The 57,671-nt window shown below is 69.1% G+C and carries 51 protein-coding genes (1 of these 51 only partly in view); 34 read left to right on the top strand and 17 right to left on the bottom strand.

All coding sequences use genetic code 11. From position 1 onward, the window contains the following. Positions 1–63 precede the first annotated feature (63 nt). Complete coding sequence (locus D571_RS0101865; RefSeq protein ID WP_018934978.1) at positions 64–2,355, top strand: YgiQ family radical SAM protein; 2,292 nt, start codon at positions 64–66, stop codon at positions 2,353–2,355. Positions 2,356–2,488: 133 nt separating this feature from the next. On the opposite strand, the gene D571_RS0101870 is transcribed toward D571_RS0101865, so the two are convergent. The 3 genes from D571_RS0101870 to hpnD are packed head-to-tail and all read right to left on the bottom strand — an operon-like array spanning position 2,489 to position 5,490. After that, positions 2,489–3,295: an SDR family NAD(P)-dependent oxidoreductase gene (locus D571_RS0101870; protein WP_018934979.1), complete on the bottom strand. Its 807-nt coding sequence runs from the start codon at positions 3,293–3,295 to the stop codon at positions 2,489–2,491. Next, entirely contained in the window at positions 3,292–4,629 is a 1,338-nt protein-coding gene (gene hpnE / locus D571_RS0101875; protein WP_018934980.1) for a hydroxysqualene dehydroxylase HpnE, read from the bottom strand. The genes D571_RS0101870 and hpnE overlap by 4 nt, the downstream gene beginning before the upstream one ends. Positions 4,630–4,635: 6 nt before the next feature. After that, positions 4,636–5,490, bottom strand: coding sequence for a presqualene diphosphate synthase HpnD (hpnD, locus tag D571_RS0101880; protein WP_018934981.1), 855 nt, complete (start codon positions 5,488–5,490; stop codon positions 4,636–4,638). 123 nt (positions 5,491–5,613) lie between these two features. On the opposite strand from hpnD, the gene hemN reads away from it, so the two are divergent. Continuing rightward, positions 5,614–7,008, top strand: a complete 1,395-nt coding sequence (gene hemN / locus D571_RS0101885) for an oxygen-independent coproporphyrinogen III oxidase (RefSeq protein WP_018934982.1) — start codon at positions 5,614–5,616, stop codon at positions 7,006–7,008. A gap of 103 nt (positions 7,009–7,111) precedes the next feature. Here the strand turns inward: hemN and wrbA are convergent, their stop codons facing one another. The 4 genes from wrbA to D571_RS0101905 all read right to left on the bottom strand — a co-directional run bounded on the left by wrbA (position 7,112) and on the right by D571_RS0101905 (position 12,011). Further along, complete coding sequence (wrbA, locus tag D571_RS0101890; RefSeq protein ID WP_018934983.1) at positions 7,112–7,735, bottom strand: NAD(P)H:quinone oxidoreductase; 624 nt, start codon at positions 7,733–7,735, stop codon at positions 7,112–7,114. A gap of 90 nt (positions 7,736–7,825) precedes the next feature. Then, positions 7,826–10,627 carry an EAL domain-containing protein gene (locus D571_RS0101895; RefSeq protein WP_018934984.1) on the bottom strand — a complete coding sequence of 934 codons (2,802 nt, stop codon included), beginning with the start codon at positions 10,625–10,627 and terminating at the stop codon, positions 7,826–7,828. Between the two features lie 41 nt (positions 10,628–10,668). Continuing rightward, entirely contained in the window at positions 10,669–11,061 is a 393-nt protein-coding gene (locus D571_RS0101900; RefSeq protein WP_018934985.1) for a DoxX family protein, read from the bottom strand. Between the two features lie 23 nt (positions 11,062–11,084). Continuing rightward, on the bottom strand, positions 11,085–12,011 hold the full coding sequence (locus tag D571_RS0101905) for a PhnD/SsuA/transferrin family substrate-binding protein (protein ID WP_018934986.1): 927 nt from the start codon (positions 12,009–12,011) through the stop codon (positions 11,085–11,087). Positions 12,012–12,270: 259 nt separating this feature from the next. Here D571_RS0101905 and D571_RS0101910 point away from each other — a divergent pair, with 259 nt between their 5' ends. Beyond that, on the top strand, positions 12,271–13,353 hold the full coding sequence (locus D571_RS0101910; protein ID WP_018934987.1) for a hypothetical protein: 1,083 nt from the start codon (positions 12,271–12,273) through the stop codon (positions 13,351–13,353). Continuing rightward, positions 13,350–14,174 (top strand): OmpA family protein, encoded by an 825-nt coding sequence (locus D571_RS0101915; protein ID WP_018934988.1) that lies wholly within the window; start codon positions 13,350–13,352, stop codon positions 14,172–14,174. The genes D571_RS0101910 and D571_RS0101915 overlap by 4 nt, the downstream gene beginning before the upstream one ends. Here the strand turns inward: D571_RS0101915 and glnD are convergent. Together glnD and map are read right to left on the bottom strand one after the other, a co-directional pair. Beyond that, positions 14,104–16,815 carry a [protein-PII] uridylyltransferase gene (glnD, locus tag D571_RS0101920; protein WP_018934989.1) on the bottom strand — a complete coding sequence of 904 codons (2,712 nt, stop codon included), beginning with the start codon at positions 16,813–16,815 and terminating at the stop codon, positions 14,104–14,106. The genes D571_RS0101915 and glnD overlap by 71 nt on opposite strands. 8 nt (positions 16,816–16,823) lie before the next feature. After that, positions 16,824–17,609: a type I methionyl aminopeptidase gene (gene map, locus D571_RS0101925; protein ID WP_018934990.1), complete on the bottom strand. Its 786-nt coding sequence runs from the start codon at positions 17,607–17,609 to the stop codon at positions 16,824–16,826. Positions 17,610–17,845: 236 nt separating this feature from the next. On the opposite strand from map, the gene rpsB reads away from it, so the two are divergent. The 13 genes from rpsB to lpxA all read left to right on the top strand — a co-directional run bounded on the left by rpsB (position 17,846) and on the right by lpxA (position 30,337). Next, complete coding sequence (gene rpsB, locus D571_RS0101930) at positions 17,846–18,601, top strand: 30S ribosomal protein S2 (protein ID WP_018934991.1); 756 nt, start codon at positions 17,846–17,848, stop codon at positions 18,599–18,601. Between the two features lie 62 nt (positions 18,602–18,663). Further along, positions 18,664–19,533: a translation elongation factor Ts gene (gene tsf / locus D571_RS0101935; protein WP_018934992.1), complete on the top strand. Its 870-nt coding sequence runs from the start codon at positions 18,664–18,666 to the stop codon at positions 19,531–19,533. A 106-nt stretch (positions 19,534–19,639) separates the two neighbouring features. Next, on the top strand, positions 19,640–20,374 hold the full coding sequence (pyrH, locus tag D571_RS0101940) for a UMP kinase (RefSeq protein ID WP_018934993.1): 735 nt from the start codon (positions 19,640–19,642) through the stop codon (positions 20,372–20,374). After that, positions 20,371–20,928, top strand: a complete 558-nt coding sequence (gene frr, locus D571_RS0101945) for a ribosome recycling factor (RefSeq protein WP_018934994.1) — start codon at positions 20,371–20,373, stop codon at positions 20,926–20,928. Before pyrH ends, frr begins: the two co-directional genes overlap by 4 nt. 11 nt (positions 20,929–20,939) lie before the next feature. Next, positions 20,940–21,695, top strand: coding sequence for a polyprenyl diphosphate synthase (uppS, locus tag D571_RS0101950; protein WP_018934995.1), 756 nt, complete (start codon positions 20,940–20,942; stop codon positions 21,693–21,695). Continuing rightward, a complete protein-coding gene (locus D571_RS0101955; protein WP_018934996.1) occupies positions 21,688–22,515 on the top strand; it encodes a phosphatidate cytidylyltransferase in 828 nt (275 codons plus the stop codon). The genes uppS and D571_RS0101955 overlap by 8 nt, the downstream gene beginning before the upstream one ends. A gap of 37 nt (positions 22,516–22,552) precedes the next feature. Continuing rightward, positions 22,553–23,755, top strand: coding sequence for a 1-deoxy-D-xylulose-5-phosphate reductoisomerase (gene ispC / locus D571_RS0101960; RefSeq protein WP_018934997.1), 1,203 nt, complete (start codon positions 22,553–22,555; stop codon positions 23,753–23,755). Beyond that, entirely contained in the window at positions 23,752–25,116 is a 1,365-nt protein-coding gene (gene rseP, locus D571_RS0101965; RefSeq protein WP_018934998.1) for an RIP metalloprotease RseP, read from the top strand. The genes ispC and rseP overlap by 4 nt, the downstream gene beginning before the upstream one ends. A gap of 39 nt (positions 25,117–25,155) precedes the next feature. Then, positions 25,156–27,489 carry an outer membrane protein assembly factor BamA gene (gene bamA / locus D571_RS0101970; protein WP_026287508.1) on the top strand — a complete coding sequence of 778 codons (2,334 nt, stop codon included), beginning with the start codon at positions 25,156–25,158 and terminating at the stop codon, positions 27,487–27,489. Between the two features lie 26 nt (positions 27,490–27,515). Beyond that, positions 27,516–28,031 carry an OmpH family outer membrane protein gene (locus tag D571_RS0101975; RefSeq protein ID WP_018935000.1) on the top strand — a complete coding sequence of 172 codons (516 nt, stop codon included), beginning with the start codon at positions 27,516–27,518 and terminating at the stop codon, positions 28,029–28,031. Continuing rightward, positions 28,024–29,037 carry a UDP-3-O-(3-hydroxymyristoyl)glucosamine N-acyltransferase gene (gene lpxD / locus D571_RS0101980; protein WP_018935001.1) on the top strand — a complete coding sequence of 338 codons (1,014 nt, stop codon included), beginning with the start codon at positions 28,024–28,026 and terminating at the stop codon, positions 29,035–29,037. Before D571_RS0101975 ends, lpxD begins: the two co-directional genes overlap by 8 nt. Before the next feature lie 62 nt (positions 29,038–29,099). Next, positions 29,100–29,558: a 3-hydroxyacyl-ACP dehydratase FabZ gene (gene fabZ, locus D571_RS0101985; protein ID WP_018935002.1), complete on the top strand. Its 459-nt coding sequence runs from the start codon at positions 29,100–29,102 to the stop codon at positions 29,556–29,558. After that, positions 29,555–30,337 (top strand): acyl-ACP--UDP-N-acetylglucosamine O-acyltransferase, encoded by a 783-nt coding sequence (lpxA, locus tag D571_RS0101990; RefSeq protein WP_018935003.1) that lies wholly within the window; start codon positions 29,555–29,557, stop codon positions 30,335–30,337. The genes fabZ and lpxA overlap by 4 nt, the downstream gene beginning before the upstream one ends. An 86-nt stretch (positions 30,338–30,423) precedes the next feature. Here lpxA and lpxB read toward each other — a convergent pair whose 3' ends face one another. The 3 genes from lpxB to D571_RS0102005 are packed head-to-tail and all read right to left on the bottom strand — an operon-like array spanning position 30,424 to position 33,706. After that, the gene (lpxB, locus tag D571_RS0101995; RefSeq protein ID WP_018935004.1) at positions 30,424–31,605 is read right to left on the bottom strand and encodes a lipid-A-disaccharide synthase; all 1,182 of its coding nucleotides are present in this window, start codon (positions 31,603–31,605) and stop codon (positions 30,424–30,426) included. Continuing rightward, positions 31,602–32,699, bottom strand: coding sequence for a DegT/DnrJ/EryC1/StrS aminotransferase family protein (locus tag D571_RS0102000; RefSeq protein ID WP_018935005.1), 1,098 nt, complete (start codon positions 32,697–32,699; stop codon positions 31,602–31,604). Before D571_RS0102000 ends, lpxB begins: the two co-directional genes overlap by 4 nt. Next, complete coding sequence (locus D571_RS0102005; protein ID WP_018935006.1) at positions 32,696–33,706, bottom strand: Gfo/Idh/MocA family protein; 1,011 nt, start codon at positions 33,704–33,706, stop codon at positions 32,696–32,698. Before D571_RS0102005 ends, D571_RS0102000 begins: the two co-directional genes overlap by 4 nt. Before the next feature lie 121 nt (positions 33,707–33,827). Between D571_RS0102005 and rnhB the strand changes: the two genes are divergently transcribed. The 13 genes from rnhB to glpK all read left to right on the top strand — a co-directional run bounded on the left by rnhB (position 33,828) and on the right by glpK (position 49,964). Continuing rightward, positions 33,828–34,451: a ribonuclease HII gene (gene rnhB, locus D571_RS0102010; protein ID WP_018935007.1), complete on the top strand. Its 624-nt coding sequence runs from the start codon at positions 33,828–33,830 to the stop codon at positions 34,449–34,451. Beyond that, a complete protein-coding gene (dnaE, locus tag D571_RS0102015) occupies positions 34,448–38,041 on the top strand; it encodes a DNA polymerase III subunit alpha (RefSeq protein ID WP_018935008.1) in 3,594 nt (1,197 codons plus the stop codon). Before rnhB ends, dnaE begins: the two co-directional genes overlap by 4 nt. Positions 38,042–38,126: 85 nt before the next feature. Beyond that, the gene (locus D571_RS0102020; protein WP_018935009.1) at positions 38,127–39,092 is read left to right on the top strand and encodes an acetyl-CoA carboxylase carboxyltransferase subunit alpha; all 966 of its coding nucleotides are present in this window, start codon (positions 38,127–38,129) and stop codon (positions 39,090–39,092) included. Then, positions 39,067–40,401, top strand: coding sequence for a tRNA lysidine(34) synthetase TilS (gene tilS, locus D571_RS0102025; RefSeq protein ID WP_018935010.1), 1,335 nt, complete (start codon positions 39,067–39,069; stop codon positions 40,399–40,401). Before D571_RS0102020 ends, tilS begins: the two co-directional genes overlap by 26 nt. A gap of 223 nt (positions 40,402–40,624) precedes the next feature. Then, positions 40,625–42,295: a CTP synthase gene (locus tag D571_RS0102030; RefSeq protein ID WP_026287511.1), complete on the top strand. Its 1,671-nt coding sequence runs from the start codon at positions 40,625–40,627 to the stop codon at positions 42,293–42,295. 9 nt (positions 42,296–42,304) lie between these two features. Beyond that, entirely contained in the window at positions 42,305–43,147 is an 843-nt protein-coding gene (kdsA, locus tag D571_RS0102035) for a 3-deoxy-8-phosphooctulonate synthase (protein WP_018935012.1), read from the top strand. Between the two features lie 61 nt (positions 43,148–43,208). Continuing rightward, positions 43,209–44,486 carry a phosphopyruvate hydratase gene (eno, locus tag D571_RS0102040; RefSeq protein ID WP_018935013.1) on the top strand — a complete coding sequence of 426 codons (1,278 nt, stop codon included), beginning with the start codon at positions 43,209–43,211 and terminating at the stop codon, positions 44,484–44,486. Positions 44,487–44,527: 41 nt separating this feature from the next. After that, positions 44,528–44,950, top strand: coding sequence for a cell division protein FtsB (gene ftsB / locus D571_RS0102045; RefSeq protein WP_018935014.1), 423 nt, complete (start codon positions 44,528–44,530; stop codon positions 44,948–44,950). Further along, positions 44,943–45,683 carry a 2-C-methyl-D-erythritol 4-phosphate cytidylyltransferase gene (gene ispD / locus D571_RS0102050; RefSeq protein ID WP_018935015.1) on the top strand — a complete coding sequence of 247 codons (741 nt, stop codon included), beginning with the start codon at positions 44,943–44,945 and terminating at the stop codon, positions 45,681–45,683. Before ftsB ends, ispD begins: the two co-directional genes overlap by 8 nt. Continuing rightward, positions 45,683–46,183, top strand: a complete 501-nt coding sequence (gene ispF, locus D571_RS0102055; RefSeq protein ID WP_018935016.1) for a 2-C-methyl-D-erythritol 2,4-cyclodiphosphate synthase — start codon at positions 45,683–45,685, stop codon at positions 46,181–46,183. Before ispD ends, ispF begins: the two co-directional genes overlap by 1 nt. Then, complete coding sequence (locus tag D571_RS0102060; protein ID WP_018935017.1) at positions 46,180–46,560, top strand: VOC family protein; 381 nt, start codon at positions 46,180–46,182, stop codon at positions 46,558–46,560. The genes ispF and D571_RS0102060 overlap by 4 nt, the downstream gene beginning before the upstream one ends. A 73-nt stretch (positions 46,561–46,633) precedes the next feature. After that, positions 46,634–48,424 (top strand): ABC transporter transmembrane domain-containing protein, encoded by a 1,791-nt coding sequence (locus D571_RS0102065; RefSeq protein ID WP_026287512.1) that lies wholly within the window; start codon positions 46,634–46,636, stop codon positions 48,422–48,424. 34 nt (positions 48,425–48,458) lie between these two features. Further along, complete coding sequence (glpK, locus tag D571_RS0102070) at positions 48,459–49,964, top strand: glycerol kinase GlpK (protein ID WP_026287513.1); 1,506 nt, start codon at positions 48,459–48,461, stop codon at positions 49,962–49,964. Positions 49,965–50,080: 116 nt separating this feature from the next. Here glpK and D571_RS0102075 read toward each other — a convergent pair whose 3' ends face one another. From D571_RS0102075 to D571_RS0102095, 5 genes are all read right to left on the bottom strand, one after another. Continuing rightward, positions 50,081–50,929 (bottom strand): pirin family protein, encoded by an 849-nt coding sequence (locus D571_RS0102075; RefSeq protein ID WP_018935020.1) that lies wholly within the window; start codon positions 50,927–50,929, stop codon positions 50,081–50,083. A gap of 99 nt (positions 50,930–51,028) precedes the next feature. Then, positions 51,029–51,388, bottom strand: coding sequence for a hypothetical protein (locus D571_RS0102080; protein WP_018935021.1), 360 nt, complete (start codon positions 51,386–51,388; stop codon positions 51,029–51,031). A gap of 4 nt (positions 51,389–51,392) precedes the next feature. After that, positions 51,393–52,235, bottom strand: coding sequence for an ABC transporter ATP-binding protein (locus tag D571_RS0102085; RefSeq protein WP_018935022.1), 843 nt, complete (start codon positions 52,233–52,235; stop codon positions 51,393–51,395). Between the two features lies 1 nt (position 52,236). After that, positions 52,237–53,208 carry an iron ABC transporter permease gene (locus D571_RS0102090; protein ID WP_018935023.1) on the bottom strand — a complete coding sequence of 324 codons (972 nt, stop codon included), beginning with the start codon at positions 53,206–53,208 and terminating at the stop codon, positions 52,237–52,239. A 6-nt stretch (positions 53,209–53,214) separates the two neighbouring features. Next, positions 53,215–54,132, bottom strand: coding sequence for a cobalamin-binding protein (locus tag D571_RS0102095; RefSeq protein WP_018935024.1), 918 nt, complete (start codon positions 54,130–54,132; stop codon positions 53,215–53,217). Positions 54,133–54,392: 260 nt separating this feature from the next. On the opposite strand from D571_RS0102095, the gene bluB reads away from it, so the two are divergent. The 4 genes in view from bluB to D571_RS0102115 are tightly spaced (at most 55 nt apart) and all read left to right on the top strand, a layout consistent with a single transcriptional unit that may run on beyond the window. Continuing rightward, positions 54,393–55,148, top strand: a complete 756-nt coding sequence (gene bluB / locus D571_RS0102100; protein ID WP_018935025.1) for a 5,6-dimethylbenzimidazole synthase — start codon at positions 54,393–54,395, stop codon at positions 55,146–55,148. Then, positions 55,145–56,089, top strand: a complete 945-nt coding sequence (gene cbiB / locus D571_RS0102105) for an adenosylcobinamide-phosphate synthase CbiB (RefSeq protein WP_018935026.1) — start codon at positions 55,145–55,147, stop codon at positions 56,087–56,089. Before bluB ends, cbiB begins: the two co-directional genes overlap by 4 nt. Positions 56,090–56,144: 55 nt before the next feature. After that, positions 56,145–57,134 (top strand): threonine-phosphate decarboxylase CobD, encoded by a 990-nt coding sequence (cobD, locus tag D571_RS0102110; RefSeq protein WP_018935027.1) that lies wholly within the window; start codon positions 56,145–56,147, stop codon positions 57,132–57,134. Then, a protein-coding gene (locus D571_RS0102115; protein ID WP_018935028.1) for a cobyric acid synthase crosses the window boundary here: on the top strand, positions 57,127–57,671 show its 5' portion. It continues 964 nt past the right edge of the window; the window shows 545 of its 1,509 coding nt (coding positions 1–545); it begins with the start codon at positions 57,127–57,129; its stop codon lies off the right edge, out of view. Before cobD ends, D571_RS0102115 begins: the two co-directional genes overlap by 8 nt.

Genomic DNA, 57,671 nt, shown 5'->3' on the forward strand with positions numbered 1-57,671 from the left:
GTGTGCGCGTGTAATGGCCGATTACCCGATCGCAGTGCTCCGGAGCTCCCGGAACGAGGCCGCATGTCCGCTTCCGTACCCGTTATCGCCGACGAGACCGTACCCGGTCTGTTCGACCGCCGTCCGTACTGGGCCAAACGCTTCGGCACGGCGCCGTTCCTGCCGACCACGCGCGAGGAAATGGACCAGCTCGGCTGGGACTCCTGCGACATCGTGCTGGTCACCGGCGATGCCTACGTCGACCATCCCAGCTTCGGCATGGCCATCATCGGCCGGCTGCTGGAGGCGCAGGGCTTTCGCGTCGGCATCATCTCCCAGCCCGACTGGACCTCGGCCGAGCCGTTCCGTGCGCTGGGGCGGCCGAACCTGTTCTTCGGCGTGACCGCCGGGAACATGGACTCGATGGTCAATCACTACACCGCGGAGCGGAAGAAGCGCTCCAACGACGCCTATACCCCCGGCGACGTGCACGGCAGGCGCCCGGATCGCGCGGTGATCGTGTACAGCCAGCGGGTGCGCGAGGCCTTCCGCGACGTGCCGGTCGTGATCGGCGGGATCGAGGCCAGCCTGCGGCGCATCGCCCATTATGACTACTGGCAGGACAAGGTGCGCCGCTCGGTGCTGCTGGATTCGCGCGCGGACATCCTGCTGTTCGGCAACGCCGAGCGCGCGCTGGTGGAGCTGGCGCATCGCGTGGCCGGGGGCGAGCATCCGCGCGAAATTAACGATCTGCGCGGCACCGTGTTCCTGCGTGACCGGGTGCCGGGCGATCACGTGGTGCTGGATTCCTCCGAGGTGGATACCCCGGGGCCAGTGGATGCGAACCCGGATCCCTATGCGGAGACCTCGGCGCAGGCCTGCGCGAGCGGGCAGGCATCGGGCACGCAACCCGGATCCGGGGGCGATGCGGAAGCGCAGGTGGTGCGCTTCCACCGCGAGATCCCGAAGGGCACGCCGCGCAGCCGCACCGTGATCCGCCTGCCGGCCTTCGAGCAGGTGAAGGGCGACGCGGTGCTGTACGCCCATGCCTCGCGGGTGATGCACCTGGAGACCAACCCGGGCAACGCGCGGGCGCTGGTGCAGCGCCATGGCGACAAGGAGCTGTGGCTCAACCCGCCGCCGGTGCCGCTGTCGACCCCGGAGATGGACGCGGTGTTCGACCTGCCCTATGCGCGCGCGCCGCATCCGTCCTACGGCGATGCGCGCATCCCGGCCTGGGAGATGATCCGCTTCTCGGTGAACATCATGCGCGGCTGTTTTGGCGGGTGCACCTTCTGTTCCATTACCGAGCATGAAGGCCGCATCATCCAGAGCCGCTCGGAGGACAGTATCCTGCGCGAGATCGAAGAGATGCGCGATCGCGTGGAGGGCTTTACCGGGGTGGTCTCGGATCTCGGCGGGCCCACCGCGAACATGTACCGCCTGGTCTGCAAGGATCCGGAGATCGAGAAGAACTGCCGGCGCCTGTCCTGCGTGTATCCCGGGATCTGCTCCAATCTCAATACCGACCATGCCCCGCTGATCCGCCTGTATCGCAAGGCGCGCGAGCTGCCGGGGGTGAAGAAGGTGCTGATCGCCTCGGGTCTGCGCTACGACCTGGCGATCGAGTCGCCGGAGTACGTGAAGGAGCTGGTGACGCACCATGTCGGCGGGTATCTGAAGATCGCGCCGGAGCACACCGAGGAAGGCCCGCTCGGTCACATGATGAAGCCGGGGATGGGTACCTACGACCGCTTCAAGGCGATGTTCGACAAGTATTCGAAGGCGGCGGGCAAGGAGCAGTACCTGATCCCGTACTTCATCGCCGCGCATCCGGGCACCACCGACGAGGACATGCTCAACCTCGCGCTGTGGCTCAAGCGCAATGGCTTCCGCGCCGACCAGGTGCAGGCCTTCCTGCCCAGTCCCATGGCCCTGGCCACCGCGATGTGGCACACCGGGCGCAACCCGCTGCGGGGCGTGCGGCGCAGGGCCGATTCACGGCTTGCCGTGTCCCGCGGGGCGCGGGCGCGGCGGCTGCACAAGGCGTTTCTGCGCTATCACGACCCGGATAACTGGCCACTGCTGCGTGATGCGCTGAAGCGCATGGGCCGGCGCGACCTGATCGGCAACGGCAAGCACCACCTGATCCCCACCTGGCAGCCGGCGGGTACCGGGGGCAAGGGGGGCAGCAAGGGCGGCGGGGCACGACCGGCCGCCGGCGGGCGCGTGACCCGCGGCGGCAAGGCGCTCCGGCAGCGCGGCGGCGAGGTGCGTACCCAGCACCTGGGCGTGGAGAAGGCCGCACGGCCGGCCCCGACCGGCCGCAAGCCGGGCCGCAAGGGTGGCCCGAAGAAGGGGCCGGGGAAACGGTAGGGGCCGCCTCCCGGCCGATGGGGGCCGGGTCTGATGGCGGATCGGCCAGGGGGGTGGCCTCCCATCGGCGGGTTCGCCTCCTGCCGGTGGGTCAGGGAACGGTGGAGGGCTGGCCTCCTGCGGGCAGGGCGGCTCAGCCGTCGTAATCCGGGGGCAGGGGGCGGATCGGGAGGTGGCCTTCCAGGCGCAGGTTGTGGCCGGTGACAGCCGGGTCGCCGGGGTCGAGGAAGTAGAGATACGGGCCCACGGTGTCCTCGGGCGCCGGCAGGCTGGCCGGGTCTTCGCCGGGGTAGTGCGCGCGGCGGAAGCGGGTGCGCACCGGGCCGGTGTCCACGCCGTTGACGTGGATGAAGCCGCCCTCGTGGCGTTCCTCGCGATGCAGGATCTCCAGAAGGGCCTCCTGCGCTGCCTTGGCCATGCCGAACGCGCCCCAGTAGGCGCGCCGGGCCTCCTGAGTGGAGATCACCAGGCTGCCGACGGGACTGGCCTCCAGCAGCGGGATCACCGCCTGCACCAGGAAGAACGGCCCGTTCAGGTTGGCGTTGATGACCTTGAACCACAGCTCGGGGTTGTACTGCTTCAGCGGGGTCAGGGTGCCGGCCCAGCCGGCGTTCAGCACCACCCCGTCCAGACGACCGAGCGAGTCGCGGATGCTTTCGGCCATGTCGCCGTAGTCCTTGATCGTCGCCCCCTCGTGGTTCAGCGGATAGATCGCCGGCTGCGGGTGCCCGGCCGCCTCGATCGCGTCGTACACGCGTTCGAGGCCCTTGATGTCCTTGTCCAGCAGGACCACCACGGCACCGGCGGCGGCGCAGGCCTCGGCCACCTGGCGCCCGATGCCGTCGGCCGCGCCGGTGACCAGGATCACGCGGTCGGCGAAGGCGCCGGGTTCGGGGCGAAAGTCGATCAGCTTCGCGATGTCGAGCGGGGTGTCGGTCAAGAGAGTTCCTCCATGAGCAGATCCGCCGATTCTAAACCGGAGCGCACCGCGGCTTCGAGGGTGGACGGCAGGCCGGGGACCAGATAATCCCCGGCCAGGACCACGCCCGGGCGGGGCGTACGCGGCTGTGGACGGCGTGCATCGACCCCGCAGCGCGCGTCGAAGGTGGCGCGGCGTTCGCAGACTGCGTGACGCGCGACCGGGGTGTCCAGCCCGGGCACGCAGCGGGCCAGTTCCGCGGCCACCGTGGCGCAGCGGGTGTCGGCGTCCATCGGGGCCGCGTCGTCGGCGGCCGAGGTGACCACGGCCAGCCATTCCGGGTGCCCGGCGATCCGGCGCGGCACCGCCCACTGGCCGTACTGCCCCAGCAGGCCGAGCATGGGCGGCAGTTCCGCCGGGAGCGGGTACGGATAGCGCAGGTAAACGGTACAGATGCTGCGCGCACCCAGTTCGTTGATGCGGTCGCGGGTGTCGTCCAGATCCTCGCCGGGCGGGAGCAGCCCGGCGGCCGCCGCCGGGGTGGTGGCCAGGATCACGGCGCGTGCCTCGATGCGTTGGCCCCCGCGATCCTCCAGCGTGACCGCCGATGCCCCCGAACCGGGCGCCTCGATACCCCGGACGCGTCGCCCGAGGTCGATCGTGGCACCGTGCTCGCGCAGTTCGGCGACCGCCGGTTCCGGGTAGATCGCCCCCAGCGGTTGGGTGGGCAGCAGCAGGCGTGCGGCCTCCGGGCCGCGGGTCAGGGCCTCACGCAGCACCTCGCGCAAGACCCGCGCCGAGGCACTGCGCAGCGGGGTGTTCATGATCGCCAGACACAGCGGTTCCCACAGGCGTTCGATCAGTGCGGGTGGCTGGTGATGGTGCTGCAGCCAGGCCCGCACCGATACGTCTTTTTGCAGCGGGCCGTGCAGCAGGCCGACCGCGCCCAGGGTCGCGCGCAGCCGTACGCGCAGGGGTTCGTCCCGCAGTGCGGTGAACAGCGCGCGGCCCAGCGCCGGCAGGCGCGGCGAGGCCGGGTTCAGGCGCAGCGCCTCGGTGCCGTCGGCGGCGTGCAGTTCGAGGCCAAAGGGCAGGGCGTGAAAGGCCTGCTCCGGGTCGACGCCCACGGAGCGGATCTGCGCCAGCGCCGCTTCGCAGGCGCCCACCAGGATGTGCTGGCCGTTGTCCAGTGTGGTCCCGGCCAGGGTCAGGCTGCGGGCGCGACCGCCGGCCACCGCTGCACTGTCCAGAAGGTGGACCGGATGGCCGACCCGTGCCAGCGCGAGCGCGGCGGTGAGGCCGGCCCAGCCGGCTCCGACCACCGCCACCGGACGGGCGTCGGGCGCGACGGACACGCGGGCTCAGCCGCGCCGGCGGTCGCGGCGCAGGCGGCGGTAGGTGCGCCAGGCGATCCACAGCTTGCGCAGCGGGGTCAGGTGCACCCGGTGTTCCAGCACGCGGTAGCCGTCATCGGCGATCTCGTCCAGCAGGCGGCGGTAGATCGCGGCCATGATCAGGCCCGGGCGCTGGGCGTAGCGGTCCGCGGCCGGCAGTTCGGCCTCGGCCTTGTCGTAATAGCGTCGGGCGCGCTCTGCCTGTTCGGCGAACAGCGCGCGGTGGCGGTCGTCGGTGAGGTTGCGCTGGAACTCCTCCGGGCGCACGCCGTGTTTCTGCAGCTCGTCCATGGGGATGTACACCCGCCCGCGCATCGCGTCCTCGTGCACGTCCCGCAGGATGTTGGTCAGCTGCAGGGCCATGCCGAGGTCGTGGGCGTACTTGAGCGTGCCGCGCTCGGTGAAGCCGAAGATGTGCGCGGAAAGGATGCCGACCACGCTGGCCACGCGGTAGCAGTACAGCGAGAGCGTGGTGAAATCGGGGTAGCTGTCGTAGTCGAGATCCATCTGCATGCCGTCGATGATCTCGTCGAAGTACTCGCGGCCCAGGTCGAAGGGCGCCAGATGCGGTTGCAGGGCGCGGGTGATGGGGTGCTGGGGGTCACCGTCGTACAGCCGTTCGATCTCGCCGCGCCACCAGTCCAGCTTGGTGCGGGCGACCGATTCTTCGCTGGTCTCGTCGACCACGTCGTCCACCTCGCGGCAGAAGGCGTACAGCGCGGTGATCGCGCGGCGGCGGTCGTCCTCGAGGAAACGGAAGGCGTAGTAGAACGAGGAGCCGCTTTTCGCGGCTTTTTCTTCGCAGTATTCGTCGGGTGACATGGTTTCTCGGGCCGGGCCGGTTGTGCGCGCAGAGGCTAGCATAAGGCGGGTCGGGTGACCTGCCTCAAGCCCCGGCGTGTGAACCGGGGATATCATGGGCCCAGCCGCCCACAGGAGTCCCCGATGGAACAGAACCTGATCTTCGACCGCGAGATGCTGAAGCGCTACGACGTCAGTGGTCCGCGCTACACGTCCTATCCCACCGCGCCGCAGTTCCACGAGGGGTTCGACGACACCACCTATGCGACGCAGGCCGAGCGTTCGCAGGCCGACGGCGTCATGCGGCCGCTGTCGCTGTACGTGCACGTGCCGTTCTGCGACACGGTGTGTTTCTACTGCGCCTGCAACAAGGTGGTGACCGGCAATTACGAGCGCGCACGCACCTATCTGGACTATCTGGATCAGGAGATCGCGCTGCAGGGGCGTCTGTTCCGGCCGGAGCGCCCGGTGGAGCAGCTGCACTTCGGCGGCGGCACGCCCACCTATCTCAGCGATGCCGATCTGGACCGGGTGATGGATTCGCTGGGTCGCAACTTCAACCTGGCGGAGGGGCCGGAGCGCGAGTTCTCCATCGAGATCGACCCGCGGGCGCTGCGCGAGGGCACGCTGCCGCTGCTGGCCGAGCGCGGCTTCAACCGCATCAGCCTGGGGGTGCAGGACTTCGACCCGGATGTGCAGCAGGCGGTGAACCGCATCCAGCCGTTCGAGGTGACCGCCGGGGCGATCGAGCAGGCGCGGGCCTGCGGGTTCGAGTCCACCAACGTCGACCTGATCTACGGTCTGCCGCGGCAGACGGTGGAGACCACGCGGCAGACCCTCGAACGCACCCTCGAGCTGCGGCCGGAACGGCTGGCGATCTACAACTATGCGCACCTGCCGGAACGCTTCAAGGTGCAGCGTCAGATCAACGAGGACGAGCTGCCGTCGGCGGCGGAGAAGCTGGCGATCCTGGAGACCACCATCGGCATGCTGACCGATGCCGGGTATGTGTACATCGGTATGGATCACTTCGCGCTGCCGGACGACGAGCTGGCCCGTGCCCAGCGGGCCGGTACCCTGCAGCGCAATTTCCAGGGCTATTCCACGCGTGCCGACTGCGACCTGGTGGCGATGGGGCCGACCGCGATCGGGCGCATCGGGGATACCTACAGCCAGAACGTGCGCGAGCTGGAACAGTACTACGCGCGCCTGGATGCCGGTCGCCTGCCGGTGTTTCGCGGCATCGTGCTGTCGGATGATGACCGCCTGCGGCGCGAGGTGATCACCGACATCATGTGCCACTCGTACCTGGACTTCGTCCGGGTGGAGGCCCGCCACGGGATCGATTTCCGCGACTATTTCTCCGACGAGCTGGAACGGCTGGCCGAGATGGAACGGGACGAGCTGGTGCGCGTGGGCGAGCGCGACCTGGAGGTCCTGCCACGCGGGCGCATGCTGCTGCGCAACGTGGCCATGGCCTTCGATGCGTGGCTGGACCGGCCCGAGGCCGCCCCGGTGAAATACAGCCGGGTGGTGTAGGGGGCCGACCCTCCGGCCGATCCGGGCCGACGGGATGTCGTGGCCGGATCGGCCAGGGGCTGGCCTTGTATGTTTGCCTCCGGGCGATTGGCCCCAGTGGGGGTCAGCCGTTGGCGGCCTGACCCAGCTTCTGGGCGCGGGCGACTTCGGCGACGTGGCGTCCCTGAGATTCGGCCATGCCCAGTTCCGCCTCGGTGGGCTGGCGGCTGCCGTCGCCGTCGGCCAGGGTGGTGGCGCCGTACGGGGTACCCCCGCTGATCTGGCCCATTTCCAGCAGGCGCTTTTCGGTATACGGCAGGCCGACGATGGTCATGCCGAAGTGCATCAGATTCACGATGGTGGAGACCAGGGTGGTCTCCTGACCGCCGTGCTGGCTGGCGGTGGAGCCGAACACGCTGCCGATCTTGCCCACCAGGCGGTCGTTGAACCACAGCGAACCGGTCTGATCCAGGAAGTTCGCCATCTGGGCGGCCATGCGGCCGTAGCGTGTGGGGGTGCCGATGATGATGGCGTCGTAGTCGGCCAGCTCCTCGGGGCGGGCGATCCCGGCCGGCTGGTCGAGCCGCGCGCCGGCGTTGCGGGCGACGTCCTCCGGCATCAGCTCGGGGACTCGCTTGATGGTGACCTCGGTGTCGGCCACGCTGCGCGCGCCGCGGGCCTCGGCTTCGGCCATCTGCTCGATGTGGCCCCAGGTGGAGTAATACAGAACGAGGACTCGGGTGGTCATCACGGGCTCCCTGAATGGAATGGATGTCGAGAGCTTAGGTCCTGCACGGCCGAATGAAAATCGCCATTTTGGCGATATCTTTTTCGATTTTTACGAATGTTTTTGGTTGGCGGCCAGTGGTGTCAATGGCCCGCCGCCGGCGGCGAGTGCCTCGATGGTGTCGATCGGGGCGGGGCGCCCGTACAGGAACCCCTGGAAGTGCCAGCAGCCGAGGTGCATCAGGAAGGCGCGCTGCTCCTCGGTCTCCACCCCTTCGGCGATCACGTCCAGCCGCAGGGTGGTGGACAGGTTGACGACCATCTCGGCGATCGCGGCGTCGTTGGGATCGTCGAGGATGTCGCGCACAAAGGACTGATCGATCTTCAGCTGCGACAGCGGCAGCCGCTTGAGGTAGGCCAGCGACGAGTAGCCGGTCCCGAAGTCGTCCAGCGCAAAGCCGATCCCCAGCTCGCGCAGCCGCTGCATGTTGGCGATCGCGTGTTCGATGTCCTCGAGGAGCATGCTCTCGGTGATCTCGAGCTTCAGCCGGTCGCCGGGCGCCCCGGTCTCCTGCAGCATGGCCGCCAGCTCGTTGACGAAATGGCCGTGCCGGAACTGCCGCGCACTCACGTTCACCGACAGGATCAGGTCGCGCAGCGCCGGGTCGTGCTGCCAGCGGGCCAGCCGCCGGCAGGCCTCTTCCAGCACCCGCTGGCCGATGATCACGATCAGGCCGGTCTGCTCGGCCACCGGGATGAACTCCGCCGGCGAGATCGGCCCGCGCTCGGGGTGCGGCCAGCGCAGCAGCAGCTCGGCACCCACCGGCCGGTCGTCACTGTTGACCTGTAGCTGGCAGTGGACCTCGAATTCGTCCCGGCGCAGGGCCTCGCGCAGCTCCGCCTCGAGCCGGAAACGGGCTTCCACGGCACGGTGCAGCTCCGGGTCGTAGAAGCGTACGGTGTTGCGCCCGGCGTTCTTGGCCCGGTACATCGCGAGGTCGGCCTGCTTGAGGACCTCCTGGACCCCGATGTCCTCACCGTCGAACAGGGTGGCGCCGACGCTCGGGCTGACATGGCGATCCTGCCCGCCGATCGGGAACGGTTCGCGCATCAGTTCGATCAGCTTGCGGCCGACGGCCTCGGTCTCGGCCGCCGCACGGTCGCGGTCCGGATGCAGGCCGTTGAGCACCAGCACGAATTCGTCGCCGCCCAGGCGTGCGAGGGTGTCGGTCTCGCGGGTGGAGGTGCTCAGGCGTGCGGCGACCTGCTGCAGCAGTTCGTCGCCTACCGCGTGCCCCAGGGTGTCGTTGATGTCCTTGAAGTTGTCCAGATCGAGGAACACGGCCGCGCCGTGCATTCCGGTCCGATGGGCATGCGCCAGGGCCTGATGCAGGCGGTCATGCAGCAGGGTCCGGTTGGGGAGGTGCGTCAGGTTGTCGAAAAACGCCAGACGGCGGACCTCTTCCTCGGCGCGCTTGCGGGCGTTGATGTCCATCAGGGTCCCGAACAGCGCGGTTACGCGGCCGCGTTCGTCGCGGCGCGTGCTGGCGAACACGCGGACCCAGCGGGCGTCGCCGTCGCGGGTCCGCAGCCGGATCTCCTCGGCGAAGTCGCGGTCTTCCTCGCTCTGCATCAGGGCCTGGCAGATCCGATCGGCCTCGTTCGGGTCCTCGGCGACGATGAATTCGCGCAACGGGCGGCCCAGACTCTCGTGGACCGGAAAACCGGTCAGCTTTTCCCAGGCGGGGTTGAGCAGGGTCCAGCGGCCCTCGGCATCGGTGCGGAAGATCACCTCGGAGATGTTGTTGACCACCTCCTCGTAGCGGGATTCGCTCTCATGCAGCGCGGCGGCGGCCTGTCGGTGCGCGGTGATGTCCAGGGTCAGCCCGCGCAGGACCGGGCGTGCCTGTTCGTCCGCGGCCCAAGAGAGGATGTCGCGCAGCCAGATCCAGTGACCGTCGCGGTGGCGGAATCGATAGTCCACCATTCTGGGCTGTTTCGATGCATCGCGCGAGACCTCCTGCACCCGGCGCAGGTCCTCGGGGTGGATGCGGCGGACCCGCAGTCCGGCCAGTGACAGGCGTTCGACCGGGTAACCCAGCAGGTGGCGGGTGTCACCGGCGACGAACTCCCAGCCACCGGTCTGCGGGTTGGCTTCCCACAGGATCGCATCGGCCCCGGCGAGCATGGATTCGAGGCGCGCGACCGAATGGTTGAGCTGCCGGTTCTGCTGGCGGATCTCGTCCTGAGTGATCTCCAGATGGGCGGCGACGTTGTTGAAGGTGCGGGCGAGGTCGCCAAATTCATCGTTGGAGGTGACCTCCACGCGGTAGTCCAGTTCCCCCTCCTGCAGGGCCTGACCGCCCTGCTTGAGCCGCCGCAGGCGACGGGTGACGACCAGGCTGAACAGCGTGGCGGCGAGAATGGACAGCGTGAGCACGCCCACCGCCAGGGCGATGTTGCGCTCCATCAGATCGGTGGCGAGTGCATCGATGTCATCGGTCGAATAGCCGACGACGATCGAACCCAGGTACTGTTCCGCCAGTTCCACCGGGATGCGCATCTCCAGCTCGCCGGGTTCCTGGCGCAGGCCCTCGTCCAGCGGAAGGTCGCCCGGGACCGAGCCGGCCTCGGCCATGGCCCGTGCCTCGGCATCCTTGACCACCGCATACTGCAGGGTGGTGTCCTGTTTCAGCTCGTCCAGCATTTCCTGCAGCATGCCCGGATCGGCATAGGCCAGTCCCGGGCTGAGGGCGGAGCCCAGCAGCCGGGTCTGCTGATCTGCGAAGCGTTCCAGCACCTCGTCCTGATTGTCGCGGATCTGAGTGGTTCCGCTGACGATCAGCACGGTGATCATCACGGCCTGGATGGCGACCGTACCGATCGCGATCTGCGCGGCGAAATTCAGGCGCATGCCGTCAGGGGCGCGGGGCCGGGGTCCGGGGTGGCCGGGCGTCAGCCACGATTCAGGGCATAGCGGCCGGCCCCGGTCAGCGCGAGGGCGACGGCGGCGAACAGGAACATCCCCTGCAGTTCCAGCGCCCAGCCGCCGTGAGCCGTCAGGTCGGTCAGTTCGTCGGCATGCGCCAGTGCGATGGCGAACACCATGTTGATCGCGATCAGCAGCGCGCCGATGCGGGCATAAAGCCCGAGAATCACCATCACCGGGGCCAGCACCTCGCCGATGTAGACGCCCCAGGCGACGATCGCGGGCATGCCCGCATCCACCACCATGGACTCGATGCCTCCGACCCCGCCGAGGATCTTGTCGATGCCGTGCAGCAGCATCATCACGCCCAGCGCGAGGCGCAGGATCAGTTTGCCGATGTCATCCAGTGTGCTGTCCATGATGTTCTCCCGTCGGGGCGGTGTCAGTTCGGGTTTTCGGGCGCATTTTCAGGGGCCGGTTCGCCCTGGTGTTTCAGGACCGATTCCATAGACGGGACAAGGGTGGGGATATCATCCATGCCAGAGGCCTCGAAGCCGCGATGGCCGATGCGTCCCAGACGTTCCCGGCCATCGGGCGAGTCGTCCAGACCGGCGAGTTCCTCCGCCAGCTCCGGCCCTGCGGTCAGCCGGTCATCATGCGCCATGATGACGGCGCCCGGAAATGGAGCGGTGCGCAGCAGCATGCGTACGAGCTGGCCGTCCTCCAGCGAGACCAGGCGGCCGGCATCCGGGCGCGGGGACCGCTCCGCCCCGGGGTCGTCGTCCACTACCATGACCGCGGCCTCCGCAAGCCCGCGGTCCATGGCCATCAGGGCCGTATCGTGGTGGGGATAATAGAGATACTCGGGCCGTTTTTCCGCCAGTGGTATCTCCAGCAGCGAGCGCACGGCCACCGCCCCCATGCTCAGCCGGGGCGGCGACGCGATGGTCCGTCCACCGAGCTGGTCCACCGACCCGACCCCGGAATCCACCGGGGTCACGACCAGTGCCGACAGCCGGTCGGAGGCTGCGACCAGCGGGCGATAGCCGCCTTCTTCGCGGGCGTGGCGGACCAGATGGGCCCCGGTCAGAAGCAGGTCGTAGTGGCCCTCGGCAGTGCGCTTGATGAAGGTCTCGAAATCGCGCGCCGTCTCGATGACCACCTCGCGTTCGAGGGTCCCGGCCAGCCAGTCGCGCAACGGCGCGTAGCGCTGAAAGAGGGTCCTGGGCGTGGCAAACGGGAGGATGCCCAGGGTCACGGGGTCGGCCGCGCTTCCCTCGGCCGGCTGCGCGGACGCCGACATCGCGCCGGGCAAGGCGAAGATGGCCAGCAGGAGGAGGGCGGACAGCAGCGAGGGAGGGCGGGGCATCGACGGCTCCGGTGCGCGAAGCATTTCCCCTCAGAGTGTAGTGGAAGCGCGTCAGCGGCCGCAGCGCCTCAGTTGGGTGGTACAGGCTCGACGGATTGTTGACGCATCGGAGGGTCCGGGGGTGTCCGGTGGTTGCGAGTGTCGGATGTCCGTCGGTTCGGAGGGCCTCCGCAGCGACGAATGGGTGGTCCGGATCTTGCTCCGGTTCCGGTAAACCGGCACGGCCGGCGTGCATCGCCGCGCCGCGACAGGAGCAAGCATGACACAGTGGCTGGATGGATTGGCGAGCACCCTGCTGGGGGCGCTGGAGGCGCTGACGCCGATTACGGTGATCGGTGCGTTTTCCCTCGGGCTGCTGGTCCTCTTCGGGCTGGCGCTGGGGGCGATGGTGCTGGGTCGCGCGGCCCGACTGCAGGCCGCGGCCCCGGCGCTGCTGACCACGCTGGGCATCCTCGGGACGTTCCTCGGGGTGGCGATCGGGTTGCTGGATTTCGATGCGGCACGGGTGGAGGCGTCGGTGCCGGCCCTGCTGGAAGGGCTGAAGCTGGCCTTCGTCACCAGCATCGTGGGCATAGCGCTGGCGGCCCTTTTGCGCCTGCTGCAGGTGCTGCGTCCCCAGCCGGCGGCCGGGAATGATCCGGATGTGGCCGGGGGCGAGGGCGCCGCGGGCGGCAACGCGTTGCCACAGGATCCGACCCTGGTGCCGGAGCTGCTGCGTGAACAGCGTGATGCGATGCAGGCGGTGGCGCAGCGGCTGGAGGCCATGGATCGCGGCCTGGAGGAGCGTCAGCAGCGCCAGCATCGCGAGACCCTGGAGGCCCTGGAGGGCCTGGCCGAACGCATGAGCGAGATGAGCAGCGGCCATCTGGTGGCCGCCCTGGAGCAGGTGATCCGCGACTTCAACACCCGCCTTGGCGAACAGTTCGGCGAGAATTTCCGCCGCCTGGATGCCTCGGTGGGCCGCCTGCTGGAGTGGCAGGGGCAGTACCGCGACCAGATGGAGGAACTGCGGCGGGCCTTCGATCAGGCCCGCGAGGGCATGGAGCACTCCGGCGCCAGTCTGGAGAAGCTGACCGATCAGGCCTTCCGTATCACCCGGCACGTGGAGGATCAGGAATCGACGCTTTCCAGCCTGCGCCGCGAGACGGTGGAGCTGGAGGCTCTGCTGGGTTCCATCGCGGCGCTGCGTGACCGTGCGACCGAGGCCTTCCCGGCGATGGATGCGCGGCTGGAGGGCATGCTCGAAAGCCTCGAGAACGCGATCGAGGCCGGACGGGCGGCGCAGGCCCGCTGGTCGTCGGATGGCGAGCGCAGCATGGCGGTGGCCGGGGGTCGTTCGTGATCCTGCGACGGCTGTTCGCCCGGCACAGGCCCGCCACGGGGGACACCGCCTCCGAGCAGGGCTCGCAGTGGCTGGCGGTGGCCGACCTGATGGCCGCACTGATGATGATCTTCCTGTTCATCGCGGTGCTGCACATGGTGCAGGTCGAACGCTCGCAGGCGGCGCAGGAGGAGACGCGCAGCGAGGCGCTGGCGCTGCGTGATGCGATCCACGCGGCCCTGGCGGACGAGTTCGCGGAGGATCTGGAGCGCTGGAACGCCGAACTCGACCGCGAGGATCTGACCCTCAGCTTCCGCGAGCCGGAGGTGCTGTTCGAACAGAGTTCGGCGAGCATCCGCCCGCGCTTCGAGACCATCCTCGAGGACTTCATGCCGCGTTATGCGGAACGGCTGCGGCCGTTTGCCGGGGTGATCCGCGAGGTCCGCATCGAGGGGCATACTTCCAGCGAGTGGGCCGGCGCCGAGGACGCGAGCGAGGCCTATTTCGCCAACATGGACCTGAGCCAGCGGCGCACCCGCTCGGTGCTGGAGTTCGCCTGGGGGCTGGACGGCCTGCGCGGGGAAGACTGGTTCCGTGACCGGGTCGCGGCGGTGGGGATGTCGTCTTCGCGCCGGGTGCTGGACGCGCAGGGTCGCGAGGACCGCGAGGCGTCGCGGCGGGTGGAATTCAGCGTGCTGACCGATTTCGAATCGCGCCTGCTGGGCGAGCAGGCCGGTGCGGGCGCGGATTCGGGTACGGGCGGCGGGCAGCTCAGCCCGATCCCTGCCCCCCTGCCCCTGCGGGGAGCGGCTCCGCCGACGGGGGCGCCGACGCCCGGATAGCCTCCACCAGCGCCGCACGCAGGCGTTCGCATTCCTCCGTGGTTAGCGGGCGGTCACCGTCGGTGGTGAGGGTGAAGCTGTCCTCCACCTGTTCCCCGGCGGTGGCGATGCGGGCGGTACGGATGTCGATGTCGTGCTCGCTCAGGACATGTCCGATGGTGGAGAGCAGACCCGGCCGATCCAGCGCACGGATGCGCATGCGGGTGGTGCCGGTGGGCGACTCTTCCTCGAAATCCACCCGGGTATCCACGTCGAAGTGCTTCAGACGGCGCGGCAGCTGGCGCTGCACCGGGGCGGGCATCTCCGGGCCCTCACGCAGGACGTGGTTGAGGGTCGCGCAGATCTCCTCGGTGCGGTAACCCGATTCCACCGTCTGGCCGGCGCCCTCCAGCACCAGGAAGGTGTCGAGGCTGTGGCCGTCGGCGGTGGTGATGATGCGGGCATCCACGATGTCCAGACCCAGCTGGGTCAGCGCGGCGGTGATCCGTGCGAACAGCCGCGGGAGATCCTCGGCGTAGACGAAGACCTCGGTGCTGCCGCGCGAGGTACGCGGGCGCACCAGGACCAGCGGCAGATCGTCGAGATCGTTGTTCAGCAGGGCCTGGGTGTGCCAGGCGATCTCGTCGGGCGAATGGCGCAGGAAGTACTCGTCATCCAGGCGTTCCCACAGGCTGTCCGCGCGCTGTGCATCGATGTCCTGTTGCGCCAGCAGTTCCAGGGCCTCGTCCCGGGTCTGGCGGATCTGCTCCTCGAGGTCCGGCGGGCGGTCCAGTCCGCGGTCGAGGACATTGCGCGTGGCATGGTAGAGGGTCTGCAGCAGTGAATCCTTCCAGCTGTTCCACATCTCGGGGTTGGTCCCGCGGATGTCGGCGATGGTCAGCAGATAGAGGAAATTGAGGCGCTCCCGCGTACGCACCTCGCGGGCGAACTCCATCACCACGTCGGGATCGGAGATGTCCCGGCGCTGGGCAGTCAGCGACATCAGCAGGTGCGAGCGCACCAGCCAGGCCACCAGCCCGGCGTCCGTCTCGGACAGCCCGTGTTGCTGGCAGAAATGCAGGGCGTCGTGCGCCCCGAGTTCGGAGTGATCGCCGCCGCGGCCCTTCGCGATGTCGTGGAACAGCGCGGCCAGGACCAGGCGTTCGGGGCGTTCCAGGCCGGCGTGGATCTCGCTGGCCAGCGGGTGTTCGTGAGCGAACTCGGGCAGCGCCAGGCGGCGGGCGTTGCGCACCACGTGCAGGGTGTGTTCGTCGACCGTGTACACGTGGAACAGGTCGTACTGCATGCGCCCGATGATGCGGCCAAAGGCGGGCAGGTAGTTGCCCAGCACGCCGTAGCGGTTCATACGTCGCAGCTGGCTGGTGATGCCGCGCGGGGCGCGCAGGATCGCCATGAACAGGTCGCGGTTGAGCCGGTTGCGGCGGAAATGGCCGTCGATCAGGTGTCGGTGCGCCCGGATCAGGCGCACCGTGGAGGCGCGGATGCCCTGGATTTCCGGGTACTGCTGGAGAATCCGGAACACCTCCAGCAACGCCGGCGGGTAGATCATGAAGACCTGGTCGTGGGCGACCTCGAGATAGCCGCCGCGGACCTGGAAGCGCGGATGGATGCGGTCGGGCTCCTGCAGCTGTTCCGGGTCGTCCAGGATCGCCTCGTTGAAATGCTGCAGCAGCAGCTCGTTGAGCCGTTCCAGGTCGCTGATGGTGCGGAAATAGCGCTGCATGAACTGCTCGACCGCACGATTCTGGTTCTGATCGACGAAACCGAAGGTGCTGGCCAGCTGACGCTGCAGGTCGAACAGCAGGCGGTCCTCGCGGCGTCCGGCCAGCATGTGTAGGGCAAAGCGCACTCGCCAGAGGAAATTCTGTCCCTCCGCCATCTCCTGGTATTCGCCCTCGCGCAGAAAGCCCAGCGAGACCAGTTCCTCGATCCGTTCGGCGCCGAAATGACGCTTGGTGACCCAGCCGATCATCTGGATGTCGCGCAGCCCGCCCGGACCTTCCTTGACGTTCGGTTCCAGACGGTAGGCGGTCTCGCCGAAACGGCGATGGCGGGCCTGCTGCTCGGCCAGCTTGGCGGCGTAGAAACTGCGCGAGTCCCACACCCGGTCGGCCTCGATCGCCGCGCGGAACTCGTTGAACAGGGCGAGGCTGCCGCTGAGATAGCGGGATTCGATCAGGTTGGTGACCACCGTGATGTCGTCGCGCGCCTCGCGGGTACAGTCGGCGATGCTGCGTACGCTGTGTCCCACCTCGATGCCGATGTCCCAGAGGAAGGTCACGAATTCGCCCAGGCGTTCGTCCAGGCGGGGGTCCCGTTCCGGGTCCTCGACCAGGATCTGGAGGTCGATGTCGGAGGCCGGGTGCAGCTCGCCGCGCCCGTAGCCCCCCACCGCCACGAGGCACAGGCGCGGGTCGCCGGCCAGCCCGAACTGGGCCCAGATCAGGCACAGCAGTTCGTCGATGCGGCGGGCATAACCGAAGATCAGCTCTTCGATCGCCACGCCGTCGCGAAATCCCTGGTACTGCCGGTCCACCAGCGCGCGCCGGTACTCGCGAAAACGCGGGATGTCCCCGGGATGCCGGCTCAGGGCCTGGTAGTCATCGCCGGGGGCGGATTCCGGTGCGGCGGCGTGTGTCATCAGACAGCTCAGGCCGCGAGCTCGCGGGGCGGGGTTTCGTCCTTGCGCAGGGTAAGGATCTCGTAGCTGTCCTCGGTCACCAGCAGGGTGTGCTCCCACTGAGCGGAGGGGCTGCGGTCCTTGGTGACCGCGGTCCAGCCATCGGCCAGGACTTTCGTGTGGCGCTTGCCGGCGTTGACCATGGGTTCGATGGTGAAACACATGCCGGGCTCCAGCACCATTCCGGTCCCGGGTTTGCCGTAGTGCAGGACCTGCGGATCCTCGTGGAAATTGCGGCCGATGCCGTGGCCGCAGAACTCGCGCACCACGGAGCAGCGCTGCTTCTCGGCATAGGTCTGGATCGCGTGGCCGATGTCACCGAGGGTCGCGCCGGGGCGTACCTGCTGGATGCCGAGATACATGCCGGTGCGGGCCACATCGATCACCCGCTGCGCCTGGATGCTCGGCTTGCCGATGGTGAACATGCGGCTGGTGTCGCCGTGGAAGCCGTCCTTGATGACGGTGACGTCGATGTTGATGATGTCGCCGTTTTTCAGCGTGCGCTCGCCCGGAATCCCGTGGCACACCACGTGGTTCACCGAGGTGCAGACCGATTTGGGGAAGCCGCGATAGTTCAGCGGCGCCGGAGTGGCCTGCTGCTCGTTCACGATGTAGTCGTGACAGATGCGGTCGATCTCGTCGGTGGTGGTGCCGGCCACCACGTGCGGCTCGATCATCTCCAGGACCTCGGCCGCCAGACGGCCCGCGACGCGCATGTGTTCGATCTCTTCCGGGGTCTTGATGGTGACGGACATGGTGGTCTCCGGTCGCGGCATGGCGGGGCGCGCAGGGCCCCCCGAGGGCCGTGCGCGCTTGGTTCGAATAACCGTTCTATGCTATAAAGCGCGCGCTTCGCTGGCAATTGAGCGGAGTTCACAAACCTGAATCCACACACGTATCGACACGGTCTGTCGGGTGCTGGTTCGCTCGGGCGAGCCGGTTTCAGGCCGGGATGCGTGGAGGCCTAACCCGTACAACAGGAGAATACTCAATGTCCCTCGTGACCATGCGTCAGATGCTGGAGGCCGGCGTCCATTTCGGCCACCAGACCCGTTACTGGCACCCCAAGATGGCGCCGTACATCTTCGGCGAGCGCAACAAGATCCACATCATCAACCTGGAAAAGACCCTGCCGATGTTCAACGATGCGTTGAACTTCCTTGGCAAGGTCGCGGCCGATGGCGGCCAGATCCTGTTCGTCGGCACCAAGCGTTCCGCGCGTGACGTGGTCGCCGAAGAGGCCCGCCGCGCCGGCATGCCGCACGTGACCCACCGCTGGCTGGGCGGCATGCTGACCAACTTCAGCACCGTGAAGCAGTCGATCAAGCGTCTCAAGGATCTCGAGACCATGGACGCCGACGGCTCCTTCGAGGTGCTGAACAAGCGCGAGGCCCTGTCCCGCCGTCGCGAGAAGGACAAGCTCGATCGCAGCCTGGGCGGCATCAAGGACATGAACCGCATGCCGGACGCCATGTTTGTGATCGATGTCGGGTACGAGCGCATCGCGGTCAACGAGGCGAAGAAGCGGGGCATCCCGGTGGTCGCCGTGGTCGACTCGAACAACCCGCCGGATGGCGTGGACTACGTGATCCCGGGCAATGATGACGCGATGCGCGCGATCCAGCTGTATGTCGCCGCGGTCGCCGACACCATCATCGAAGCCAAGGGCACGATGACCACCGCCGCCGGCGAAGAGGCGTTCGGTCAGGCCGAAGCCGCCGAAGCCCAGGCCGCCGACCAGGCTTGATGCAACCGGCCGGTCGCGCTGCCCGCGGCCGGCCCCGCAAGACATTTCAGGAGTCATTACCGATGGCAATCACTGCTGCCCAGGTTAAGGAACTGCGCGAACGCACCGGCGCAGGCATGATGGAATGCAAGAAGGCCCTCACCGAGACCGATGGTGATCTCGAGGCCGCCGTGGAGGCCATGCGCAAGTCCGGCATGGCCAAGGCCGACAAGAAGGCCGACCGCGTGGCCGCCGAAGGTCGCGTGGAGATCGTCAGCGAGGGCAACCGCGCGGTGATCGTGGAGGTCAACTGCGAGACCGACTTTGTTGGCAACGATGACAACTTCCGTGCGTTCGCCACGCGCTGCGCGCAGACCGCGCTCAACACCTCGGCCTCCGACGTGGATGGCCTGATGAACGAAGAGGTCGAGGGCGAGAAGCTGGAAGAGCATCGCACCCAGCTGGTCGCCAAGGTCGGCGAGAACGTGCAGGTTCGCCGCTTCGAACGCCTCAATGCCGAGGGTTCGCTGGGTGCCTACCAGCACGGCGCACGCATTGGCGTGCTGGTTGCGCTGGACAAGGCCGATGACGAGCTGGCCAAGCACATCGCCATGCACATCGCCGCCAGCCATCCGGTGTGCGTGGACGAGGACGAGGTGCCGGCGGAAATGCTCGAGAAGGAGCGCGCGATGTTCAAGGCCCAGGCCGAGGAGTCGGGCAAGCCGGAGAATATCATCGAAAAGATGATCGAAGGCCGGATCCGCAAATATCTGGGCGAGATTACCCTGGTGGGGCAGGCGTTCGTGATGAACCCCGACCAGACCGTGGGCGACCTGCTCAAGGAGAAGGGCGCGAAGGTCACCGGCTTCGTCCGCTACGAGGTGGGCGAGGGCATCGAGAAGAAGACCGAGAACTTCGCCGAAGAAGTCATGGCGCAGGCCCGCGGAGCCTGAGTCGACGGGCCGGACCGGGAGGTCCGGCCCTTTTTCTGCAACCGGATTTCGTAACAGGATTCCGTTCCGCCCCGATTTACCCGTTCCAGCCCGAGAAAGGAGCCCGATGAGCCAGGACACGCAGCCCGCCTACCGACGCATCCTGCTGAAGCTGAGCGGAGAGGCCCTGCTCGGAGAACACCACTATGGTGTCGACCCGGCGGTGCTGTCGCAGGTGGCCGAGGAGGTCTGTGAACTGTCCCGGCGCGGGGTCGAGGTCGGCATCGTGATCGGCGGCGGCAATATCTTCCGCGGCGCGGGGCTGGCCGAGGGCGGCGTGGACCGCGTGACCGGCGATCACATGGGCATGCTGGCCACGGTCATCAATGCCCTCGCGCTGCAGGATGCGATCGAACGGGCCGGGCGGTTCAGCCGGGTGATGTCGGCGATCCGCATCAACCAGGTCTGCGAGGATTACATCCGCCGTCGGGCGGTGCGACATCTGGAGAAGGGTCGCGTGGTGGTGTTCGCCGCCGGGACCGGCAATCCGTTCTTCACCACCGACTCGGCCGCCAGCCTGCGGGCGATCGAGATCAACGCCGATCTGATGATCAAGGCGACCAAGGTCGACGGGGTTTACGATGCCGATCCGGTCACGCAGGCGGATGCCCGGCGCTTCGACCGGCTGACGTTCGACGATGCGCTGGAACGCCGGCTGGGCGTGATGGACACCACCGCTCTGGTGATGTGCCGTGACAACCAGCTGCCGATACGAGTCATGAACATGTTTGCGAAGGGGGACCTGCAGCGCCTGGTGATGGGCGAATCGGTAGGAACCCTGGTCGAGGGATCCAGGCAATGACAGATGCGACGATCAAGGATGCGCGCGAGCGCATGGACAAGACGCTGGAATCGCTGCGTGCGGAACTGGGAAAGATCCGCACCGGACGTGCCCACCCCAGCCTGCTGGATCACGTGCACGTCGAGTACTACGGGACCGAGGTGCCACTGAACCAGGTGGCCAACGTGAATGCCGAGGATGCCCGTACGCTGGCAGTGCAGCCCTACGAGAAGGACATGATCGGCAAGATCGAGAAGGCGATCATGACCTCGGATCTGGGGCTCAATCCCTCGTCGCAGGGCATGGTCATCCGCGTGCCGCTGCCGGCGCTGACCGAGGAACGCCGGCGTGAGCTGGTCAAGGTGGTCAAGTCCGAGGCCGAGGGCGCGCGGGTGGCGGTGCGCAACATCCGCCGCGACGCGAACAACGTGTTCAAGCAGAAGGTCAAGGACAAGGAGATCTCCGAGGACGACGAGAAACGCGCACAGGACGAGATCCAGAAGCTCACGGACGATCACATCGCCCGCATCGACAAGATGCTGGGCGAGAAGGAAAACGAGCTGATGGAGGTCTGACGGAACGCGTCATGCCGGATCCGGATCCGACCATGACCGCCGTCGATGCCGTGTTGCCCGCCCATGTGGCGGTAATCATGGACGGCAATGGCCGCTGGGCCGAGACCCGCGGTCAGCCACGGGCGGCCGGTCACCGCGAGGGGCTGGGCGCGACCCGTGAAGCCGTGCGCTTCTTCGGTGAACGCGGCGTTCGGGCGCTCACCCTGTTCGCCTTCAGCAGCGAGAACTGGCGCCGCCCGCGCGAAGAGGTGGAGGCGCTGTTCGATCTGTTCGTCTCCGCGATCGAGGGAGAACTCCCGGAACTGCTGGAACGGGGCGTGTGCCTGCGTTTCATCGGTGAGCGTGCCCGATTCCCGGATGAACTCCAGCAGCGGATGGGCGAGGCCGAGAGGCGCACCGCGGAGAACGGTGGTCTGGAACTGGTGATCGCACTGGGTTATGGCGGGCGCTGGGACATGCAGCAGGCCGCGCTGCGCTGGGCCCGGGCGCAGGGCGATGAAGCCCGCGCGGACGACGAGGCCGGGCTTGCGCGTTACCTGAGCACCGCCGGGCTGCCGGACGTGGACCTGCTGATTCGCACCGGGGGAGAACAGCGCATCAGCAACTTCCTCCTGTGGCAGGCGGCCTACGCCGAGCTGCTGTTTGTCGATACCCTCTGGCCGGACATGACCACGGACGATTTCGAGCGGGCGCTGCAATGGTATGCCGGGCGCCAGCGGCGGTTCGGCGGTGTCCCCGGGACGCAGGGCGAGGCGGTGAATGCTTAAGCAGCGGGTGATCACGGCCAGTGCGCTGGGGCTGCCGGCGCTGGCGCTGATCGCCTGGGGGCCGGCCTGGGCGGTGCTGATCCTGGTGGCCGCAACCCTCGGGCTGGCGGCCTGGGAGTGGGCGACCCTGGCGCAGCTACCGGGGACCGGCACACGCGTGGCCTGGACCGCGGCGGTGGTCGCAGGGATCGCCCTGGCCGCGCCGCTGGGCGGTGCCGGTGCGGAGCTGGCGCTGGTGCTGCTGGGCGTGGTGGTGTGGGGCGCGGCGGCGCTGTCCCTGCCTTTTTATCATCCGGACACCGCACGGGATGCCGTGTGGCGGCCGCTGCTGCAGATCGCGGGATTGTTGATGATCATCCCGGCAGGGGCGGCCATTCTCGCGTTGCACCGGATTGAACCGCTGCTGGTGGTCTACCTGATCGTGATGATCGGGCTGGCGGATACCGGGGCGTATTTCGCCGGGCGCCGCTTCGGCCGGACCACGCTGGCCCCCGAGATCAGCCCCGGCAAGACCCGCGAGGGGCTGATGGGCGGCATGGCCATGGTGTTCGTGTTCGCAGTGCTGGTTGCGGTGGCCACGGATCTGGACCCGATGGACGCTCTCCCGTTCGTCCTGCTGTCGCTGGTGGTGGGGCTTATCTCGGTGGTGGGGGACCTTTTCGAAAGCATTCTCAAACGCCGCACCGGGGCCAAGGACAGCGGTTCCTTGCTCCCGGGGCACGGCGGTATTCTGGACCGGGTGGACAGTCACCTGGCCGCCGCGCCGGTGCTGGCGGGCGGACTCTACTGGCTGCAGCTGTGGCCGACACCCGCCATCTGAACGCAGGGCGCGGGGCGCACCGATTCGCGAGCATCCCATGAGCAAGCAACAGATCACCATCCTCGGCTCCACCGGCTCGATCGGGCTCAGCACCCTGGACGTGGTAGCACGGCAGCCGGAGCGCTTCGAGGTGTACGCGCTCACCGCCCAACGCAACGTGGAACGCATGGTGGCGCAGTGCCTCGAATTCCGTCCGCGGGTTGCGGTGATGGTTGAGCCCGAAGCGGCCGACGCGCTGCGCGATTGCCTGGCCGCGGCCGGCTGCGACACCGAGGTGCGCGGTGGAGCGCAGGCGCTGGTTGAGGTCAGCCGAGCGCCCGAGGTGGATGCGGTGATGGCAGCCATCGTGGGCGCGGCGGGGCTGCTGCCCACCCTGGCGGCGGCGGAGCATGGCAAACGGGTGCTGCTGGCGAACAAGGAAGCGCTGGTGATGTCGGGCGCCCTGCTGATGGACGCGGTGGGCCGCTCCGGTGCCCGGCTGCTGCCGATCGATTCGGAACACAACGCGATCTTCCAGTGCCTGCCGAACGGCTACACCTGCGCCGATCCGGTGACCCCGCACGGGGCCAGCCGCATCTGGCTGACCGCCTCCGGCGGGCCGTTTCGCGAGCGGGCGCTGGAGACCTTCGGCGATATCACGCCGGACGAGGCCTGTGCCCACCCGAACTGGGACATGGGCCGCAAGATCTCGGTGGACTCGGCGACCATGATGAACAAGGGGCTGGAGCTGATCGAGGCCTGCTGGCTGTTCGCGGTGCCGCCCTCGAGCATCCAGGTGGTGCTGCATCCCCAGAGCATCGTGCATTCCATGGTCGCCTACGAGGACGGTTCGGTGCTGGCGCAGCTGGGTAATCCCGACATGCGCACGCCGATTGCCCATGCCCTCGCCTGGCCGCAGCGCATGGAGTCGGGGGTGCAGGCGCTGGATCTGCTGAGCATGGGGGCGCTGGAATTCTCCGAGCCCTGCGCCACGCGCTATCCGGCCCTGCGCCTGGCCCAGCGTGCGCTGGAAAAGGGCGGGACGGCCACCGCGGTGCTCAATGCCGCCAACGAGGTGGCGGTCGAGGCCTTCCTCGACGGGGCGCTGGCGTTCGATGGCATTCCCGCATTGATCGAGGCGACGCTGGAAGGCGTGGAGCCGGAACCCGCGGATACGCTGGAAGTCGTACTGGATGCCGACGCGCGCGCACGGGCGCACGCGCGGGACTGGCTCGAGATGCGGGGGCGTGAAGCGGTGTGACGGGATTTCTGACCAGCCTGCTGGCGTTTGTCGTGGCGATCGGGGTGCTCGTCACGGTGCACGAGTACGGCCATTTCCTCGCCGCCCGGTTGATGGGGGTGCGCGTCCTGCGCTTCTCCGTGGGCTTCGGGCGACCGCTCTGGTCCCGCCGGTTCGGTCGCGATCGAACCGAGTTCATGGTGGCCACCATTCCGCTGGGCGGCTACGTGAAGATGCTCGACGGGCGCGAGAGCGAAGTCCCGCCCGGCGAGGAGCACCGTGCCTTCGACCGCAAGGGGCTGGGGGCGCGTACGTTCGTGGTGCTGGCCGGTCCGGGGGCCAATTTCCTGCTGGCCATCGCGGTGTTCGCGCTGATGTTCATGATCGGCGTCGGCGGCGTGCGGCCGGTGGTGGGCGAGATTACTCCGGACTCGCCGGCGGCGCAGGCCGGCCTCGAGCGCGGCGAAGAGATCGTGCGCATCGCCGGGCGCGAGGTGACCGACTGGGAGCAGGCCAACCTGCGCCTGCTTGACCATGCCGTACGGGGTGATACGGTGCCGCTCGTGGTGCGCGACGCCGACGGTCGCGAGGTCGAACGGCGGCTGGATCTGGGTGCGCGCTCGGAATTGCTGGGCGAGGGCCAGTTTCTCGATCGTCTGGGCATCGCCCCCTACCGGCCCCAGCTGGAGCCCCGGATCGGCGAGGTCGAGTCCGGCTCGCCGGCCGACCGCGCCGGGCTGCAACCCGGCGACCGGGTAGTGGCGATGAACGGCGACACCGTGGAGGACTGGAGCGACTGGGTCGAACGGATCCAGGCGCGCGCCGGTACCGAACTGGAGGTCACGCTGGAGCGCGACGGGGCCCGGCAGCAGGTGACCCTGACGCCGGATGCGGTGGAGACCGACGAGGGGACCATCGGGCGGATCGGCGCCGGCGTCGACACCGATCAGCCGGGCATGCGCGAGCTCGGCGTGATCGTGCGTCAGGGCCCACTGGAGGCCGCGGGCTCCGGCGTGGTGCGGACCTGGGAGGTGACCACGCTGACCCTCGGGATCCTGTGGCGCATGATCACCGGCGAGGCCTCGGTCAAAAACATCAGCGGACCGGTTACCATAGCGGAGTTTGCCGGCACGTCCGCGGTCATCGGGATCTCCGCGTTTCTCGGATTTCTCGGGATCGTCAGCGTGTCGCTGGGGATCATCAATCTGCTGCCGATTCCGATGCTGGACGGCGGGCACCTGCTGTATTACGCGGCCGAGGCCGTGAAGGGCAGTCCGGTGTCGGAGCGCACCCAGATCGTGGGACAGCAGATCGGTCTGCTCATGGTCGCGGCATTGATGATCCTCGCCTTCTACAACGACTTGACACGGTTGTTCGGCTGACCTGAACCGGTGCCGGACGCCCTCCACCTGGCGGACAGCATGGCGCGACATAGCTTGAAAGGATGGGCCCTGCTCGGGCTGGTGACCCTCGCGGGCCCGGCCTGGGGACAGGCCTACCAGATCGAGGACATCGAGATCGAGGGGCTGGAACGCATCACCGCGGGGACCGCCCTGAGCTATCTCCCGGTCGAGGTCGGCGACACCTTCGACGACAGCCAGACCCCGGAGGTGATCCGCGAACTGTTCCGCACCGGTTTCTTTGATGACGTTGAGCTTGCCCGCCGCGGCGACGTGCTGGTGGTGATCGTTTCCGAGCGCCCGGCGATCAACGAGATCCGCTTCTCCGGTAACGACGAGATCCCGGACGAGGGCCTGCAGGAGGCGCTGGAATCGGTCGGACTGCGCAGCGGCCGGGTGTTCAACCGGACACTGCTGGACCGCATCGAGAACGAACTACGCGAACAATATTTCGCCCGCGGGCGGTACAACGTGGCCATCGACGTCGACATCCAGGAACTGCCGCGCAACCGGGTGGATGTCGACATCGACATCACCGAGGGTCCGCAGGCAAAGATCCGCGGCGTGAACCTGGTCGGCAACCAGGCCTTCGACAACCGCGAGCTGCTGGGTGACTTCGAGTCCGGCGTGCCGCGCTGGTGGCAGTTCTTCTCCAGCCGCGACGACTACTCGCGCGAGAAACTCTCCGGGGATCTCGAGACCCTGCGCTCGCGCTATCTGGATTCGGGCTTCCTCGAGTTCGATGTCGATTCCACTCAGGTGACCCTGTCGCCCAACCGTGAGGACCTGTTCATCACGATCAACGTGGACGAGGGCGAGCCCTATACCCTGGTCGGGACCGAGCTGGCCGGGGAGTTCGTGATCCCCGAGGACGAACTGCGTTCGCTGATCGAGGTGGACCTGGACGAGCCGTTCTCGCGCAGTCAGGTGACCGAATCCGCGGAGCGCATCTCCGAACGCCTGGAGCGCGAGGGCTACGCCTTCGCCAACGTGAACCCGGTGCCCGACGTTGACGAGGACAACCGCGAGGTCACGGTCACCTTCTTCGTGGACCCGGGTCCGCGGGTCTACGTGCGCCGCATCAACATCTCGGGCAACGAGAACACCGAGGACAACGTCTATCGGCGCGAACTGCGGCAGATGGAGTCGGCCTGGTACAACGGCGCGCTGATCGAACGTTCGCGGGTGCGGCTGCAGCGCCTGCCATTCGTCGCCAGCGTCAACGTCGAGACGCGGCGGGTGCCGGGGTCGGACGACGAGGTGGACCTGGACATCAGCGTGACCGAACGCCAGTCCGGCGCGCTGTCGCTGGGCGCCGGCTATTCGCAGAACCAGGGCCTGCTGCTGTCCGGTTCGATCTCGCAGGACAACTTCCTCGGCACCGGGAACCGTTTCTCCGCGGAGATCAGTACCTCTGACGTGAACCGGGTGTTCCGCATGGACCTGACCAACCCGCACTACACCCCGGCGGGTGCCAGTCGCGGGTTCTCGGTGTTCTACCGCGAGGTCGATGCCGAGGAGGCCAACATCTCGCGCTATTCCACCGACCGCTACGGCTTCAACGTGACCTACGGCATCCCGCTGTCGGAAGTCGACCGGCTGCGGATCCGTCCCGGCTTCGAGCACATCGCGGTCAATACCGTGGACCACACCGGGGGACGGACCGGCACCCCGGTGGAGATCCGCGACGAGCTGGACGAGTTCGGCGATACCGCCAACCTGTTCAAGCTGGAGACCAGCTACATCCACGACACCCGTGATTCCACCACCTTTGCCACTCAGGGCCGGCGGCATCGCGTGAGTGCGGAGCTGGCGATCCCGGGCAGTGATCGCGAGTTCTACAAGCTGACCTACTCGGGCGAGGAGCTGTTCCGCCTGAGCGAGCGGTTCACCTTTTCGTTCTCCGGTGGCGTTGGCTATGGTGATGGCTTTGGCAGTGACGAGCTGCCGTTCTTCGAACGGTTCTTCGCCGGCGGGATCCGGTCGGTGCGTGGTTACGAGGACAACCGGCTGGGCGACCTGCGCCCGCTGCGCAACGGCCAGCCCGCGACCCGGGACGAGAACGACGATCCCTATGGCGGACGTCTGCGCACCACGTTGTCCGGCGAGCTGTTCTTCCCGGCCCCGTTCGCCGTGGACAACGACGGCATCCGCATGAGCACGTTCGTGGACGCCGGCAACGTGTTCAATGACCCGGGCGATTTCGATGCCGGCGAACTGCGCGCCGCGGCCGGCGTGGCCCTGACCTGGTTCTCGCCGGTGGGGCCGCTGAGCTTCAGCGTGGCCGAGCCGCTGAACGACGAGCCGGGTGACGACACCCAGAGCTTCCAGTTCCAGCTGGGTGCGGGATTCTGAGGGGCGGCGACGCCCCGGGAGGAGGCATGAAGGCCTGGATAACGGGCGGAATCGGCCTGGCACTGGTGCTGGCCGGCTGGATGGCGGTACCCGCCGCGGCCGGTGCCCAGACCGTGGGCTATGTGACCATGAACCGGATCCTCGAGGACTCGCCCCAGGCCGAACAGGCGATGCGCGAGCTGGAGGAGGAGTTCTCCCCGCGCGATTCCGAGCTGGTGGCCGAGCGCGAGGAACTGCAGCGCATGCGCGACCGTCTGGAGCGCGAGGGGGACATGATGGACCCCTCCGACCGGGCCTCGCTGGAACGCGAGTTCTCGGCGCGTTCGCGCGAGTTCCGGCGTGCTCAGGAGAGCTTCTCGGAGGACCTCAACGTGCGCCGCAACGAGGAACTGTCGCGGCTGCAGCGGCGCATCAACGATGCCATCGCGGAACTGGCGCGCGAGCGCGACATCGACGTGATCCTGACCGAGCGCAACGTGCTCTACGCCTCGGATCGCGTGGACATCACCGACGACGTGCTGGCCGCGATGCAGAGTGACTGACCCGAACGGCATCGATACCGCGACCCTCGCGCGTCTGGTCGGGGGCGAACTGGAGGGGGATCCGGGCCGCCGGATCCGCGGGCTGGCGACGCCCGAGCGGGCCTCTGAGGATCGGCTGGCGTTCGTGATGCGGGCCGATGATCCGCCACCCGGTCTGGCGCAATCACATGCCGGGGCGCTGCTGGTGCCCGCCGATCTCCCTGGCGACAGGCTGCCGGCGACCGCCGCCTGCATCCGTGTGGCATCCGTCTATCCCGCCTACGCCCGCATCAGTCAGGCGCTGGCCGCGAACGCGCGCCGGCGCGAGGCGGGCGTGGCGGCATCGGCGAGCGTCGATCCGTCCGCGCAGGTGGATCCGGAGGCGGCCGTGGGCGCGGGGGCGGTGATCGCCGCCGGGGCCCGGGTCGGGGCGGGCGCGGTGGTGGGGGCGCGCGCGTACGTCGGCCGCGATGCCCGTATCGGGGCGCGGACCTTCCTGCACCCCGGGGCCTGCGTGCTGGATGGGGTGGTGCTGGGCGAGCGCTGCATCGTGCATGCCGGGGCGGTGCTCGGGGCCGATGGTTTCGGTTTTGCCCCGGAGGACGGGGCATGGCTCAAGATCGAGCAGGTGGGCGGGGTCCGCGTGGGCGACGACGTGGAGATCGGGGCCAATTCGACCATCGATCGGGGGGCGCTGGAGGATACCCGCCTCGGTGATGGTGTGAAGATCGACAACCTCGTTCATGTTGCCCATAACGTCGAGATTGGAGACCATACGGCGATTGCCGGGTGTGTCGGGATCGCGGGCAGCGCCCGCATTGGCCGGCACTGCGCCATCGGTGGCGGGGCAGGGATCCTCGGGCATCTGCGGATTGCCGATCACGTGACGATCCATGCGATGACCCTGGTGACCCGCAGCATCGACCGGCCCGGGCACTACGCCTCGGGGGTGCCCCACCAGGAGGCCCGGCTGTGGAACCGGACCCTGGCCCGGCTGCGGCGCCTGGGTCGGCGCGCGCGCGACTGAAAGCAGCGGGGCATCCGAGGACGCCCGGCACAACAACAAGACAAGAACACAGGATACGCCCCGTGGATGCCCTCGACGTTCAGCAGATCATGCAGTACCTCCCCCATCGCTACCCGTTCCTGATGGTGGACCGAGTGGTGGAGTGCGAACCCGGCGAGCATCTGGTGGGGCTGAAGAACGTCAGCATCAACGAGCCGTACTTTCAGGGGCATTTCCCGGTCAAGCCGGTGATGCCGGGGGTGCTGATCCTGGAGGCGCTGGCGCAGGCCACCGGGCTGCTGGCCTTCAAGACCGAGGAGGCGCGCGGCGAGAATCAGGACAAGCAGCAGCTCTACCTGTTCGTGGGCATCGACGAGGCGCGATTCCGTCGCCAGGTGGTCCCCGGCGACCAGCTGGACCTGCGGGTGGAACTGACGCGCACGGTGCGCGGGATCTGGCGTTTTGACGCCGAGGCGAAAGTCGGCGGCGAGACCTGCGCCACCGCCGAACTGATGTGTGCGGGCAAGGAAATCGAGGCGTGATCGACTCGCGTGCGGACATCCATCCCAGCGCCGAGCTGGACAGCTCGGTGGAGGTCGGGCCGTTCTCGGTCATCGGCCCCAACGTGCAGATCGGCGCGGGCACCCGGGTCGGGCCGCATGTGGTGATCAACGGTCCCACCGAGATCGGTCGCGACAACCGCATCTTCCAGTTCTCCTCGATCGGCGAGGAGCCCCAGGATACGAGCTATCGTGGGGAGCCCACCCGGCTGGTGATTGGCGACCGCAACGTGATCCGCGAATCGGTGACCCTCAGCCGGGGAACCGCCAAGGGCCTGGGCGAGACGGTGATCGGTCATGACAACCTGATCATGGCCTATGTCCACATCGCCCACGACTGCACCATCGGCAGCGAGATCATCTTCTCCAACGCCACTTCGCTGGCGGGGCACGTGGAGATCCATGACAAGGCCACCCTGGGCGGTTTCACCTTGGTGCACCAGTTCTGCCGCGTGGGGACCTTTGCCTTCACCAGCATGGGCTCGGCCCTCAACCGCGATCTGCCGCCGTACTGCCTGGCCAGTGGCAACTACGCGCGGCTGATCGGCATCAACAAGATCGGGCTGCGCCGCAACGGGTTCAGCGACGAGGCGATCCAGGGTCTGCATCGGGTGTTTATCCGCGGCATGCGCGGGCGCGCCGGACGCGAGTCGCATCTCGACGAGATGCTCGCGGAGACCGACATCCCCGAGGTGCGTGACCTGATCCATTTCGTCCAGGGCTCGCGCCGCGGCATCCTGCGCGGCGGTCGCCAGCACTGATCGCACGGGGCATGTGTCGGGCCCCGGCATGCAGGGGCCGCCTTGCCGGCGAACCAGGGACAAACGCGTTGACCCCGTACGGCGCGTCAGTCGGCGGGCAGCAGGTGTCCGTGCTCCAGCATCTCGGCGGCCGCCGCGGCCACGCGGCGATCGGCGCCGCCGTCGCCCAGTCTTTCCCGTACCCGCGACAGGCGCTCGCGCATCGCCTCCAGGCGTTGCGGTTCCCGCAGCAGGGCGTCGGCGTCGTCGGTTAGGCGTTGCGGGTTCGCGTCGTGCTGCAGGTATTCGGGGACGACCCCTTCCTCGGCGACGATGTTGACCAGCGCGATGTGCTCCAGGTGCACCAGCCGGCGGAACACGAAATGCGACAGCGCGCCCATGCGGTAGAACACCAGCATCGGTGCGCGCAGCAGGCCGGCCTCCAGGGTGGCGGTACCGGAGGCGGTCAGCAGCAGGTCGGCACCCGCCATCACCGCGTGGGTACCGTCCTCGCCCCCGACGTAGTCCAGCGGCGGTGCGCCGCCGGGCTCTGAATCTTCGCCATGTGAGGGCGCCAGTCCGGCCAGCCGCTCGGGGGTGACCCCGGGGGCCAGACCCACCGCGAAGCGCAGATCCGGATGTCGATGGTGCAGCCGCCGCGCGATCTCCAGAAGCAGGGGCCAGTGGCGCTTGAGCTCGCCGCTGCGACTGCCCGGGAGCAGGCCGATCACCCGGGTATCGGCTGCCACGCCCAGGCGTTCGCGCAGGGGCGGTTCCGGCGCCTGCACGCGGTCGACCAGGGGGTTGCCGACATAGCGTACCGGAACGCCGGCGCGTTCATAGATCGCGGTCTCGAACGGGAACAGCACGGCCATCGCATCCACGTGGCGGCGGATGCGCCGGATGCGACCGCTGCGCCAGGCCCAAAGCTGCGGGCTGACGTAGAACAGCACCGGGATGCCCAGGCGTTTGGCATGCGCGGCCAGGCGCAGGTTGAATTCGACGTAGTCGACCAGTACAAGCAATGCAGGGCGGGTGGTCTCGAGGTGACCGCACATGCGGCGGAACAGCCGCCGCAGCCGTGGGTAGTTCACCAGCACGTCCACCAGCCCGACCACCGCCAGTTCTTCCACGTCGATGCGGGTGTCGACGCCGGCGGCGCGCATGCGTTCGCCGCCCATCCCGGAGAAACGCAGGTCGTCGGCATGCCCGGAGAGTTCCCGCACCAGCCCCGCGCCCAGGGCGTCGCCGGAGGTCTCCCCGGCGCAGACGACGACTTCCCGGCTCATGCCAGGGTGCGGCGGATCCGTTCGACGATGCGATCGACCTGGGCGTCTTCCAGCTCGGGGAAAATCGGCAGGGACAGGCAGCGCGCGGCCACTGATTCGGTCACCGGCAGCGATTCGGGTTCGCCATCGGGCTCGGCAAAGGCCTTCTGCTGGTGCAACGGCACCGGGTAGTAGATCGCGTTGGCGATGCCGTCCTCGGTGAGCGCGCTCATCAGCGCCTCGCGGTGGTCGGTCAGCAGGGTGTACTGGTGATACACGTGCACGCCGATCCCGTCCTCGTGCGGGGTCTCCACAGGCAGACCTTTCAGGCCCTCGCTGTAGCGCGCGGCCACGCGCCGGCGCTCGGCGTTGTAGTGGTCGATGTGCGGCAGCTTGCAGCGCAGGATCGCGGCCTGCATCTCGTCCAGGCGCGAGTTGTAGCCGATCTCGTCGTGGTAATAGCGGACGCTGGAGCCGTGGTTGCGCAGGCGGCGCAGGGCCTCGGCCGAGGACGGACAGGAGGTGGTCACCAGCCCGCCGTCGCCAAAGGCGCCGAGGTTCTTGCTGGGGAAGAAGCTGAACGCCCCGAATGCGGTAGTGGAGCCGGTCTGTGCGCCGTCGATGCTCGCGCCGAAGGACTGGGCGCAGTCCTCGATGACCAGCAGCTTGTGGCGCTCCGCGATCTCGCGGATGCGCGGCAGATTGGCCGGCTGGCCGAACAGGTGCACCGGCAGCACGGCACGGGTGCGCGGGCTGATCGCCGCCTCGATCTGCTCCGGGTCCAGATTGAAGGTCCGCGGCTCGATGTCCACGAACACCGGCTCGGCGCCGAGGTAGCGGATGGCCTCGGCGGTGGCGATGAAGGTGAACGGCGTGGTGATGATCTCGTCACCGGGTCCGACGCCCGCGGCGTGCAGAGCCAGCTGCAGGGCGTCGGTGCCGGAGGCGCAGGTGATGGCGTGTTCCACGCCGAGGTAGTCGGCCAGCTCCTCTTCCAGCGCCTGGACATTGGGTCCGAGGATGAAACGGGCGCCCTGCAGGACTTCCTGCAGGGCGGCATCGATCTCGGTACGCAGCGACTGGTACTGCCGCTGCAGGTCGACCATGGGGATCACGGGCGGGCTCCTGTTGCCGGTTCGAGAGAAGTGTGCGGGCCATCCGCGCGGCCCATCACGTTGAGGTTGGCCTGCACCAGCTCGGTGATGCGGCTGGCGGTCTCCAGCGCACGCTGACCGGCGCGGCCGCTGACCAGCACCGGGGCGTCGCCGCGCGCGGCGGCCACGAACGCGCGGATCTCTGCGAGCAGCGCGTCGGCCTCTTCGAACACGCGTTCGTCGCGGTGGATGTCGGGGGCGCCGGTCTCGGGATCGACATCGCCGAGGCGGTTGAACGACAGGATGCGGTTCTGGAAATCCACCGACGCGTAGGCATGCGACTGGAAGATGCGCATCCGCCGCTCGGACTTGGTGCTGATGCGGCTGGAGGTGACGTTGGCCACGCAGCCGTCCTCGAATTCCAGGCGCGCATTGGCGATGTCGATGTCGCCGGTCAGGACCCGGGCCCCGGAGGCGCGGATCTCGGCCAGCGGCGAATCCACCAGGGCGAGGATGATGTCGATGTCGTGGATCATCAGGTCCAGCACCACCGAGACGTCGGTCGCGCGCGGCTTGTACGGCGCCAGCCGGTGCGACTCGATGAAGCGCGGGTGCAGCGGATTCTCGGTCAGCTGGCGCAGGGCGGCGTTGAAGCGTTCCAGATGCCCGACCTGCAGCACCACCCCGCGTTCCTCGGCCAGCCGATTGAGGGCCTCGGCCTCGTCCAGCGTCGCGGTGATCGGCTTTTCCACCAGCACGTGGCAGCCGGCGTCGAGGAAATCGCGGGCGATCGCGTAGTGCAGGGTGGTGGGCGCGGCGATGGAGACCGCGTCCACCCGGCCGATCAGCGCGCGGTGGTCGGTCTCGGCCGCACAGCCGTGTTCGTCGGCGATCCGGCGGGCGGTGTCGGGGTCGGCATCGGCCACCGCCACCAGCTCGGTATCCGGGAGGGCGGCGTATTTGGCCGCATGCCAGCGGCCGAGATGGCCGACACCGACGGCGGCGCAACGCAGGGGATTCTGGGACATGTTGGGATGCTCGGTCCGGAGGGGGCTATGCTAGGATTTCTGCGCCATTGTAACGGATCCCCCGGATGGCGTGCGGCGCGCGGCCGGACGGGGATCGCACGCGGAAAGCGGGAGCGGCTGGATGAGCGGGAATGCAGGCGGGGCGCAGTGGGTCGCGGGGGTCGACGAAGTGGGTCGCGGACCGCTGGCCGGGCCGGTGGTGGCCGCGGCCGTCATCCTGCCGCAGGAGTTCGACGCCCCGGGCCTGACGGATTCGAAAAAACTAACCGCGCGCCGGCGCGAGGCCCTGGACGAGCAGATCCGCGACGGTGCCCTGGCGTGGGCCCTGGGGCGTGCCGAGGCCGCCGAGATCGACCGCCTGAACATCCACCGCGCGACACTGCTGGCGATGCAGCGGGCGGTGCAGGCCCTGGATCCGGCCCCGACGCACCTGCTGGTGGACGGACGCTTCACACCGGAGGGCCCGTGGACCGCGGAGGCACGGGTGGGCGGTGATGGCAGCGTCGCCGCGATCAGTGCCGCCTCAGTGATCGCCAAGGTGGCGCGGGATCGGGAGCTGCGCGCGCTGCACGAGCAGTGGCCGGCATACGGCTTCGACCGCCATGCCGGTTACCCGACCGCCGCGCACCGTGCGGCCCTGGAACGCCACGGTCCGTGTCCCGCGCATCGTCGCAGCTTTGGCCCGGTGGCGCGCGCACTGGCGTCTGCCGAGGAACCGACCGCGGAAGAACGGGGGCACGCGTGACCGACTCCCCCGCCACAACCGCCGATGCCGGGCTGCATGATCCGGGGTTCGTGCATCTGCGGGTGCACTCGGAGTACTCCCTGATCGACGGCCTGGTGCGCCTGAAGCCGCTGGTGCAGAGCGTGGCCGCGGCCGGGATGCCGGCGGTGGCGGTCACCGACCACTGCAACCTGTTCGGCCTGGTGAAGTTCTACAAGGCCGCGATCGGCGCCGGCGTGCAGCCGATCGTGGGTGCCGACGTGCTGGTGCGCGACGCGCGTGCCGACGGCACCCCGGCGCGCATGACCCTGCTGGCGCAGAACGACCCCGGCTACCGCAACCTGACCCGCCTGATCTCGCGTGCCTGGCAGGAGGGCCAGGAGAAGGGCGTGCCGCGGATCGACTGTGCCTGGCTCGACGGTGGCGCGGCGGAGGGGCTGATCGCGCTATCCGGGACCATCGACGGGCTGTTCGTCAGCGGCAGCGGCGTGGCTCAGACTCTGGACGAGGCCGTGCTGCGGCCGTGGCTGGAGCGCTTTCCCGGGCGCTTCTATCTGGAGCTCACGCGCACCGGGCGGCCGGGCGAGGAGGCCTGGATCGAGGCCGCGATCGGCGCCGCCGAGAGCCACGGACTGCCGGTGGTCGCCACCAACGACGTGCGTTTTCTCAGCGGCGAGGACTTCGAGGCCCACGAGGCGCGGGTCTGCATCCACGACGGTCACACCCTGGACGACGCGCGCCGGCCGCGGCGCTACTCCGAGCAGCAGTACCTGCGCACGCCGCAGGAGATGGCCACCCTGTTCGAGGACATCCCCGAGGCCCTGGCCAACAGCGTGGCCATCGCCCGGCGCTGCAGCGTGCGCCTGACGCTCGGGGAGTCGGTGCTGCCGGAGTTCCCGGTGCCCGAAGGACGCACGGTGGAGCAGCATCTGCGCGAGATCTCCGCTCAGGGGCTGCGCGCACGTCTGGAACGCTTCCAGTTCGCCGACACCGCGGACTACGAGGCGCGGCTGACGCGCGAGCTGGACGTTATCTGCCAGATGGGCTTCCCCGGCTACTTCCTGATCGTGGCCGACTTCATCCAGTGGGCCAAGGACAACGGGATCCCGGTGGGGCCCGGGCGCGGTTCCGGTGCCGGCTCGCTGGTGGCCTATGTGCTGGGCATTACTGACCTGGATCCATTGCGTTACGAGCTTCTGTTCGAGCGGTTTCTCAATCCTGAACGCGTCTCCATGCCCGACTTCGACGTCGACTTCTGCATGGAGAAGCGCGACGACGTGATCGAATACGTCGCCGAGCGTTACGGCCGCGACAAGGTCTCGCAGATCATCACTCACGGCACCATGGCCGCCAAGGCGGTGGTACGCGACGTCGGGCGCGTGCTGGGGCACGGCTACGGCTTCGTCGACCGGATCGCCAAGCTGATCCCGTTCGAGCTGGGCATGACCCTGGAGAAGGCCCTGACCGAGAGCGAGGACCTCAAGGCGCAGTACGACGAGGACGAGGAGGTCCGCGCGATCATCGATCTGGCGATGAAGCTGGAAGGGCTGACCCGCAACGCCGGCAAGCACGCCGGCGGGGTGGTGATCGCGCCCTCGGCGCTGACCGACTTCTCCCCGCTGTACTGCGAAGACGACGGTGGCTCGCTGGTGACCCACTTCGACAAGGACGACGTCGAGGCGGTGGGCCTGGTCAAGTTCGACTTCCTCGGGCTGCGCACGCTGACCATCATCGACTGGGCGGTGCAGAACCTGCGGCGCATGGATCCGGAGATCGAGGTGGACCTGGACGCGGTGCCGCTGGACGACCCCGCGACCTTCCGCCTGCTGAAGGCCTACCAGACCACCGCGGTGTTCCAGCTGGAATCCGGTGGCATGAAGGACCTGATCCGTCGCCTGCAGCCGGACAGCTTCGAGGACATCATCGCGCTGGTGGCGCTGTACCGCCCGGGGCCGCTGCAGTCGGGGATGGTGGACGACTTCATCGACCGCAAGCACGGGCGCTCCGAGGTGGAATACCCGCACCCGGATCTGGAACCGGTGCTCAAGCCGACCTACGGCGTGATCCTGTACCAGGAGCAGGTGATGCAGATCGCCCAGGTGCTGGCCGGCTACACCCTGGGCGGTGCCGACCTGCTGCGCCGCGCGATGGGCAAGAAGAAGCCCGAGGAGATGGCCAAGCAGCGCGAGATCTTCGTCAATGGCGCGGTGGAACGCGGGGTGGAGGAGCACACCGCGACCTACATCTTCGACCTGGTGGAGAAGTTCGCCGGCTACGGCTTCAACAAGTCGCACTCCGCGGCCTATGCCCTGGTGGCCTACCAGACCGCCTGGCTCAAGGCCCATTACCTGGCGCCGTTCATGGCGGCGGTGCTGTCCGCGGACATGGACAACACCGACAAGGTCGTGGGCCTGATCGAGGAATGCCGCAACATGGAGCTGGCGGTGCTGCCGCCGGACGTGAACCAGTCGGATTACCGCTTCACCGTGCAGGACACGCAGACCGTGGTCTACGGCCTCGGGGCGATCAAGGGCGTCGGCGAATCCGCGATCGAGACCCTGCTGAAGGCGCGCAACGAGGGCGGGCCGTTCCACGGGCTGGTGGACCTGTGCCAGCGGGTGGATCTGGGCAAGCTCAACAAGCGGGTGCTGGAGACCCTGGTGCGGGCCGGTGCGCTGGATTCGCTGGGGGCCAACCGCGCGACCCTGCTGGCCGACATCCCCACCGCGGTGGCCGCGGCGGAACAGACCGAACGCAACGCCAGCCTCGGCGTGGTGGACCTGTTCGGCGACCCGGCGGCTGCGGTGGTGCCGGAGAGCGAGACGCAGCCGGAGATGGAGGACGATGACCGGCTGCGCGGGGAGAAGGAGACCCTAGGGCTGTATCTCACCGGGCACCCGGTCGAGCGCTATCGCGAGGAGCTGCGCGGCCTGACCGGCACCAGCCTGGCCGAGCTGGAGGCGAAGCTGGAGCAGCGACCGGACGAGGGCGAGAATCGCGGGCGCGGGCGTCAGGAGACCGTGCGCATTGCCGGGCTGGTGGTCGGTGTGCGGGTGCGCAACACCAACAGCGGGCGCATGGGCGTGGCGACCCTGGACGACCGCAGCGGGCGCGCGGAGCTGGTGCTGTTCAACGACGACTTCAACCAGTACCGCGACCGGCTGGAGCCGGACAGCCTGCTGGTGGCCGAGGGCACCGTGGCCCTGGACGACTACGCCGGCGGGGTGCGCATGCGCGCGCGCCGGGTCCTGACCCTCGACGAGGCGCGGGCGCAGTGGGCGCGGGCATTGTGTCTGGACCTGCGCGAGGTCCGGCCGGAGCAGATCGCGGGGCTGCACGGCCTGCTGCAGGAACATCGTCCGCGCGCCGGCAACGGCGCCGGGGGCAACGGTTCCAGCGGGGCCAGCGGGGAGAACGAAGCGATGGCGCAGGAAGAAGCCGAGGCCGCGCCGTCGGGGTGCCCGCTGCGCCTGCGCTACCGCCGCGACGGCATGGAGGCGGAGCTCAAGGTGCCCGAGGACTGGCGCGTTCTGCCCAACGAATCGCTGCTGCGCGGGATCCAGCAGACCCTGGGGCCGTCCTGCGAGGCCCGGCTGCTGTACCGCCAGTGACCGGCCGTGCCCGTTGGTGTAAAGCGGCAGGGCTGTCAATTCGTTACACTCGCGACCCGAATCCGCGACTGACTGGAAACCTTGCATGAACCCGGAATTTCTCGACTTCGAACAGCCGATCGCCGAGCTGGAGGCCCGCATCCGCGACCTGCAGTACGTGGGGGATGACACCGAGGTCAATATTCAGGAAGAGGTCCAGCGACTGCAGGACAAGTGCCAGTCACTGACCGAGAGCATCTTCTCCAAGCTCACGCCGTGGCAGATCGCCCAGCTGTCGCGCCACCCGCGGCGCCCGTACCTGCAGGACTACATCCCGGCCCTGTTCGAGGAGTTCGAGGAGCTGCACGGCGATCGCGCCTATGCCGACGACCCCGCGATCGTCGGCGGCATCGCCCGCTTCGACGGGCGGCCGGTGATGATCATCGGCCACCAGAAGGGGCGCCAGACCCGCGAAAAGGTGCACCGCAATTTCGGCATGCCGCGCCCGGAGGGCTATCGCAAGGCCCTGCGCCTGATGGAGATGGCCGAGCGCTTCCGCATGCCGGTTTTCACCTTCATCGACACCCCGGGTGCCTATCCCGGCGTGGGGGCCGAGGAGCGCGGCCAGAGCGAGGCGATCGCGCGCAACCTGCGGGTGATGGCGCGGCTGGACACCCCGATCATCGCCACGGTGATCGGCGAGGGCGGTTCCGGCGGCGCGCTGGCGATCGGCGTGGGCGACGCGACCCTGATGCTGCAGTACTCGACCTACTCGGTGATCTCCCCGGAGGGCTGTGCCTCCATCCTGTGGAAGAGCGCGGAGAAGGCCGCCGACGCCGCCGAGGCCCTGGGCATCACTTCCGGGCGCCTGAAGGAGCTGGGCCTGATCGACCGCGTGATCGAGGAGCCGTCGGGCGGGGCCCATCGCGACCCGGAAACCATGGCCGAACATCTGCGCACGGCACTGACCGAGACCCTGGGCGGCCTGGAACGGCTGGACCCGGGCAAGCGCCTGGAACGGCGCTACCGCCGGCTGATGGACTACGGTGCCTTCCAGGAAGCCGGCGCCTGATCCCGTCGACGTCGCGCTGCGGCGTTTCCTCACGGAATGTCCCGCCGGCGGGCCGCTGCGCGTGGCCTTCAGCGGCGGGCGCGATTCCACCGTCCTGTTGCATGCCCTGACCGCCGCCTGTCGGGCCGCAAATGCTCCCGATCCCGAGGCCTGGCACGTGGATCACGGCCTGCATGCGCAGGCCGGGGCGCAGGCGGAACACTGCCGTGCGGTGGCGCATTCGCTGGGGCTGCGTTTCGAATACCGTCGGGTGCGCGATCTCGACCGTGCCGACGAGGGTGTGGAGGCCGCGGCGCGGCATGCCCGCTATGCACTGCTGCGCGAGGGTCTGGGACCCGCCGGGGTGCTGGTCACCGCGCATCATGCCGGGGACCAGGCCGAGACCTTCCTGCTGGCGGCCCTGCGCGGCAGCGGGCCGCAGGGGCTGCGCGGCATGGCCCCGTGGCGTTTTGAGGGGGAGGGCTGGCTGGCGCGCCCGCTGCTGGAGGTGGGCGAGGCCGCGCTGGCTGCAAGGGCCGCGGGTCTGACCTGGGTCGAGGATCCCTCCAACGCCGATCTGCGCTTCGACCGCAATTTCCTGCGCCGCGAGATCCTGCCGCGTCTGAACACCCGGTTCGCCGCCACCGGCGGGCTCGCGCGGGCCGCGCACTGGCAGGCCGAGGTCGCGGCTGTCGACGAGACTGCACTCGGGCGGGTCCTGGCGGCGACCGGTGCCGGCGGGCATCTGCCTCTGGCGGCGCTCCGCGTCCATGAGCCGGCGCGCCGGCGCGCGCTGCTGCGCCACTGGATCCGTGACCAGGGGCTGCGCCCGCCCGGGCACCGGCGCCTGGAGGAGTTCCTGCGCCAGGCCCTGCAGGCCGGCGCGGACCGGCAGCCGCGTCTGGACTGGGGGGCGGGCTGTCTGCGCCGCTATCGCGATGCCCTGTATCTGGACCCGCCCGAGGGGCGGGATACGCCCGGTGACATGTCCGGCCAAGCCCCCGCAACGGCGGCGGACGCGACGGTCATCCCGTGGCCGGCGCGGCAGCACCGTCTGCGATTGCCCGATGGCCGCGTGCTGACCCGCGAGCATCCGGCGTTCGCCGATCCGCAGCTGGCCGGCGCGGTGGAGGTGGTGTTCCGACGCGGGGGCGAACGGGTACCGGTCGGCGGGCACCACCGCCGACTGAAGTCGCTGATGCAGGAGCAGGGGATCCCGCCCTGGCGGCGCGATCGGATCCCGTTGCTGCGCCCGCCCGGCGGGACGCCGCGGGCGGTGATCTGGCCGCGCGGGTCGGCGGCCGGCATGGACGCAGAAGGGGACGACTGAACCGCCACGGACCGGGCGGGCCCGGTCAGGCGGGGAGCGCGAGTGTCCGTGTCACACCTTCGGAAACCGGTTCTCGTCCCGGCGCCCGGCGGATCCCCCCAAGGCCCGTCATGGCGGGCCTGAGACGGCGCCGCGGGCGCGGCGCGCGATTGAGCGGGGACGGGGGGGTCTGGTACCCTTTGTGGGCATTTCGACCCCCGTCGGTCCCGGCCAGGTTTCCCGCATGACGCGATTCGTTTTCATTACCGGAGGCGTAGTTTCGTCTCTGGGCAAAGGTATTGCATCCGCCTCGCTGGGGGCGATCCTCGAGGCGCGTGGCCTGAAGGTCACGCTGATGAAGCTGGATCCCTACATCAACGTGGATCCGGGCACCATGAGCCCGTTCCAGCACGGCGAGGTGTTCGTCACCCACGACGGCGCCGAGACCGACCTCGACCTGGGGCACTACGAGCGTTTCGTGCGCATCCGCACCTCGCGCTTCAACAACTTCACCACCGGCCAGATCTACGAGAACGTCATCCGCAAGGAACGCCGCGGAGACTATCTCGGCGGCACGGTGCAGGTGATCCCGCACATCACCGACGAGATCAAGCGTTCCATTCGCGAGGGGGCCGAGGGCGCCGACATCGCGCTGATCGAGATCGGCGGCACGGTGGGGGACATCGAGTCCCTGCCGTTCCTCGAGGCGATCCGGCAGATGGGCGTGGAGCTGGGGCATGACAACGCCCTGTTCATGCACCTGACCCTGGTGCCGTTCATCGAAGCCGCCGGGGAGATCAAGACCAAGCCGACCCAGCACTCGGTGAAGGAGCTGCGCTCCATCGGCATCCAGCCGGACATTCTGCTGTGCCGCTCCAGTCAGGCGATCCCCGAGGGCGAGCGGCGCAAGATGGCGCTGTTCACCAACGTGGAGGAGAAGGCCGTCATCTCCGCGGTGGACGTGGACAACATCTACAAGATCCCGCTGTGGCTGCATTCGCAGAAGCTCGACGAGATCGTGCTGCGCAAGCTGCACATCGAGGACCTGCCGGTCGCCGACCTGTCCGACTGGAAGCACGTGGTCAACGCGATGGAATTCCCCGAGTCGGAGGTCACCGTCGGCATGGTCGGCAAGTACGTCGAGCTGACCGAGTCGTACAAGTCGGTCAACGAGGCCCTGACCCACGCGGGCATCGAGGTCGGCACCCGGGTGCGCATCCGCTACCTGGATTCGGAGAAGCTGGAAGGCGATACCCCCGAGGCGCGTGCCGAGCTGGAAGGGCTGGATGCGATCCTGGTGCCGGGCGGCTTCGGCGAACGTGGCGTCGAGGGCAAGATCGAGGCGGTACGCCATGCGCGCGAGGAGGGCATCCCGTATCTGGGGATCTGTCTCGGCATGCAGGTGGCGGTCATCGAGTACGCCCGCCACGTGGCCGGTCTGGACGGCGCGCATTCCACCGAATTCGCCCCGGCCACCCCGCACCCGGTGATCGCGCTGATTACCGAGTGGCAGGACCGCGAGGGCCGCATCGAACAGCGCGACGCCGGGAGCGACCTCGGCGGTACCATGCGTCTGGGGGCGCAGGCCGCCCGTCTGCGCGAGGGCTCGCGCATCGCCGGCGCCTACGGCCAGTCCTGCATCGAGGAGCGTCACCGGCATCGCTACGAGTTCAACAACGCCTATCGCGCGCGGCTGGAAGAGGCCGGGCTGGTGATCTCCGGGGTGTCCGAATCCGGGGAACTGGTGGAGGCCGTTGAACTCGGGGACCACCCGTGGTTTGTCGGCTGCCAGTTCCATCCCGAGTTCACTTCCACGCCGCGCGACGGTCACCCGCTGTTTGCGGGCTTCATCCGCGCGGCGCGGGACTACCAGAACGAACGTGCGCCGGACGTGGGCACGGCGCTGGCCGACTGAGGAGGCGGTATGGATCTGTGCGGTTTTCCCGTGGGGCTGGACCGGCCGCTGTTCCTGATTGCCGGGCCCTGCGTGATCGAATCCGAGACCCTGGCGCAGGAGACCGCCGGCCAGCTCGCCGAACTCGCGGGCGAGCTGGAGATCCCGTTCGTCTACAAGTCGTCCTTCGACAAGGCCAACCGTTCCTCCACCCGCAGCTATCGCGGGCCGGGCATGGACGAGGGCCTGCGCATCCTCGAATCGGTGCGCGAGCGCATCGGCGTGCCGGTGCTGACCGACGTACACGAGGACACCCCGCTGGCGGAGGTCGCCGCGGTGGTCGACGTGCTGCAGACCCCGGCATTCCTGTGCCGCCAGACCAATTTCATCCAGAACGTGGCCCGTCAGGGGCTCCCGGTGAACATCAAGAAGGGTCAGTTCATGGCCCCCTGGGACATGGGCAACGTGGTGGACAAGGCGCGCGAGGCCGGTAACGAGTCGGTGATGGTGTGCGAACGCGGGGTGTCCTTCGGTTACAACACCCTGATCTCCGACATGCGCGGCCTGGCCGACATGCGCCGTACCGGCGCCCCGGTGGTGTTCGACGCCACCCACTCGGTGCAGCAGCCGGGCGGGCAGGGCGCGAGCTCCGGGGGGCAGCGCGAATATGTGCCGGTGCTGGCGCGCGCTGCGGTGGCGGCCGGGATCTCCGGGCTGTTCATGGAGACCCATCCGGACCCCGCGAATGCCCTGTCCGACGGACCCAATGCCTGGCCTTTGCCGCGCATGCGCGAGCTGCTGGAGACCCTGAAGGCGCTGGATGCGGCGACCAAGTCGCGTCCGCTGGCGGAAACCGAATACGGCCTGGGCTGACCCCGGGATGACCCGGGGGCGTCCGGCCCCGAACCGAACGAGTCAAGGAGAGCATACGAGCATGTCCCAGATTGCCGAGATCCACGCGCGCGAGATCATCGATTCCCGCGGCAACCCGACGGTGGAGGCCGATGTCGTCCTGGCTTCCGGGGCCACCGGCCGCGCCTCGGTCCCGTCGGGCGCCTCCACCGGGGCGCGCGAGGCCCTGGAACTGCGCGACGACGCGGCCCGTTACGGCGGCAAGGGTGTGGAAAAGGCCGTGGGCCACGTGAATGGCGAGATCCGCGACACCCTGCGCGGCATGGATGCCGAACAGACCGCGGTCGACCAGCGGATGCTGGAGCTGGACGGGACCGAGAACAAGTCGCGCCTGGGCGCCAACGCCCTGCTGGCGGTCTCCATGGCCGTGGCGCATGCTCGGGCGGCGGATGCCGAGCGCCCGCTGTTCGAGACGGTCGGCGGCCCGGATGCGCACCTGCTGCCGGTCCCGATGATGAATATCGTGAACGGCGGCGAACATGCCGATAACAGTGTCGACATGCAGGAGTTCATGATCCTGCCGGTCGGCGCGCCCAGCGTGCGCGAGGCGGTGCGCTATGGGGCCGAGGTGTTCCACGCGCTGAAGAAGGTGCTGAACCAGCGCGGTCTGGGCACCGGCGTGGGCGACGAGGGCGGTTTTGCACCCAACCTGGAGTCCAATGCCGCGGCGGTGGAGATCATCCTCGAGGCGATCCATCAGGCCGGGTTCAAGGCGGGGCGTGACATCTGGCTGGGCCTGGACTGCGCCGCCTCCGAGTTCTATCGCGACGGCCGTTATCACCTGGATTCGGAAGGCAAATCCTTCGATGCCGAACAGTTCTGCGACTACCTCGCGCACTGGGTCGATCAGTACCCCATCCTCAGCATCGAGGATGCGCTGGCCGAGGACGACTGGGAGGGCTGGAAGATCCTGACCGAGCGTCTGGGCGAGCGCGTGCAGCTGGTGGGCGACGACCTTTTCGTGACCAACACGCAGATCCTGCGCGAGGGCATCGATCGCGGCGTGGCCAACTCCATCCTGATCAAGCTGAACCAGATCGGCACGGTGACCGAGACCCTGCAGGCGATCGAGATGGCGCGCGAGGCCGGCTATACCTCGGTGATCTCGCATCGTTCGGGCGAGACCGAGGACGTGACCATCGCCGATCTGGCGGTCGCCACCGGCGCCGGGCAGATCAAGACCGGTTCGCTGTCGCGCTCCGACCGCGTGGCCAAGTACAACCAGCTGATGCGGATCGAGGAACACCTCGGTACGCGCGCCCGTTTCCCGGGCATGGATGCCTTCCGGATCCGGCGCTGAGCGCGGCGGCAGCCGGCTTGTCCCGGCGGGAGGCCTGAGCGATGCGCTGGCTGCTGCCCGGCGGCCTGCTGGCGCTGGTCCTGGCGCTGCAATGGCCGCTGTGGTTCGGCGAGGGTGGCTGGCTTGATGTGCGCGAGATGCGCGCGGAGATGGCCCGGCAGGAAGCGGAGAATGAACGGCTGCTCCAGCGCAATGAGGCGCTGCAGGCCGAGGTTCGTGATCTGCAGGAGGGTCTGGCTGCGGTGGAGGAGCGCGCGCGGCGGGATCTGGGCATGATCCGCGAGGACGAGACCTTTTTCTTCATTGTGGACGAGGACGACGAGGTGCCGGACGATCTGCCGGAGCTGATTCCCGAATCGGAACCTGCGGAGGACGCAGCCGACCCCGAGGCGGATTCGGGCGCCCTGGCCCCCGAGCTGGACGAACAAGACGCAGCGAGCGAGGAGGACCCGTTCGATGAGTGAAGCCGGCGCCCCCGAAGATTCGGGCGTCTTCTGGGCGCTGATCCCGGCGGCCGGGATCGGCCGCCGTATGGGCACCGACCGTCCCAAGCAGTTCCTCACCCTGGGCCCGCGCAGCGTACTGGCCCATACCCTGTCGATATTCCTCGAACACCCGCGCATCCGTGGCGTGATCCTGGTGCTGGGGCCGGACGTGGACCCCGACGCCCTGGATCTGCCGCTGGCCGGCGGCCGCCTGTTTCGCGTGGCCGGCGGCGAGGAACGCGCCGATTCGGTGCAGAACGGCCTGGATTTCCTGCACGAGCGAGCCGCTCCCGAAGACTGGGTGCTGGTGCACGATGCCGCGCGCCCCTGTCTGCCGCCGGATGACCTCGATCGCATGCTGCGCGAACTGCGGGAGGATCCGGTGGGCGGGATCCTGGGCGCACCCGTGAGCGACACCATCAAGTGGGCGGATGGCGAACAGCGGGTGGAGTCCACCCTGGATCGCGAGCGCGTCTGGCGCGCCCTGACCCCGCAGATGTTTCGTCTGGGCACCCTGAGCGACGCCAACACGCGGGCACGCGCGGCCGGGCACGCGGTCACCGACGAGGCCAGCGCGATCGAATGGGCGGGGCTGCGCCCCCGGCTGATCGAAGGCTCGCCCATGAACATCAAGATCACCCGCGCCGAAGACCTCGAACTCGCCCGTCTATACTTGCTGGAACAGGGACGACTCGACGGGGGGTACCGGTGATGGCGGCGATGCGGGTAGGTCAGGGATTCGATGTCCATGCCTTCGAGGCCGGAGACCATGTGGTGGTCGGCGGCGTGCGGATCCCGTTCGATTACGGGATCCGTGCCCATTCCGACGGCGACGTGCTGCTGCACGCCCTGTGCGACGCGCTGCTGGGGGCGGCCGGCCTGGGTGACATCGGCCGCCACTTTCCCGACAGCGACCCGCAGTTTTCCGGCGCCGACAGCCGCGAGCTGCTGGAGGAGACCCTGCGGCGGGTGCGCGAGGCGGGCTGGGTGCCGGTCAACGTCGACGCCACCATCATCGCCCAGCGCCCGCGCATGGGGCCGCATGTCGAACACATGTGCGCCAATATCGCCGCGGATACCGGGTTGCCGGGAGACGCGGTGAACGTGAAGGCGACCACTACGGAACGCCTCGGCTATACCGGCCGCGAGGAGGGCATCGCCGCGCAGGCGGTGGTGCTGCTGCAGCCGCCGGGGGACGGCGAGGCCGCATGAGTGACGGCGTGGTGCGCGGGGTGCACCACGTGAGCGTGGTGGTGTCCGATCCGGAAGGCGCGCGCGGGTTCTACGCCGATCTGCTCGGACTGACGCCGCTGCCGCGGCCCGACCTCGAGTTTCCCGGTTACTGGTTCGATCTGGGTGACGGGCGTGCCCTGCATCTGCTGGCCGTTCCGAACCCGGATCCCGTGGAGCGTGGAGTGGCCGGTGGTCGCGACCGTCACCTGGCCCTGATCGTGGAGGGGCTGGAGGCGCTGCTGGCCCGCCTCGAGACGGCCGGGTTCCCGGCACAGCGCAGTCGCTCCGGACGAGCGGCCGCGTTCGTCCGCGATCCGGACGGCAACACCATCGAACTGGTCGAACACGACGCATGAGCCTGCCGTTCTCCCGGACGGCCCGCGGCGGTCGCACATCCGTATCCTTACCCTGCGGACATCGCCCGTGCCCGTGAACTGGGACGACGCCGAAACCCCGCGCCCCGCGGCCCGCAACCTGCGTGTCCTGATGCCGCTGCTTGCGTTTCTGCGGCCGTACCGGCGGCGCATCGTGTTCGGACTGGTGGCGCTGCTGGTGGGTTCGGGGGCGATCCTGGCCTTTGGCGGCGTGCTGCGCCTGCTGGTGGACGCCGGTCTGGGCCCCGAGGACCCCTCCGGGCTCAACCGTGCGCTGGTGCTGCTGCTGGTGGTGGTGACGGTGATGGCCATCGGCGTGGGTGCGCGTATCTATCTGGTGACGTGGCTCGGGGAACGGGTGGTGGCGGACCTGCGCCGTGCGGTGTTCGCCAACGTGATCCGGCTCGATCCGGCGTTTTTCGAGCAGACCCGCACCGGCGAGGTGATCTCGCGCCTGACGGCCGACGCGACGCTGATCCAGACCGTGGTCGGCACGACCCTGACCATTGCCGCGCGCAACCTGCTACTGATCATTGGCGGGCTGGTCCTGATGTTCCTGTCCAGCCCGCCGCTGGCGGCCCTGCTGGTGGCCGGCCTGCCGGCGGTGGCCGTGCCGGTGTGGCTGCTCGGCCGGCGGGTGCGGCGGCTGTCGCGCCGGACCCAGGACCGGGTCGCGGACGTGGGCGCGCGCACCGACGAGACCCTGTACGCGATCGAGACGGTACAGGCCCACGGCCAGGAAGACGCCGAACGCGGCCGGCATGCCTCGGCGGTGGAAGCCGCTTTCGGCATGGCCACGCGCCGGGCCGCCACCGGCGCACTGCTGGCCGCCGCGGTGATGCTCTTGATGTTCGGCCTGATCGCCGGTGTCCTGTGGATCGGTGGCCACCGCGTGCTGGACGGGGTGATGACCCCGGGCGAGCTGGCCGCGTTCCTGTTCTATGCGGCCCTGGTGGCGGGGTCGATCGCCGCGCTCAGCGAGGTGACCAACGAACTGCTGCGGGCGGCCGGGGCCGCGGAGCGCCTGCTGGAGCTCGCGGAGGTCCGTTCCGGCCCGCCCTGGCCACGGCACCCCGAAGACCTGACGGAACCGGTGCGCGGCGAGATCGCACTGGAGGGCGTGGTCTTCGCCTATCCCACACGCCCGCATCCGCCGGCGCTGGACGGGGTCTCGCTGCATGTGCGCCCGGGTGAATCGGTCGCGCTGGTGGGGCCCTCGGGTTCCGGCAAGTCCACCCTGTTCCGGCTGCTGCTGCGCTTTCACGACCCGGACGCCGGACGCGTTCTGTTCGACGGGCACGACCTGCGCCGCCTGCGGCCGGATGAACTGCGCCGGCACATCGCGGTGGTGCCGCAGGAGCCGGTGCTGTTCTCCGGAACCGTGCGCGAGAACGTGGCCTACGGCGTGCCGGACGCATCCGACGCGGCGCTGGAGGCGGCCGCCGAGGCGGCGCATGCGCGGGGGTTCATCGAGGCGCTGCCGGAGGGCTGGGACACCGCGCTGGGCGAGCGCGGCGTGCGTCTGTCCGGCGGCCAGCGGGCGCGCCTGGCGCTGGCCCGCGCCCTGCTGCGTGAGCCGGCCGTGCTGCTGCTGGACGAGGCCACCAGCGCGCTGGACGCCGAAAGCGAACGCGAGGTGCAGGCGGCGCTGGCCGGGGTGCGCGGTCGCTGCACGGTACTGACCATCGCCCACCGGCTGGCCACCGTGCAGTCGGCGGACCGCATCGTGGTGCTCGACGGCGGACTCGTGGTGGGCGAGGGCACGCACGCCGAACTGATGGCGCAGGGCGGGCTGTATGCGCGGCTGGCGGCGCTGCAGTTTGCGGATGCGGACGCGCTCGCCTGAAATTGGGGTGAGTGGGATCAAGCGGGAGGAGAACATGGCCAACGGATACATCCTCGCCCTGGATCAGGGCACCACCAGCTGCCGGGCGATCCTGTTCGACCAGGAGGGCGGCATCGCCGGGGTGGCGCAGAAGGAGTTCGCCCAGTCCTACCCGCACTCCGGCTGGGTGGAGCACGACGCGATGGAGATCTGGGGCACCCAGATCGGCGTGGCGCGCGAGGCGCTGGAGCGCAATGGCATCAAGCCCGCGCAGCTGGCGGCCATCGGCATCACCAACCAGCGCGAGACCACGCTGGTGTGGGATCGTCACAGCGGCCGGCCGATCCATCCGGCCATCGTGTGGCAGGACCGGCGCACCGCGGACCTTTGCGACCGCCTGCGCGACGAGGGCCTGGAGGGCCATATCCGCGCGACCACCGGGCTGCTGCCGGACGCCTATTTCTCCGGCACCAAGATCCGCTGGATCCTCGACCACGTGGACGGCGCGCGCGAGAAGGCCCGCAACGGCGATCTGCTGTTCGGCACCATGGACAGCTGGCTGGTGTGGAACCTGACGCGCGGCGAGCGCCATGTCACCGACGTGACCAACGCCTCGCGCACCATGCTGTTCGACATCCACCGCCTGCAGTGGGATGACACCCTGCTGGACGCGCTGGACATCCCGCGCGCGATGCTGCCCGAGGTGGTCTCCTCCAGCGAGGTCCTGGGCCACACCGGGGCCGAGATGTTTGGCGGCGCGCGGGTGCCGGTGGCCGGCATGGCCGGGGACCAGCACGCGGCGCTGTTCGGCCAGGCCTGTTTCGAGCCGGGCATGGCCAAGAACACCTACGGCACCGGCTGCTTCCTGCTGATGAATACCGGCACCCGCCCGGTGACCTCGGAACACGGCCTGCTGACCACCATCGCCTGGGGACTGGACGGCCAGGTGGAATACGCCCTGGAGGGCTCCATCTTCATCGCCGGGGCCGCCGTGCAGTGGCTGCGCGACGAGATGCACCTGATCGATACGGCCGCGGACTCGGAGTATTTCGCGAGCCGGGTCGAGGACGCCGGCGGCGTCTACGTGGTGCCGGCCTTCGCCGGGCTGGGGGCGCCGTACTGGGATCCGCATGCGCGCGGGGCGATCTTCGGCCTGACCCGGGGCACGCGCAAGGAGCATGTGACCCGCGCCACCCTGGACGCACTGGCCTACCAGACGCGCGACGTGATCGAGGCCATGCAGGCCGATTCCGGCCTGGCGCTCAAGACCCTGCGCGTGGACGGCGGCGCGGTGGCCAACGAGCTGATGGTCCAGTTCCAGGCCGACCAGCTGGGGGTACGCGTGGAACGCCCGGCCATCACCGAAAGCACCGCGCTGGGCGCCGCCGGCCTCGCCGGACTCGCCACGGGCCTGTGGACTCGCGACGATCTGCGTGCATTCAGTCGCATCGAACGCGTGTTCGAGCCACGGATGGACGCCGCCACCCGCGACCGGCAGTACCACGGCTGGAAGGAAGCCGTACGCCGCTGCATGAACTGGGAACGCGACGCGTGCGGGTAGGCTCGCGTCGCGGGGTGTTGTGGTGCGGTACCTTCCGGTGCCGGAACCTCGCGGCGGGTTGATGTACGCGTGACCCCGGTGGAGTCGGGAGGGCGGTCGGGCGCCTCGCCCCGGTGTCAGTCGATGCTGGCGGGGCGGGCGGCGAGGCGGCCGGACTGGTAGTCGGAGATGGCCTGCTGGATCTCGGTGTCGGTGTTCATCACGAACGGGCCGTAGTGGGCGATGGGTTCCTCCAGCGGGCGGCCCTTGAACAGCAGCACGCGGCTGTCCTGGCGCGCGATCAGGTGGATCATGGTGTGGCCGTGCCATACGCCCAGTTCGCCGGTTTTCAGGCCGGTGAGTTCGCCTTCGAAGACGTAGCCCAGCACACGCTCGTCCAGCTGTACGGCCAGTGACAGGCGGTAGCCGGCCGGCAGGGTGAGATCCGCCATGCCGGCGCCTTCGCCGATCTGGCCCAGCGGTCCCTCGGTGTCGCCGGCGCTGGTCTGCCAGGACCCGGCCACGGCCTTGAAGTCCAGCGGGGCGTCTTCTTCCGGCAGGTGGCGCATCACGTCGGCGCCCACGTCGCGGTAGCGCGGCGGGTCCATCTTGCGCCCGGCGGGGAGGTTCACCCAGACCTGGAAGCCGTGCAGGCCCTCGGGGCCCGGGCGCAGGGTTTCGGAATGGATCATGCCGCGGCCGGCGCTCATCCACTGTGCGCCACCGGCCTCGACATGCCCCTCGTTGGCCATGGAGTCCTGGTGGCTGACGCCGCCGCGCACCAGGTAGGTGAGGGTTTCGAAGCCGCGATGCGGGTGATCGGGGAAGCTGCCCACGTCCTCGTCGCCCGGGGCGGTCTTCAGCTCGTCCAGCATCAGGAACGGATCGAGGCCGCCGCCGAAGTCATGGATACGACGGATCTTCACACCCACGCCGTCCTGGGTCGGGTGCGTGTGTCGGATGCTGTCCGGTGGCGTGGGTGTCATGGCGTTCTCCTTCGCATCAAGTCTGCACGATACCGACCGCAAAACGAAAAGAAAATTGCATCGTGCACAGGGAGGCGCGGCGGGGCCCGTCGGGCCTGTTCAGGGGAGCTGCCAGGCGTCGGCAAAGGCCTCAAGGCTCTCGATGAAGTCGGGCTCGTGTTCACGCCGATGCATGGTCAGGTGCAGCACGACGGCCGATTCGTCGGGCGGGTGGCCTGTGGTGACGGTCCAGGCTACGCCGTTGGGACATTCCGGCAGGCTGAAGCGCACGCCGCCGTGGATGAGCTCGCGGTTCACGCGGAACTCGCCCCACAGGCAATAGATGACGCCCTGGTCGGCCCCCTGATCTTCGACCAGGTTGTCGACCAGTTCGCAGGCCGTCGGCAGCGCCGGGACGGTCAGGCTTTGCTGCAGGGTGGCGGGATCGGTGGTGCCGGTCAGGATGCGATGGAACTCCATGGGGCTACTCCACTCTGGGCAGGAATACCGGATGGCCGTCCACCTCGCCGACGCTGAGCGCCTGATTGTACAGGCGTTCCAGCGCGGCGGGCACGAGCATGGTGCGGGTCGGGCCCCAGCAGGCGCCGCCGTCGGGGAACATCAGCAGGAGATGGTCGCAGAAGCGGGCGGCCAGGTTCACGTCGTGCAGGGCCATCACCGCGGCGCGGCGTTCGCCGGCGGCGATGCCGCGCACGCGCTGCAGCACGCTGACCTGATGGTGCAGGTCGAGCTGGCTGGTGGGTTCGTCCAGCAGCAGGACCTGCGGGTCCTGGGTCAGTACGGTTGCGAGCGCCAGGCGCTGGCGTTCGCCGCCGGAGAGGGTATCCACCTGCCGGCCCTCGATGCCGTCGAGATCCACGGTGGCCAGCGCGGCACGGGCGGCATCGACGTCCTCGCGGGTCTCGATGTCCCAGGGGCGCAGGTACGGGTGGCGGCCGATCAGCGCGGTTTCGAGGACGGTGGCGGGGAAGCCGTCGTGGTGGTTCTGGAACACCAGACCCAGGCGCCGTGCCAGATCCGGCCGGGACAGGCTGCCCAGGGGCTGCCCGGTCAGTTCGATCCCGCCGGCGCGCGGGGGGCGCAAGCGGGCGAGAGTGTGCAGCAGCGTGCTCTTGCCGGCGCCATTGGGCCCGAGGATGCCCCAGCACTGGCCGGGGTTCACGGTCAGGTGCAGCGGCGAGGAGTCGGCCCGTTCGGGGATGTCGATCACCAGGTCGCGGGTGGCGAGCAGGGTGTCGGCGGTGGGGGCCTCGTGCACGCTGAGGGCCGCGGCGGAGACATCGGCGTGTGCGTCGGCGGGGCTCATCTCAGCGGCTCCGGTACAGCAGGAACAGGAACACCGGCACGCCAAGCATCGCGGTGATCACGCCGACCGGCAACTGCTCCGGGGCGATGATGGTGCGCGCGAGGGTATCGGCCAGGGTCAGCAGAATCCCGCCGGCCAGCGCCGAGGCGGGCAGGATGACCCGCTGGTCGTTGCCGAACACCAGACGCAGCATGTGCGGCACGATCAGTCCGACGAAGCCCACCGCGCCCACCTGGGTGACCGCGGTGGCGGTGATCAGCGAAGCGGCGATGTAGATCGACCATTCCACCGGCCGCACCGACACGCCCAACGAAGCGGCCTGCATCGGGCCGCGTGCGAGCACGTTGAGGGTGCGGCCCAGCGGCAGGGCCGCCAGGACCACGAACACCAGCACGCCCCACGCCGGGCCCGGATGGCGGGCATGCGAGACGTCGCCCATCAACCAGTAGAGCATGCCGGGCAGCTCCTCGGTGGGGCTCACCGCCAGCAGGAAACTGATCAGCGCCCCCCAGCCGGCGGCCACCACCACGCCGGTCAGGAGCAGGCGGGTGGCGGTCCAGGATCCGGTGCCATGTGCCAGGCCGAACACGATGAGCGTGGACAGCATGGCACCGGCAAACGCGGCCGCCGACACCGAGAACATCGACAGCCCGGCGAGCATCGCCAGCAGCGCGCCCACCGAGGCGCCGCCCGAGAGGCCCAGTACGTAGGGGTCGGCCAGCGGGTTGCGCAGCAGCACCTGCATCAGCGCGCCGGCCACGCCCAGCAGCCCGCCCGCGGCGAACGCGGCCAGCGCGCGCGGCAGGCGCAATTCGGTGATCAGGGTGGCGTGCAGCGCCGAGGCCTCGCCGGTGAGCACCCGCGGGAGCTCACCGAGCGGGATGGCGACGCTGCCCCAGGCCAGCGCCACCACCAGCGAAAGCAGCGAGGCGGGCAACAGCACGCCCGCCGCCAGCAGGAAGGAACGGGTCACGGGGGATTACGGCGAATCGGGGCGCCGGTCGCGGGCGTTCTGCAGTTCCTCGCACATCATGGCGGTGCCCTCGGCGATGCGCGGGGTGTGGCGCTGCAGCAGCGACGGCGGCAGGAAAAACAGGTTGTCGCGGCGCACCGCGAGCATGTTGTCCCACTGGCGCCAGTCCTCGACCCACGTAGGGTCGTCCTCGCCCATGCCGCCACCGATGATGACCTCGGGGTCGGCCTCGATCACCGCTTCGCGGTCCATGCGCGGCACCAGGCGGTCAAGATGGCCGAACACGTTTTCGCCGCCACAGACCGCGATGGCCTCGGCGATCAGGTGATCGTCGTTCACCGTCATCAGCGGTTGGTCCCAGACCTGATAGAACAGCGGGACCGGCTCGCGATCCGCGTATTTCTGGCGCAGCGCCTCGATTTCGTCGAGAAAGCGTTCCGCCTCGGCGCGGCCCTGATCGCCCGTTCCGGCCAGTTTCGCCATGCGCTCCATGCTGGAAGCCACGCCGTCGAACCCGCGTGGTTCGGAGGTGTAGACGGTCAGGCCCAGTTCGCGCAGGCGCTCGACGTGCGAGCGCGAGTTGCCGCTGTCCCAGGCCACTACCAGGTCAGGCTCCTTGGCGAGGATGCGTTCCAGATCGAGGCTGGTGTAGCCACCGATGCGCGGGATGTTCGAGGCTTCCTCGGGGTAGTCACTGTGATCGGTCGCGCCGATCACGCGGTCGCCGGCACCGATCGCGAACAACACCTCCGTGATGTGCGGCGCCAGACTCACGATCCGCTCGGCCGGGGTGTCCAGCCGGACTTCCCGGTCCGTGTCGTCGGTCACGGAAATGGAGCCGTTGTCGTCAGCGTTGGCGGCCGGGCTCAGCAGCAGGGCACCTGCCGCGAGCAGGGCGGGTAACAGGGTCGAACGGTATAACATACGAATGGGTTCCTGATTCCTGGAACGGTGTCGCCGCGTGCGGCGCCGGTCAGGCGCACGGCCGGCGTGAAGGCGCCAGATGATAACAGGACTCACCGATAGCTGGCGGGCGGGCCCGTTCGCTGCCGGGCCAAATGTGACGGGGTGCACTGGAGGGGGCGGGTGCGAACGCGTATCATCTGCTCTCCTTGTCCGGCCATGATCCGGATCCTCGCGACACCCCTAGCACCCTCTTTCCCGCTGCCGGGAGACGTCTTCGCATGTCCTTCAATACCCCGCCCTCTGTCTCGCCGCCCGCCAGTGGATCGGCCTCTTCTGCGGACCCTTCCGCCAACGCTTTCCCGCCCGACCAGGCCGCGGCGGTCTACCGCGCGATCAACGAGCGCCGCGACATGCGACATTTCCGTGCCGGTACCGCGGTGGACCCGGAGGTGCTGGGGCGCCTGCTGGAGGCCGCGCATCGCGCCCCCAGCGTCGGCTACATGCAGCCCTGGCGCTTCGTGCGGGTCGTTGATCCCGCGCTGCGCGAACGCATCCACGGCCATGTGGCCGCCGAACACGAGCGCACCGCCGAGGCCTGCGGCGAGCGCGGTGCGGAGGTCCAGCGGCTGAAGCTGGAGGGCATCCGCGACGCCGGCGAGATCCTGGTGGTCGCGCTGACCGACGGGCGCGAACCCTACGTACTGGGTCGGCGCACGCTGCCGGAGATGGACCTTTGCTCGGCCGCCTGCGCGATCCAGAACCTGTGGCTGGCGGCGCGCGCCGAGGGCCTGGGCATGGGCTGGGTGTCGCTGTTCGAGCCGGAGTGGCTGGCGCGCACCCTGGAGATGCCGGAGGGGGCGCACCCGATCGCGATCCTGTGCCTGGGCGAGGTGGAGGCGTTCTACGACGAGCCGATGCTGGAGACCGAGGGCTGGGACACCCGGCGGCCGCTGGAGGAGCTGGTGTTCGAGGACCGCTGGGGCCGGGCGGGTTCGACCCCGGTGGCCGACCCGCAGGACGGGGACGGCGCGTGACTGCCTTTCTCGTCTTGCTGGGTGCCCTGACCCTGGACCGGCTGTTCGGTGATCCGCGGCGCTTCCATCCGCTGGCGGGCTTCGGCCGTCTTGCCCAGGGGCTGGAACAGCGTTTCCACGCGGACAGCCGGTTGCGCGGGGCTTTGTTGCTGACGGTGCTGGTGCTGCCCTCGGTGCTGCTGGCGGGCTGGGCGGCCAGCCTCGCGTGGGGCTGGATCGTGAGCCTGCTGGTGCTGGTGCTGGCACTGGGCTGGCGCTCGCTGGACGAACACGCCGAGCGGGTGGCGGTGTCGCTGGAGCAGGGCGACCTGGACGGGGCGCGCGCCGGGACGGGAATGCTGGTGTCGCGCGCGACCGACGAGATGGATGCCGACGGAGTCAGCCGCGCGACCGTGGAATCGGTGCTGGAGAACGGCAACGACGCGCTGTTCGCCACGGTGTTCTGGTTCCTGGTGGCCGGCGCGCCGGGGGTGGTGGCCTATCGGCTGGTGAATACCCTGGATGCGATGTGGGGCTATCGCACGCCGCGCCACCGCCATTTCGGCTGGGCCGCCGCGCGCCTGGACGACGTGTTCAACTACATCCCCGCGCGCCTGACCGCGCTGGCCTATGCCGCCGCCGGGCGCATGGGCAGCGCGCTGCGCTGCTGGCGCGAACAGGCCGCCGCGTGGAAGAGCCCCAACGCCGGGCCGGTGATGGCCGCCGGCGCGGGCGCACTGGACGTGCGGCTGGGCGGCTATGCGTATTATCACGGCCGGCGCGAATGGCGGCCGTCGCTGGGGCCCGACCCGGTCCCGGACGTAGCCCCGGAGAAAGCATCGGAAGATGGCGCCGCGTCCGGGGCCGCGCGCATCCGCCGCGCGATGGCACTGGTGGACCGCGCGCTGGCGCTGTGGATGGCGGTAATCGTGATCGGAGTGTCGTTCGTTGTCCTCGCCTGACGCGCGGTCCGGATCTTGGGACGGCGCGCCCCCGGAGTCGCGCCATGGCGGGGGCGTGCGCGCGGCGGCCCGGCGCTGGGGGCATCCGGTCGAGGACTGGCTGGACCTGTCCACCGGCATCAACCCGCGGGGCTGGCCGGTGCCGCCGCTGCCGCCGCAGGCCTGGACGCGGCTGCCGGAGGCCGATGACGGGCTGGAGGCGGCGGCCGCCGCGTATTACGGCAGCGACGCCCTGCTGCCGCTGCCCGGGTCCCAGGCCGCGATCCAGTCCCTGCCGGCGCTGTGGGGCGAGGGCACCGGCCGCGAGCAGGCGCGTGTCGGCGTGCTGCACCCCGGCTACAACGAGCACGCCCGCGCCTGGAGCGCCAGCGGCCACGCGGTGCAGCCGGTGGAGCCCGAGGCCGGCGCCATCGAGGCCGTGCTGGATGCGCTCGACGTGCTGGTGCTGATCCACCCCAACAACCCCACCGGCACGCGCTTCGAGCCCGCGCAGCTGCGCGAGTGGCATGCGCGGCTGGCGCGGCGCGGCGGCTGGCTGGTGGTGGACGAGGCCTTCGTCGACAGCGAGCCGCAGCTGAGCCTGGTGCCGGAGGGCCCGCGTGACGGGCTGGTGGTGCTGCGCTCGCTGGGCAAGTTCTTCGGCCTGGCCGGGGCCCGGGTCGGGTTCGTGTTCGCGCCGGAGGCGCTGCGCCGGGCGCTGAGCGCGCGTCTGGGGCCGTGGAGCGTGCCGGGGCCGTCGCGGCAGGTCGCGGCCGGGGCGCTGGCGGATCATGGCTGGCAGTCGGCGCGGCGCATGCAGCTGGCGGGCGAGGGCGAGCGCCTGGCGGCCCTGCTGCGCGCGCACGGACTCGCCCCGGATGGCGGTACCGCGCTGTTCCAGTGGGTGCGCAGCGAACGGGCCGAGCAGATCCAGGACCGACTGGCGCGCGCGGCCATCCTGGTGCGGCGCTTCGACGAGCCGGCCAGCCTGCGCTTCGGGCTGCCCGGCGACGAGGCGGGCTGGCAGCGCCTGAAGACCGCACTGTCGGAGCTGAGTGATGACTGATACCGGCGGCACGCTGATGGTCCAGGGCACCACCTCGGATGCCGGCAAGAGCGTGCTGGTGGCCGGATTGGGGCGTGTGCTGCGCCGGCGCGGGATCGCGGTGGCGCCGTTCAAGCCGCAGAACATGGCGCTCAACAGCGCGGCGACCGCGCAGGGCGGCGAGATCGGGCGGGCCCAGGCACTGCAGGCCGCCGCCTGCGGGCTGGAGCCGCATACCGACTTCAACCCGGTGCTGCTCAAGCCCTCCAGCGACCGCGGTGCGCAGGTGATCGTCAACGGCCGCGCGGTGGAGGAGCTGGACGCGCGCGCCTACCATGACTACAAGCCGGTGGCGCGCGAGGCGGTGCTGGCGGCGCACGGGCGTCTGGCGGCGCAATATGCCGCGGTGCTGGTGGAAGGGGCCGGCTCGCCCGCGGAGATCAACCTGCGTGCGGGCGACATCGCCAACATGGGGTTCGCCGAGGCGGTGGACTGCCCGGTGATCCTGGTCGCGGACATCGATCGCGGCGGGGTGTTCGCGCATCTGGTGGGCACGCT

This window comes from Thioalkalivibrio sp. ALJ24, from assembly GCF_000377785.1.
Lineage (GTDB): Bacteria > Pseudomonadota > Gammaproteobacteria > Ectothiorhodospirales > Ectothiorhodospiraceae > Thioalkalivibrio.

Coding starts and splice junctions, on each gene's coding strand:
- D571_RS0102060 (WP_018935017.1), top strand. CDS start 46,180: ATGAGTGACGGCGTGGTGCGCGGGGTGCACCACGTGAGCGTGGTGGTG.
- frr (WP_018934994.1), top strand. CDS start 20,371: ATGACAGATGCGACGATCAAGGATGCGCGCGAGCGCATGGACAAGACG.
- D571_RS0102020 (WP_018935009.1), top strand. CDS start 38,127: ATGAACCCGGAATTTCTCGACTTCGAACAGCCGATCGCCGAGCTGGAG.
- map (WP_018934990.1), bottom strand. CDS start 17,609: ATGTCCGTCACCATCAAGACCCCGGAAGAGATCGAACACATGCGCGTC.
- kdsA (WP_018935012.1), top strand. CDS start 42,305: ATGGATCTGTGCGGTTTTCCCGTGGGGCTGGACCGGCCGCTGTTCCTG.
- D571_RS0101955 (WP_018934996.1), top strand. CDS start 21,688: ATGCTTAAGCAGCGGGTGATCACGGCCAGTGCGCTGGGGCTGCCGGCG.
- D571_RS0101910 (WP_018934987.1), top strand. CDS start 12,271: ATGACACAGTGGCTGGATGGATTGGCGAGCACCCTGCTGGGGGCGCTG.
- D571_RS0102080 (WP_018935021.1), bottom strand. CDS start 51,388: ATGGAGTTCCATCGCATCCTGACCGGCACCACCGATCCCGCCACCCTG.
- pyrH (WP_018934993.1), top strand. CDS start 19,640: ATGAGCCAGGACACGCAGCCCGCCTACCGACGCATCCTGCTGAAGCTG.
- D571_RS0101975 (WP_018935000.1), top strand. CDS start 27,516: ATGAAGGCCTGGATAACGGGCGGAATCGGCCTGGCACTGGTGCTGGCC.
- rnhB (WP_018935007.1), top strand. CDS start 33,828: ATGAGCGGGAATGCAGGCGGGGCGCAGTGGGTCGCGGGGGTCGACGAA.
- D571_RS0102075 (WP_018935020.1), bottom strand. CDS start 50,929: ATGACACCCACGCCACCGGACAGCATCCGACACACGCACCCGACCCAG.
- D571_RS0102005 (WP_018935006.1), bottom strand. CDS start 33,706: ATGTCCCAGAATCCCCTGCGTTGCGCCGCCGTCGGTGTCGGCCATCTC.
- D571_RS0101895 (WP_018934984.1), bottom strand. CDS start 10,627: ATGCGCCTGAATTTCGCCGCGCAGATCGCGATCGGTACGGTCGCCATC.
- bamA (WP_026287508.1), top strand. CDS start 25,156: ATGGCGCGACATAGCTTGAAAGGATGGGCCCTGCTCGGGCTGGTGACC.
- hemN (WP_018934982.1), top strand. CDS start 5,614: ATGGAACAGAACCTGATCTTCGACCGCGAGATGCTGAAGCGCTACGAC.
- D571_RS0102085 (WP_018935022.1), bottom strand. CDS start 52,235: ATGAGCCCCGCCGACGCACACGCCGATGTCTCCGCCGCGGCCCTCAGC.
- D571_RS0102030 (WP_026287511.1), top strand. CDS start 40,625: ATGACGCGATTCGTTTTCATTACCGGAGGCGTAGTTTCGTCTCTGGGC.
- tsf (WP_018934992.1), top strand. CDS start 18,664: ATGGCAATCACTGCTGCCCAGGTTAAGGAACTGCGCGAACGCACCGGC.
- lpxB (WP_018935004.1), bottom strand. CDS start 31,605: ATGAGCCGGGAAGTCGTCGTCTGCGCCGGGGAGACCTCCGGCGACGCC.
- ispD (WP_018935015.1), top strand. CDS start 44,943: ATGAGTGAAGCCGGCGCCCCCGAAGATTCGGGCGTCTTCTGGGCGCTG.
- D571_RS0101905 (WP_018934986.1), bottom strand. CDS start 12,011: ATGCCCCGCCCTCCCTCGCTGCTGTCCGCCCTCCTCCTGCTGGCCATC.
- ispF (WP_018935016.1), top strand. CDS start 45,683: ATGGCGGCGATGCGGGTAGGTCAGGGATTCGATGTCCATGCCTTCGAG.
- ispC (WP_018934997.1), top strand. CDS start 22,553: ATGAGCAAGCAACAGATCACCATCCTCGGCTCCACCGGCTCGATCGGG.
- hpnD (WP_018934981.1), bottom strand. CDS start 5,490: ATGTCACCCGACGAATACTGCGAAGAAAAAGCCGCGAAAAGCGGCTCC.
- D571_RS0101900 (WP_018934985.1), bottom strand. CDS start 11,061: ATGGACAGCACACTGGATGACATCGGCAAACTGATCCTGCGCCTCGCG.
- glnD (WP_018934989.1), bottom strand. CDS start 16,815: ATGACACACGCCGCCGCACCGGAATCCGCCCCCGGCGATGACTACCAG.
- uppS (WP_018934995.1), top strand. CDS start 20,940: ATGCCGGATCCGGATCCGACCATGACCGCCGTCGATGCCGTGTTGCCC.
- D571_RS0102095 (WP_018935024.1), bottom strand. CDS start 54,132: ATGTTATACCGTTCGACCCTGTTACCCGCCCTGCTCGCGGCAGGTGCC.
- glpK (WP_026287513.1), top strand. CDS start 48,459: ATGGCCAACGGATACATCCTCGCCCTGGATCAGGGCACCACCAGCTGC.
- bluB (WP_018935025.1), top strand. CDS start 54,393: ATGTCCTTCAATACCCCGCCCTCTGTCTCGCCGCCCGCCAGTGGATCG.
- D571_RS0101865 (WP_018934978.1), top strand. CDS start 64: ATGTCCGCTTCCGTACCCGTTATCGCCGACGAGACCGTACCCGGTCTG.
- wrbA (WP_018934983.1), bottom strand. CDS start 7,735: ATGACCACCCGAGTCCTCGTTCTGTATTACTCCACCTGGGGCCACATC.
- ftsB (WP_018935014.1), top strand. CDS start 44,528: ATGCGCTGGCTGCTGCCCGGCGGCCTGCTGGCGCTGGTCCTGGCGCTG.
- rpsB (WP_018934991.1), top strand. CDS start 17,846: ATGTCCCTCGTGACCATGCGTCAGATGCTGGAGGCCGGCGTCCATTTC.
- eno (WP_018935013.1), top strand. CDS start 43,209: ATGTCCCAGATTGCCGAGATCCACGCGCGCGAGATCATCGATTCCCGC.